Source organism: Kitasatospora sp. NPDC002522, assembly GCF_053595195.1.
Genome location: NZ_JBSFXE010000010.1, coordinates 1 through 55774, shown reverse-complemented (window position 1 = coordinate 55774; position 55774 = coordinate 1). Strand labels below are relative to the sequence as shown.

The 55774-nt window shown below is 73.9% G+C and carries 52 protein-coding genes (1 of these 52 cut by a window edge); 27 read left to right on the top strand and 25 right to left on the bottom strand.

Features of this window, described 5'->3' with window-relative positions:
• Together glmS and ACWD4U_RS10915 are read right to left on the bottom strand one after the other, a co-directional pair.
• A protein-coding gene (gene glmS / locus ACWD4U_RS10920; RefSeq protein ID WP_363459155.1) for a glutamine--fructose-6-phosphate transaminase (isomerizing) crosses the window boundary here: on the bottom strand, positions 1 to 75 show its start. Its footprint begins 1767 nt before the window's first position; 75 of the gene's 1842 nt are visible here — the first part of the coding sequence; the start codon lies at positions 73 to 75; the stop codon falls past the left edge of the window.
• A gap of 48 nt (positions 76 to 123) precedes the next feature.
• A complete protein-coding gene (locus tag ACWD4U_RS10915) occupies positions 124 to 429 on the bottom strand; it encodes a hypothetical protein (RefSeq protein ID WP_363459153.1) in 306 nt (101 codons plus the stop codon).
• A gap of 271 nt (positions 430 to 700) precedes the next feature.
• Between ACWD4U_RS10915 and ACWD4U_RS10910 the strand changes: the two genes are divergently transcribed.
• The gene (locus ACWD4U_RS10910; RefSeq protein ID WP_363459151.1) at positions 701 to 1819 is read left to right on the top strand and encodes a hypothetical protein; all 1119 of its coding nucleotides are present in this window, start codon (positions 701 to 703) and stop codon (positions 1817 to 1819) included.
• A gap of 167 nt (positions 1820 to 1986) precedes the next feature.
• Here ACWD4U_RS10910 and ACWD4U_RS10905 read toward each other — a convergent pair whose 3' ends face one another.
• Positions 1987 to 3219, bottom strand: a complete 1233-nt coding sequence (locus ACWD4U_RS10905; RefSeq protein WP_363459150.1) for a benzoate/H(+) symporter BenE family transporter — start codon at positions 3217 to 3219, stop codon at positions 1987 to 1989.
• 68 nt (positions 3220 to 3287) lie between these two features.
• On the opposite strand from ACWD4U_RS10905, the gene ACWD4U_RS10900 reads away from it, so the two are divergent.
• The 7 genes from ACWD4U_RS10900 (at position 3288) to ACWD4U_RS10870 (ending at position 11944) form a co-directional block, all read left to right on the top strand.
• Positions 3288 to 4727, top strand: a complete 1440-nt coding sequence (locus ACWD4U_RS10900; RefSeq protein WP_363459148.1) for a pyridoxal phosphate-dependent decarboxylase family protein — start codon at positions 3288 to 3290, stop codon at positions 4725 to 4727.
• A 134-nt stretch (positions 4728 to 4861) separates the two neighbouring features.
• Positions 4862 to 6256 carry a GNAT family N-acetyltransferase gene (locus ACWD4U_RS10895; protein ID WP_363459146.1) on the top strand — a complete coding sequence of 465 codons (1395 nt, stop codon included), beginning with the start codon at positions 4862 to 4864 and terminating at the stop codon, positions 6254 to 6256.
• A 184-nt stretch (positions 6257 to 6440) separates the two neighbouring features.
• Entirely contained in the window at positions 6441 to 7697 is a 1257-nt protein-coding gene (locus ACWD4U_RS10890; RefSeq protein ID WP_363459144.1) for a MurT ligase domain-containing protein, read from the top strand.
• Between the two features lie 86 nt (positions 7698 to 7783).
• Complete coding sequence (locus tag ACWD4U_RS10885) at positions 7784 to 8512, top strand: type 1 glutamine amidotransferase (protein WP_363459190.1); 729 nt, start codon at positions 7784 to 7786, stop codon at positions 8510 to 8512.
• 261 nt (positions 8513 to 8773) lie between these two features.
• Entirely contained in the window at positions 8774 to 9799 is a 1026-nt protein-coding gene (locus ACWD4U_RS10880) for a 6-phosphofructokinase (protein ID WP_363459143.1), read from the top strand.
• An 80-nt stretch (positions 9800 to 9879) separates the two neighbouring features.
• Positions 9880 to 10887 carry a 2-hydroxyacid dehydrogenase gene (locus tag ACWD4U_RS10875; protein ID WP_363459141.1) on the top strand — a complete coding sequence of 336 codons (1008 nt, stop codon included), beginning with the start codon at positions 9880 to 9882 and terminating at the stop codon, positions 10885 to 10887.
• Between the two features lie 115 nt (positions 10888 to 11002).
• Complete coding sequence (locus ACWD4U_RS10870; protein WP_363459140.1) at positions 11003 to 11944, top strand: cytochrome c oxidase assembly protein; 942 nt, start codon at positions 11003 to 11005, stop codon at positions 11942 to 11944.
• Between the two features lie 68 nt (positions 11945 to 12012).
• Here ACWD4U_RS10870 and ACWD4U_RS10865 read toward each other — a convergent pair whose 3' ends face one another.
• Positions 12013 to 13347: a DUF2254 domain-containing protein gene (locus ACWD4U_RS10865; protein WP_363459138.1), complete on the bottom strand. Its 1335-nt coding sequence runs from the start codon at positions 13345 to 13347 to the stop codon at positions 12013 to 12015.
• A gap of 226 nt (positions 13348 to 13573) precedes the next feature.
• Here ACWD4U_RS10865 and ACWD4U_RS10860 point away from each other — a divergent pair, with 226 nt between their 5' ends.
• The 4 genes from ACWD4U_RS10860 (at position 13574) to ACWD4U_RS10845 (ending at position 20403) form a co-directional block, all read left to right on the top strand.
• On the top strand, positions 13574 to 14629 hold the full coding sequence (locus ACWD4U_RS10860; RefSeq protein WP_363459137.1) for a phosphatidylinositol-specific phospholipase C domain-containing protein: 1056 nt from the start codon (positions 13574 to 13576) through the stop codon (positions 14627 to 14629).
• An 86-nt stretch (positions 14630 to 14715) separates the two neighbouring features.
• A complete protein-coding gene (locus tag ACWD4U_RS10855) occupies positions 14716 to 18321 on the top strand; it encodes an IPT/TIG domain-containing protein (RefSeq protein ID WP_363459136.1) in 3606 nt (1201 codons plus the stop codon).
• Positions 18322 to 18331: 10 nt separating this feature from the next.
• The gene (locus ACWD4U_RS10850) at positions 18332 to 19339 is read left to right on the top strand and encodes a hypothetical protein (protein ID WP_363459134.1); all 1008 of its coding nucleotides are present in this window, start codon (positions 18332 to 18334) and stop codon (positions 19337 to 19339) included.
• A 2-nt stretch (positions 19340 to 19341) separates the two neighbouring features.
• Positions 19342 to 20403 (top strand): amidase domain-containing protein, encoded by a 1062-nt coding sequence (locus ACWD4U_RS10845; RefSeq protein WP_363459132.1) that lies wholly within the window; start codon positions 19342 to 19344, stop codon positions 20401 to 20403.
• Between the two features lie 31 nt (positions 20404 to 20434).
• Here the strand turns inward: ACWD4U_RS10845 and ACWD4U_RS10840 are convergent, their stop codons facing one another.
• Complete coding sequence (locus ACWD4U_RS10840) at positions 20435 to 21463, bottom strand: TIGR03617 family F420-dependent LLM class oxidoreductase (RefSeq protein WP_363459131.1); 1029 nt, start codon at positions 21461 to 21463, stop codon at positions 20435 to 20437.
• Positions 21464 to 21695: 232 nt separating this feature from the next.
• Between ACWD4U_RS10840 and ACWD4U_RS10835 the strand changes: the two genes are divergently transcribed.
• The gene (locus tag ACWD4U_RS10835) at positions 21696 to 22667 is read left to right on the top strand and encodes an RNA-guided endonuclease InsQ/TnpB family protein (RefSeq protein WP_363459129.1); all 972 of its coding nucleotides are present in this window, start codon (positions 21696 to 21698) and stop codon (positions 22665 to 22667) included.
• Positions 22668 to 22902: 235 nt separating this feature from the next.
• Entirely contained in the window at positions 22903 to 23730 is an 828-nt protein-coding gene (locus tag ACWD4U_RS10830; RefSeq protein ID WP_363459127.1) for an MBL fold metallo-hydrolase, read from the top strand.
• On the opposite strand, the gene ACWD4U_RS10825 is transcribed toward ACWD4U_RS10830, so the two are convergent.
• From ACWD4U_RS10825 to ACWD4U_RS10795, 7 genes are all read right to left on the bottom strand, one after another.
• Complete coding sequence (locus ACWD4U_RS10825; protein WP_363459125.1) at positions 23702 to 24481, bottom strand: urease accessory protein UreD; 780 nt, start codon at positions 24479 to 24481, stop codon at positions 23702 to 23704. The two genes, ACWD4U_RS10830 and ACWD4U_RS10825, sit on opposite strands and share 29 nt — an antisense overlap.
• On the bottom strand, positions 24466 to 25140 hold the full coding sequence (gene ureG / locus ACWD4U_RS10820; protein WP_363459123.1) for an urease accessory protein UreG: 675 nt from the start codon (positions 25138 to 25140) through the stop codon (positions 24466 to 24468). The genes ACWD4U_RS10825 and ureG overlap by 16 nt, the downstream gene beginning before the upstream one ends.
• A 96-nt stretch (positions 25141 to 25236) precedes the next feature.
• Positions 25237 to 25959, bottom strand: coding sequence for an urease accessory protein UreF (locus ACWD4U_RS10815; RefSeq protein ID WP_363459121.1), 723 nt, complete (start codon positions 25957 to 25959; stop codon positions 25237 to 25239).
• On the bottom strand, positions 25959 to 27683 hold the full coding sequence (locus ACWD4U_RS10810) for an urease subunit alpha (protein WP_363459119.1): 1725 nt from the start codon (positions 27681 to 27683) through the stop codon (positions 25959 to 25961). Before ACWD4U_RS10810 ends, ACWD4U_RS10815 begins: the two co-directional genes overlap by 1 nt.
• Positions 27680 to 28045: an urease subunit beta gene (locus ACWD4U_RS10805; protein WP_363459117.1), complete on the bottom strand. Its 366-nt coding sequence runs from the start codon at positions 28043 to 28045 to the stop codon at positions 27680 to 27682. The genes ACWD4U_RS10810 and ACWD4U_RS10805 overlap by 4 nt, the downstream gene beginning before the upstream one ends.
• A complete protein-coding gene (locus ACWD4U_RS10800; protein WP_363459115.1) occupies positions 28042 to 28344 on the bottom strand; it encodes an urease subunit gamma in 303 nt (100 codons plus the stop codon). The genes ACWD4U_RS10805 and ACWD4U_RS10800 overlap by 4 nt, the downstream gene beginning before the upstream one ends.
• A 269-nt stretch (positions 28345 to 28613) precedes the next feature.
• Positions 28614 to 32399 (bottom strand): S8 family serine peptidase, encoded by a 3786-nt coding sequence (locus ACWD4U_RS10795; RefSeq protein WP_363459113.1) that lies wholly within the window; start codon positions 32397 to 32399, stop codon positions 28614 to 28616.
• Between the two features lie 351 nt (positions 32400 to 32750).
• Between ACWD4U_RS10795 and ACWD4U_RS10790 the strand changes: the two genes are divergently transcribed.
• Positions 32751 to 33722: a winged helix-turn-helix transcriptional regulator gene (locus ACWD4U_RS10790; RefSeq protein ID WP_363459111.1), complete on the top strand. Its 972-nt coding sequence runs from the start codon at positions 32751 to 32753 to the stop codon at positions 33720 to 33722.
• An 18-nt stretch (positions 33723 to 33740) separates the two neighbouring features.
• Here ACWD4U_RS10790 and ACWD4U_RS10785 read toward each other — a convergent pair whose 3' ends face one another.
• The 4 genes from ACWD4U_RS10785 to ACWD4U_RS10770 form a co-directional block, all read right to left on the bottom strand.
• Complete coding sequence (locus ACWD4U_RS10785) at positions 33741 to 34379, bottom strand: class I SAM-dependent methyltransferase (RefSeq protein ID WP_363459109.1); 639 nt, start codon at positions 34377 to 34379, stop codon at positions 33741 to 33743.
• A gap of 38 nt (positions 34380 to 34417) precedes the next feature.
• Positions 34418 to 35056, bottom strand: coding sequence for a class I SAM-dependent methyltransferase (locus ACWD4U_RS10780; protein WP_363459107.1), 639 nt, complete (start codon positions 35054 to 35056; stop codon positions 34418 to 34420).
• Between the two features lie 130 nt (positions 35057 to 35186).
• Complete coding sequence (locus tag ACWD4U_RS10775; RefSeq protein ID WP_363459105.1) at positions 35187 to 36488, bottom strand: hypothetical protein; 1302 nt, start codon at positions 36486 to 36488, stop codon at positions 35187 to 35189.
• A gap of 116 nt (positions 36489 to 36604) precedes the next feature.
• A complete protein-coding gene (locus ACWD4U_RS10770; protein ID WP_363459103.1) occupies positions 36605 to 36973 on the bottom strand; it encodes a hypothetical protein in 369 nt (122 codons plus the stop codon).
• 306 nt (positions 36974 to 37279) lie between these two features.
• Here ACWD4U_RS10770 and srmL point away from each other — a divergent pair, with 306 nt between their 5' ends.
• Both srmL and ACWD4U_RS10760 read left to right on the top strand, forming a co-directional pair.
• Positions 37280 to 38425, top strand: a complete 1146-nt coding sequence (srmL, locus tag ACWD4U_RS10765) for a PheS-related mystery ligase SrmL (RefSeq protein ID WP_363459101.1) — start codon at positions 37280 to 37282, stop codon at positions 38423 to 38425.
• Between the two features lie 32 nt (positions 38426 to 38457).
• The gene (locus ACWD4U_RS10760; protein ID WP_363459099.1) at positions 38458 to 39495 is read left to right on the top strand and encodes a HEAT repeat domain-containing protein; all 1038 of its coding nucleotides are present in this window, start codon (positions 38458 to 38460) and stop codon (positions 39493 to 39495) included.
• A gap of 218 nt (positions 39496 to 39713) precedes the next feature.
• Here ACWD4U_RS10760 and ACWD4U_RS10755 read toward each other — a convergent pair whose 3' ends face one another.
• The 3 genes from ACWD4U_RS10755 to ACWD4U_RS10745 all read right to left on the bottom strand — a co-directional run bounded on the left by ACWD4U_RS10755 (position 39714) and on the right by ACWD4U_RS10745 (position 41707).
• Positions 39714 to 40382, bottom strand: coding sequence for a GNAT family N-acetyltransferase (locus ACWD4U_RS10755; protein ID WP_363459097.1), 669 nt, complete (start codon positions 40380 to 40382; stop codon positions 39714 to 39716).
• Positions 40375 to 40836: a GNAT family N-acetyltransferase gene (locus ACWD4U_RS10750; RefSeq protein ID WP_363459095.1), complete on the bottom strand. Its 462-nt coding sequence runs from the start codon at positions 40834 to 40836 to the stop codon at positions 40375 to 40377. Before ACWD4U_RS10750 ends, ACWD4U_RS10755 begins: the two co-directional genes overlap by 8 nt.
• A gap of 133 nt (positions 40837 to 40969) precedes the next feature.
• Complete coding sequence (locus tag ACWD4U_RS10745; RefSeq protein ID WP_363459093.1) at positions 40970 to 41707, bottom strand: Clp protease N-terminal domain-containing protein; 738 nt, start codon at positions 41705 to 41707, stop codon at positions 40970 to 40972.
• Positions 41708 to 41908: 201 nt separating this feature from the next.
• Here ACWD4U_RS10745 and sph point away from each other — a divergent pair, with 201 nt between their 5' ends.
• Entirely contained in the window at positions 41909 to 42895 is a 987-nt protein-coding gene (gene sph, locus ACWD4U_RS10740) for a sphingomyelin phosphodiesterase (protein ID WP_363459091.1), read from the top strand.
• Between the two features lie 66 nt (positions 42896 to 42961).
• On the opposite strand, the gene ACWD4U_RS10735 is transcribed toward sph, so the two are convergent.
• Together ACWD4U_RS10735 and ACWD4U_RS10730 are read right to left on the bottom strand one after the other, a co-directional pair.
• Complete coding sequence (locus ACWD4U_RS10735; protein WP_363459089.1) at positions 42962 to 43375, bottom strand: VOC family protein; 414 nt, start codon at positions 43373 to 43375, stop codon at positions 42962 to 42964.
• Positions 43376 to 43385: 10 nt separating this feature from the next.
• A complete protein-coding gene (locus ACWD4U_RS10730) occupies positions 43386 to 43817 on the bottom strand; it encodes a helix-turn-helix transcriptional regulator (protein WP_363459189.1) in 432 nt (143 codons plus the stop codon).
• Between the two features lie 326 nt (positions 43818 to 44143).
• Here ACWD4U_RS10730 and ACWD4U_RS10725 point away from each other — a divergent pair, with 326 nt between their 5' ends.
• The 3 genes from ACWD4U_RS10725 (at position 44144) to ACWD4U_RS10715 (ending at position 47438) form a co-directional block, all read left to right on the top strand.
• The gene (locus ACWD4U_RS10725) at positions 44144 to 45541 is read left to right on the top strand and encodes an NADP-dependent succinic semialdehyde dehydrogenase (protein WP_449787162.1); all 1398 of its coding nucleotides are present in this window, start codon (positions 44144 to 44146) and stop codon (positions 45539 to 45541) included.
• A 74-nt stretch (positions 45542 to 45615) separates the two neighbouring features.
• Positions 45616 to 46155, top strand: a complete 540-nt coding sequence (locus tag ACWD4U_RS10720; protein WP_363461985.1) for an ArsR/SmtB family transcription factor — start codon at positions 45616 to 45618, stop codon at positions 46153 to 46155.
• Positions 46152 to 47438 carry an MFS transporter gene (locus tag ACWD4U_RS10715; RefSeq protein WP_363461987.1) on the top strand — a complete coding sequence of 429 codons (1287 nt, stop codon included), beginning with the start codon at positions 46152 to 46154 and terminating at the stop codon, positions 47436 to 47438. The genes ACWD4U_RS10720 and ACWD4U_RS10715 overlap by 4 nt, the downstream gene beginning before the upstream one ends.
• Positions 47439 to 47448: 10 nt before the next feature.
• On the opposite strand, the gene ACWD4U_RS10710 is transcribed toward ACWD4U_RS10715, so the two are convergent.
• The 3 genes from ACWD4U_RS10710 to ACWD4U_RS10700 form a co-directional block, all read right to left on the bottom strand.
• Positions 47449 to 47649 carry a hypothetical protein gene (locus tag ACWD4U_RS10710; protein ID WP_363461989.1) on the bottom strand — a complete coding sequence of 67 codons (201 nt, stop codon included), beginning with the start codon at positions 47647 to 47649 and terminating at the stop codon, positions 47449 to 47451.
• Positions 47650 to 47736: 87 nt separating this feature from the next.
• Positions 47737 to 48018: a hypothetical protein gene (locus ACWD4U_RS10705; protein ID WP_363461991.1), complete on the bottom strand. Its 282-nt coding sequence runs from the start codon at positions 48016 to 48018 to the stop codon at positions 47737 to 47739.
• 57 nt (positions 48019 to 48075) lie between these two features.
• On the bottom strand, positions 48076 to 48330 hold the full coding sequence (locus ACWD4U_RS10700) for a hypothetical protein (protein WP_363461993.1): 255 nt from the start codon (positions 48328 to 48330) through the stop codon (positions 48076 to 48078).
• A 155-nt stretch (positions 48331 to 48485) separates the two neighbouring features.
• On the opposite strand from ACWD4U_RS10700, the gene ACWD4U_RS10695 reads away from it, so the two are divergent.
• From ACWD4U_RS10695 to ACWD4U_RS10670, 6 genes are all read left to right on the top strand, one after another.
• Positions 48486 to 49142: a cupin domain-containing protein gene (locus tag ACWD4U_RS10695; RefSeq protein ID WP_363461995.1), complete on the top strand. Its 657-nt coding sequence runs from the start codon at positions 48486 to 48488 to the stop codon at positions 49140 to 49142.
• On the top strand, positions 49139 to 50254 hold the full coding sequence (locus ACWD4U_RS10690) for a hypothetical protein (protein ID WP_363461997.1): 1116 nt from the start codon (positions 49139 to 49141) through the stop codon (positions 50252 to 50254). The genes ACWD4U_RS10695 and ACWD4U_RS10690 overlap by 4 nt, the downstream gene beginning before the upstream one ends.
• Before the next feature lie 115 nt (positions 50255 to 50369).
• On the top strand, positions 50370 to 51188 hold the full coding sequence (locus tag ACWD4U_RS10685; protein WP_363461999.1) for a hypothetical protein: 819 nt from the start codon (positions 50370 to 50372) through the stop codon (positions 51186 to 51188).
• A 19-nt stretch (positions 51189 to 51207) separates the two neighbouring features.
• A complete protein-coding gene (locus ACWD4U_RS10680) occupies positions 51208 to 51741 on the top strand; it encodes a hypothetical protein (protein WP_363462001.1) in 534 nt (177 codons plus the stop codon).
• Positions 51734 to 53536, top strand: a complete 1803-nt coding sequence (locus ACWD4U_RS10675) for an asparagine synthetase B family protein (protein ID WP_363462003.1) — start codon at positions 51734 to 51736, stop codon at positions 53534 to 53536. The genes ACWD4U_RS10680 and ACWD4U_RS10675 overlap by 8 nt, the downstream gene beginning before the upstream one ends.
• 52 nt (positions 53537 to 53588) lie before the next feature.
• Complete coding sequence (locus ACWD4U_RS10670) at positions 53589 to 54911, top strand: aldehyde dehydrogenase family protein (protein WP_363462005.1); 1323 nt, start codon at positions 53589 to 53591, stop codon at positions 54909 to 54911.
• A gap of 252 nt (positions 54912 to 55163) precedes the next feature.
• On the opposite strand, the gene ACWD4U_RS10665 is transcribed toward ACWD4U_RS10670, so the two are convergent.
• A complete protein-coding gene (locus ACWD4U_RS10665) occupies positions 55164 to 55610 on the bottom strand; it encodes an Lrp/AsnC family transcriptional regulator (RefSeq protein ID WP_363462007.1) in 447 nt (148 codons plus the stop codon).
• Between the last annotated feature and the right edge of the window lie 164 nt (positions 55611 to 55774).

Here is a 55774-nt window from a genome sequence, read left to right as displayed (position 1 = left end):
CTCCAGCCGCTGCAGCCCTTCGAGCAGGAAGGGGGACGCGTCCTTGGGGCCGATGTAGGCCACGATTCCGCACATGACGTGGACTCCTGAGGTTCGTGGGGCGGGTGCTGGGCGGGGACCGGATCAGCCGTAGACCATCCGCCGCAGCTGACGCACCGACAGCTGCGGGGCGGCCACCCGGCGGGCGGCCAGCTCGCCGCCGAGGCGGGCGAAGATCTGTTCGTTGGTCAGTCCCCTGGCCTGCAACTCACCGTGACGGCGGCGCACGTACTCCTCGGTGGGCTCCGCGAAGTAGGCGAGCACCTCCGCGACGACCCGGGCCGCCTCGCCGGGAGCCAACGGTGTGGTCCTGGTGAGGTGGGTGATCAGGTCCTCATGAGGGTGCGGTGAAACAGGCACGGGTGGGGAGCCTAGGCGTCGAGTCTCCATATGCCAAAGATCCTGCCCGAAATCGGGCAGGACGACCAGTCGTGGCGCTCCCGCGGGGCGCTTTCCCGGCAAGCAGGTGGCGGTCGAACAACCGTCCACAGCCGCACCTATGATGTGGGGTCGTCGTTGAAGGACGGTGTGCAGGCGGTGATCGGGTGAATCGCACCCGGGCACCTTCATCTGATGGCGGTGTCCGGGCCGGGGTTTCCGGCGGTCACCCAGCAGGATGGGCCGCGTACCGTCCGTGTCGATCTCAGGGGGACCGTCCGTCATGCAACCGCGTGTGTTCGCCGTCGTCACCGCCGTCCTGCTGGCCGCACTCGGCCTCGGGTCCGTCGTGGTGACCGACTGGACGCCCGGCACCGCCACCGCCGCCATCGCACCCGGCACCCCGCCGGGCACCGCCCCCGGCCGGACCGGCGCCGCACCCGGCAGCCCGAGCGCCGCCGCCTCCCCCACCGGCGACCCCGCGGTCTGGACCCGCAGCACCCTGCGCAACAAGCTGATGGCCGAGATGGACGCCAGCGACCCCGGCGTCGCCCTCGCCGACCTCGACAAGACCACCAAGGAGAAGCCCTACACGGTGCGCTTCTGCCACCCGATCGCCCACGAGCTCGGGCACGCGGCAGTGCAGCGCTACCACCAGGACTTCCAGAAGGTGATCTCCTTCCCGCACGAGACCTGCGCGGCCGGCTACCTGCACGGCGCGGTCGAGGAGATGCTCGCCAACTCCAAGGACCCGCAGCACGACATCCTGTCGCTGTGCGCCCCCGCCAACACCGGCCCCTGCATCCACGGCGTCGGCCACGGCATCATGTTCGTCACCAAGCAGGACATCCCCGCCGCCCGCGACCTGTGCAACAAGTTCCCCAGCGAGAGCCGCCGGATCACCTGCTCCGAGGGCGTCTTCATGCAGCTCTTCGCGCCCGACGAGGAGGACGAGAAGGCCAAGGCGAACCTCCCCGCGGACAAGCTCGCCGCCGAGCCGCTCTACCCGTGCCCCGAGCAGCCCTCGCTCTTCCAGTCGGCGTGCTACTTCTACGCCCCGACCTTCTACCTGTCCTCGCACGACTACGCCAACCACCCCGAGGTCTTCGCGCAGGCCCTGCAGTGGTGCCTGCAGGCGGGCGGCGGCGGCAACGACTGCAGCCGGGGCGTCGGCTCCCGCACCATGAAGTACAACCTGGACCGCGAGGACTGGGCGGCGCAGCAGTGCGCCACCGCGAAGGACGCCTGGCAGCGCAAGGCCTGCACCCAGGGGCTGGTCAGCTACTACACCGTCAACTACACCGAGTCCGGCGCGGCCGCCCGGCTCTGCGGCAAGATCACCAACAAGGAGATCCAGGGCTACTGCCGCGCCGCGGGCGGGATGTCCGCGACCCTGGACTGACGCCTCGTCAGGACCCGTGCGGCTCCCCCGGCCCGGCCCGGGCGGGGCCGCACGGCGTTTCCGGACCCGGGACTCCCGGCCCCCGCCCGGAGGACTCCGCCGGGGCCGGCCGACAGCGGGGAGCAGGGCCGGGCTCTCCGTCCCGCCCGTCTCCCGCCCGGAGGGCGTCAGCGCCGGCGCGCGGTCAGGACCAGGTGGGTGGCGACGCCGAGCAGGAGGCCCCAGAACGGGGCGGCGATGCCGGCGACGCTCATGCCGGAGGCGGTGGCGAGGAAGGTGACCACCGCGCCGTCGCGGCCGGACTCGTCGGCGACCGCGGCGGCCAGGCTGCCCTGGAAGGCGGCCAGCAGGGCGACGCCGGCGATCACCGCGATCAGGGCGTGCGGCAGGCCGGTGAACAGGGCGACCAGCATGCCGCCGAAACTGCCCACCAGCAGGTACAGCGCGCCGGCGGACATCCCGGCCACGTAGCGGCGGCGCGGGTCGGGGTGGCTCTCCAGGCTGGTGCAGATCGCGGCGGTGATCGCCGCCAGGTTCACGCCCGGCGAGCCGAACGGCGCGAGCAGCACCGACAGTCCGCCGGTCGCGGTGATCAGCAGCCGGTCGTCGGGCTGGTAGCCGGCGGCCCGCATGATGCCGAGGCCGGGCGCGTTCTGCGAGGCCAGCGCGACGATGGTGAGCGGCAGCGCCAGGCCGACCAGCGCGGCCCAGGAGAACGCCGGCACGGTGAACACCGGCCGGACCGGGCCGCCGCCGCCCAGGTGCAGCGGCAGCCCGACGGTGGCGGCCGCGAGCACCGCGCCGGCCACCAGCGCCACCGGCACCGCGTACCGCGGGAGCAGCCGCTTGGCGAGCAGGAACGCGGCGAAGCTGCCGAGCACCAGCACCGGCGCGGCCCGCAGTTCGGTGAAGATGCCCGCGCCGAAGGTGAACAGGATGCCGGCCAGCATCGCGTTGACGATCCCCACGGGTATCGCCCGCATCAGCCGCCCGAACAGCCCGGTCACCCCGAACAGCGCCGTCGCCACGCTGCTGACCAGGAACGCGCCGACCGCCTCCCGGTAGGGGTACGCGCCGAGGCTGACCACCAGCAGGGCCGCGCCGGGCGTGGACCAGGCGGTGATCACCGGGGTGCGGGTCCACCAGCTGAGCAGCAGGCAGGTCAGGCCGCTGCCGATGGAGACCGCCCAGATCCAGGACGCGGTGTGCGCCTGGTCGAGCCGTCCGGCCGCGGCGGCCGCCAGCACCACCACCAGCGGGCCCGAGAAGGACACCGCGATGCACACCAGCCCCGCGAGCAGCGCCGGGGCCGACACGTCCTGCCGCAGCGACCGCCGCCCCTCCCCGTCCCGCCGTTCCCGATCCGTCCCGACCCGCGTCACCGTCCGCTGTTCCGTCACGCGGGCAGTATGGCGGAGCCGCGGCCCTGGCGGCCGGGCGCCGATGCCTCCCGCATACGATCGACCTCGTGAACGATGACTTCAGGAGTGCCGCGCAGGCGGCTGCGGAGCTGGTGGCGGACTACCTGACGGGCCTTCCGTCGCGGCCGGTGTGGCAGCCGATGGACCCGGCCGAGCGCACGGCTCTGCTGGACCTCGAACTGCCGCAGGACGGCGTCGACTTCGGCGAGCTGCTGAAGACCGTCGAGGAGCGGTTCATGCCGCACCCGATGGGCAACGGCAGCCCGCGGTTCTTCGGCTGGGTGAACTCCTCGCCGCAGCCGGCCGGCGTGCTGGCGACGCTGGCGGCCTCGGCGATGAACCCGAGCTCGGCCGGCGGCGACCACGCGGACGTGCACCTGGAGCGGGCGGTGGTCCGCTGGATCGCCGAACTGGTCGGCTTCCCGCACCCGGCGGGCGGCGGGCTGCTCACCTCGGGCACCTCGATGGCGACCATCGTCTGCCTGGCCGCCGCCCGGAACCGCGCCGCCCAGCGGGCGGGCCACGACGTCCGGGCGGACGGCCTGGCGGGCCTGCCGCCGCTGGTGGGGTACGTGACCGGCGAGGCGCACAGCTGCGTGCGCAAGGCCGCCGAGCTGCTCGGCCTGGGCAGCCGCCACCTGCGGGTGGTGGGCACCGACGCGGACGGGCACCTGGACCTGGCCAGCCTGGCGGAGGCGATCGACGAGGACCGCGCGGCCGGCCGGCTGCCGTTCCTGGTGGTGGCCTCGGCGGGCACCGTCGGCACCGGCGCGGTCGACCCTTTCACGCCGATCGCCGACCTCGCCGAGCGCGAGGGCCTGTGGTTCCACGTCGACGGCGCGTACGGCGCGTTCGGGGTGCTGGACGAGACGATCGCCCACCGGTACGAGGGGATGGAGCGCGCCGACTCGCTCGCGCTGGACCCGCACAAGTGGCTGGGCGTGCCGGTGGACTGCGGCTGCGCGCTGGTCCGCGACGCCGAGCAGCTGCGCGGCACCTTCAGCCTGGTGCCGTCCTACCTGCGCGACGACGCGGCGGGCGACCTCGGCTGGTTCTCCGAGTACGGCACCGAGCAGACCCGGCCGTTCCGCTCGCTGAAGGTGTGGGCGTCGATCGCGCACCGTGGCCGCTCGGGCGTGGCCCGGGACGTCGCGCACTGCACCGCGCAGGCCCGGCAGCTCGGCGGGTGGGTCGAGGCCGACCCGGAGCTGGAGCTGCTCGCGCCGGTGGAGACCTCGATCGTCGCCTTCCGGTACCGCCCGGCCGGGGTCGACGAGGCGGTCGTCGAGGAGCTCAACCGGCGGCTGCCGGTTGCGGTGCAGCTGCGCGGGCGGGTGTTCCTGACCGGCGCGGTCTACCGGGGCACCGAGGTGCTGCGGGCCTGCCTGCTGAACGCCACCACCACCGAGGCGGACCTGCGGCTGCTGCTCGACGAGGTGAAGGCGGCCGGCGCGGAGTTGCTCACCTCTCTCGGGCGGAACTCCTGACACCCCGTCACTCGTCAATGTCTGCGTACCGGTCGGATCAGCGCTGATCCGGGGGAAACCGGTTCGCGCAGACATTAACCGTGAGGTCACGGGGGATTCGTGATCGTGAAACAGCGGAGCGCCACCATGCTGGCATGGAGAAGACGGCGTACACCGAGCAGAAGCACCGGAACACCAGGATGCGCGGCCAGCGCTGGCGGCGGGAGACGACCGAGTTGGCGGCGGTCTTCGCCGCCGTCGCGGCGGCCGACCTGGTCGCCAACGTGGTGGTGCACGGACACGACGGGCCGGTGCTGCTGGTCGCCTCGGCGGCGGCCATGCTCGCCACGGCACTGTTTCGCGGGTGGCTCGCCCACCGGCACCCGCACGGACCGCCGGCACCCGACACCCCCGCACCGCCCGGCGGGGTCGCGGTGAGCGGCGACGCCGGGCGCGGCGACGGCGCGGCGGACGGCCTGGACGCCGGCGGGGAGAGCACGCTGTGGCGGCTGCGCACCAGCGTGTCCGACGAGCCGGGCAGCCTGGCCCGGGTGTGCAGCGCGCTGGCCGAGCGGCGGGTGAGCATCGTCTCGATGCAGGCGCACCCGCTGCCGGACTTCACGGTGGACGAGTTCATCGTGCGGGCCCCGAAGGCGCTGCCGCGGACCGAGCTGGCGGCGGCAGTCGCCGCGGGCGGCGGCTGGGACATCTGGACCGACCGGGCCGACCCGCACGAGCTGGTCGACGTGCCGCGCCAGGTGCTGGCGCTGGCCACCCGCACCGCGCTGGACGCGGCGGAGCTGCCGGTGGCGCTCCGGCAGCTGTTCGGGCGCACCGCGATCCGGCAGTTCCCGGGCCGCGGCGACTCCACCCCGGCCGGCGTGGAGGGGCACACCATGCGGCTGCCACTGCCCGGCGGCGACCTGCTGGAGCTGTCCCGGCCGCAGCTGCCGTTCACCCCGACCGAGTTCGCCCGGGCCCGCGCCCTGGTCGAGCTGGACACCGTCCTCGGCCCGCGGGTGCCGCAGGTCGCGGCGCGGATCTCCCGCCCGGCCGGGGACGACCTGACGGTGCGCCGGGCCACCCCGGAGGACAAGCCCGCGGCGCTGGCGATGCACGCCCGCTGCTCGCCGGAGTCGCTGCGCCGCCGCTACCACGGGCCGGTGCGGGACGCCGACCGCTACCTGGACCACCTGCTCGACCCGCGGCACGGCCAGACCCTGGCGGTGGAGACCGCGCAGGGCCGGCTGGTGGCGCTGGCGCACCTGATGTGGGACGACGAGGGCGCGGAGATCGCGCTGCTGGTCGAGGACGCCTGGCAGCGCCGGGGCCTGGGCGTGGACCTGGTGCGCCGGATGGCGGCGCTGGCCCTGGAGGCGGGCGTGCGCACCGTGTACGCGGTGACCACCTCGTCCAACACCGGGCTGATCTCCACCATGCGCCGCCTGGAGGCGCCGCTGGACTACCAGGTGGAGGACGGCACGCTGGTGATCACGGCGCACCTGGCGGAGGCGGCGGAGAAGCTGCCGGCGCCGTGGGCGGCCCGCTGACGGTGTGACGGCCCCGGGCGCGGAGCGGGTGCTCCGTACCCGGGGCCCGTCCGGGTGCGGCTCGGGTTCGGATGTCGCCCCTGCTCAAACGTCCGGGCGGGAGTGGGTAGGCTGAGCCCGTCCCTGCCGCCCGTGGGCCGTCGAACGGCCCGGGCGGTGCCGCAGCAAGGAGGAACCCCTGAGCATGCCAGGCACCGATTCGGAAGCCGCGCGCGACGCCTCGCTGCCCGCACGCGCAAAGATCGCCGTGACGGCCGGCCGGATGGCCGCCGCGCTGTCCCAGAAGGCTGGTCGCGGCAGTGGGTCGGTGATCGGCGGCAAGGTCGCCCTGAAGCTGGACCCGGACCTGCTGGCCACCCTGGCCGAGCACCTGGACGTGGTGCTGGTGAGCGCCACCAACGGCAAGACCACCACCACCCGGCTGATCGCCGAGGCGCTGCGGGCGGCCGGCCCGGTGGTCTCCAACGCGCTGGGCGCGAACATGCCGGCCGGCATCACCTCCGCGCTGGCGGGCGGCTCGGACGCCAAGTTCGGCGTGATCGAGGTGGACGAGAAGTACCTGCCGATGGTCGCCCGGGACACCCGGCCGAAGGCCATAGCGCTGCTGAACCTCTCCCGCGACCAGCTGGACCGCGCGGCGGAGACCCGGATGATGGCGGAGAAGTGGCGGGAGGGCCTGAAGGACACCGACGCGGTGATCGTGGCCAACGCCGACGACCCGCTGGTGACCTGGGCCGCCTCGTCCTGCAAGAAGGTGGTCTGGGTGGCCGCCGGGCAGGCGTGGAAGGAGGACGCCTGGTCGTGCCCGTCCTGCGGCGGCGTGATGCAGCGTCCGGGCGACGACTGGTTCTGCGGCGACTGCGGCTTCCGCCGCCCGAACCCGCACTGGGCGCTGCAGGGCACCCACGTGATCGACCCGCACCGGGGCGCCTGGCCGATCCAGCTGCAGCTGCCGGGCCGGGCCAACCTGGCCAACGCCACCTCCTCCGCCGCGGTCGCCGCGGTCTTCGGGGTGGCCCCGCAGGTCGCGCTGCAGCGGATGCAGTCGGTGACCGCGGTGGCGGGCCGCTACGACGTGGTGCAGTTCCACGGCCGGGACGTCCGGCTGCTGCTGGCGAAGAACCCGGCCGGCTGGCTGGAGACCTTCTCGCTGATCGACGGCCCGCCCGCCCCGGTGGTGCTGTCGGTGAACGCGCTGGACGCGGACGGCACCGACACCTCCTGGCTGTGGGACGTCGACTACGAGCGCCTGGCCGGCCACCCGATCTTCGTGATGGGCCAGCGCAAGCTCGACCTGGCGGTCCGGCTGGAGGTGGCCGGCCTGCAGTTCCAGGTCGTCGACACCCTGGCGCAGGCGGTGGACGCCGCCCCGGCCGGCCGGATCGAGGCGATCGCCAACTACACGGCCTTCCAGCAGCTGCGCAAGGCGGTCGTCGCCTGATGACCGATCAGCCCTACCAGCAGTACGGCGAGCAGTCGTACGGCGAGCAGCAGCAGTACGGCACCCAGTTCGGAAGGTCTTCGAGGATGAGCGAGAGCAGCCTGCGGGTGGTCTGGGTCTACCCGGACCTGCTGTCCACGTACGGCGACCGCGGCAACGCGCTGGTCGTCGAGCGGCGGGCCCGGCAGCGCGGGCTCGGGGTGCAGCGGATCGACGTGCGCTCCGACCAGTCGGTGCCGACCAGCGGCGACATCTACCTGATCGGCGGCGGCGAGGACCGGCCGCAGCGGCTCGCGGCGGAGCGGCTGCGCAGCGATGGCGGGCTGGTCCGGGCCGCGGAGAACGGCGCGATCATCTTCTCGGTCTGCGCCGGTTTCCAGATCCTCGGCCACGAGTTCGTCAACGACCTGGGCGAGCGCGAGCAGGGCCTGGGCCTGCTCGACGTGTGGACCACCCGCGGCGAGGGCGCCCGCTGCGTCGGCGACGTGCTGGCCGAGGTCGACCCGCAGCTCGGCCTGCCGCAGCTGACCGGCTTCGAGAACCACCAGGGCGTCACCCACCTCGGCGAGGGCGTCACCCCGCTGGCCACCGTGCAGGTCGGCCGCGGCAACGGCACCGGCGACGGCACCGAGGGCGCCTGGCGGGAGACCGTCTTCGGCACCTACCTGCACGGCCCCGTGATGGCCCGCAACCCCGCCGTCGCGGACCTGCTGATCAAGCTGGCGCTGGACGTCAACGCCCTGCCGCCGGCCGACACGACCTGGTACGAGGCGCTGCGCGCCGAGCGGATCGCCGCCACCAGCCGCCCGGCGTGAGCCGTGGGCGGCTGACCGCGATGTGGTCAGCCGCCCCGCGACGGGCCGGATTCGTAGAACAATAGAGAAGCTCGGACGCACCACCCTCCTCGGCGGCCGGGCCGCAGTTACGTGAGGTGCGTCGAGGATGCCGCTCCCGCGTCGGTTTCCGCCTGGCCGGACGCAGGGACCGTATGCTGTGCAGCAGGTCAGTTTCGGACGCTATGTCCGATCCCCACCCACCAGTCCGGCCGTCCGATCTCCTCGGGAGTTGGCAAAGCAATGCGAATTGGTGTCCTGACCAGCGGCGGTGACTGCCCCGGCCTGAACGCCGTCATCCGGTCCGTGGTCCACCGGGGGGTGGTCGACCACGGCGACGAGATCATCGGTTTCGAGGACGGCTGGCGCGGTCTCCTGGAGGGCGTGCACCGCCCGCTGACCCTCGAGTCGGTGAACGGCATCCTGGCCCAGGGCGGCACCATCCTGGGCTCGTCCCGGGTGCAGCCCGGCCACCTGCGGGACGGTGTCGAGCGGGCCAAGAAGTACTGCGCCGACCTCGGCATCGACGCGGTCATCCCGATCGGCGGCGAGGGCACCCTGAAGGCCGCGAAGCTGATGAGCGACGCGGGCCTGCCGGTGGTCGGCGTGCCGAAGACCATCGACAACGACATCGCCTGCACCGACGTCACCTTCGGCTTCGACACCGCCGTGTCGGTGGCCACCGAGGCGCTGGACCGGCTGAAGACCACCGCCGAGTCGCACCAGCGCGTGATGGTCGTCGAGGTGATGGGCCGTCACACCGGCTGGATCGCGCTGAACGCCGGCATGGCCGCCGGTGCGCACGCCATCGTCGTCCCGGAGCGCCCGTTCCACATCGACAAGCTGACCGAGGTCGTCCGCGAGCGCTTCGACCGGCAGAAGAAGTTCGCCATCGTGGTCTGCGCCGAGGGTGCCAAGCCCGAGCCCGGCACCATGCCGTGGGAGGAGGGCACCAAGGACATGTACGGCCACGAGCGGTTCACCGGCATCGCCACCCAGCTCTCCCGCGAGCTGGAGCACCGCCTCGGCAAGGAGGCCCGTCCGGTGATCCTCGGCCACACCCAGCGCGGCGGCACCCCGACCGCCTACGACCGGGTGCTGGCGACCCGCTTCGGCTGGCACGCGGTGGAGGCCGCCCACAAGGGCGCGTTCGGCCACATCACCGCGCTGCAGGGCACCGACATCAAGCTGGTGCCGCTGGGCGAGGCCGTCGCCGAGCTGAAGACCGTCCCGGCCGAGCGCTACCTCGAGGCCGAGACCGTCGTCTGACCGGTCCGTCCTACGGCCTGACGAACCGTCGGGGGCGCGTCGCGGTGTTCCGCCCGCGCCCCCGGGGTTAGCCTCCGGGCATGGAGATCCTCGCCTACGGAGTGCAGTCCGACGAACGTCCGCTGCTGGCCGCCGCCCTGGACACCCACCGGCTGCGGATGCTGGACGTCTTCCTCACCGCCGACACCGCCCCGCTGGCGGCCGGCTTCCCCGTGGTCTCCAGCAGCGTCAACGACGCGCTGGACGCCGAGACCCTGGGCCTGCTCGCGGCCGGCGGCACCAAGCTGATCGCGCAGCGCTCCACCGGGTTCAACAACATCGACCTGAAGGCCGCCGGGAAGCTCGGCCTGACCGTCGCCCGGGTCTCCTACTACTCGCCCTACTCGGTCGCCGAACACGCCTGGACCCTCGCGCTGGCGGTCAACCGCCGGCTGATCCGCTCGGTCAACCGGGCCCGCGAGTTCGACTTCCGGCTCGACGGCCTGATGGGCCGCGACATCCACGGCATGACCGTCGGCGTGATGGGCACCGGCAAGATCGGCGAGTGCTTCACCCGGATCGCGGCCGGCTTCGGCACCACCCTGCTCGGCTGGGACGTCGCCCCCAACCCCGCGTGCGAGGCGCTCGGGATGCGCTACGTCGACAAGGACGAACTGCTCGCCGCCGCCGACCTGGTCTCGCTGCACGTCCCGCTGCTGGACGCCACCCACCACCTGATCGACGGCGCCGCGCTGGCCCGGATGAAGGACGACGCGATCCTGGTCAACTCCAGCCGCGGCGGCCTGGTCGACGCCACCGCCCTGGTCGAGACGCTGCGCGCGGGCCGGCTGGCCGGCGTCGGCCTGGACGTCTACGAGGAGGAGGCCGACGTCTTCTTCACCGACCGGTCCGTCCAGGGCATCACCGACGACACCCTGGCCCGGCTGATCAGCTTCCCGCAGGTCCTGGTCACCTCGCACCAGGCGTACTTCACCCGCACCGCGGTCGGCCAGATCATCGACGCCACCGCCCGCAACGTGCAGGACTTCGCCGCGGGCCGCACCAACGACAACACCCTGGTGCCGGGGGCGCTGACCGGCGGCCCGTAAGCGCCGCTTAGGCTTTGGTCCGAACGAACCGGACCAAACCGGACCGCCGCTGCGCCGCGGAGCCGGACGGCATGGACGAAAGCGGGGCCGCCCGATGGGCGACGGCATGGCAGGGATGCACCACCACGGGGGCGGAGGGCTCCGGCCCTTCACCGTCTCCCGAGCCCTGGAGTGGTCGCCGGACTGGCCCTACCTGGTCTTCTGCGCGCTCGCCCTCGGCCTCTACCTGGCCGGCGCGGTCCGGCTCTGGCGCCGCGGCGACAAGTGGCCCATCGGCCGGCCGATCGCCTGGACGGCCGGCGTCGCCACCGTCTTCCTGGTCACCAACACCGGCCTCAACGACTACGGCATGGTGCTGTTCAGCGCCCACATGATGCAGCACATGGTGCTGTCCATGCTCTCCCCCATCCTGCTGCTGCTCGGCGCCCCCATCACGCTCGCCCTGCGCGCGCTGCGCCCCGCCCGCAAGGGCAGCGGCCGCGGCCCCCGCGAGCTGCTGGTGGCGCTGCTGCACAGCCGCTACGTCCGGGTGGTCTCGCACCCGGCGTTCACCATCCCGGCGTTCATCGCCAGCCTGTACGTGCTCTATTTCACGCCGCTGTTCGACTTCCTGATGCAGTACCGGGTCGGGCACCTGGCGATGATGGGCCACTTCCTCGCGGTCGGCATGCTGTTCTTCTGGCCGATCATGGGCGTCGACCCGGGCCCGCACCGGCCCGGCTTCGTGCTGCGGATCATCGAGCTCTTCATGGGGATGCCCTTCCACGCCTTCTTCGGCGTGGCCGTGATGATGGCCACCGGCCAGCTCGTCACCACCTTCTCCGCGGGCGCCGCCCCGCCCGGCACCGACCTGCACGCCGACCAGCAGATCGCCGGCGGCATCACCTGGGCGTTCGGCGAGATCCCCACCGCGATCGTGCTCATCGCGCTGACCCTGCAGTGGGCCAAGTCCGAGGAACGCCAGGCCCGCCGCCGCGACCGCGCCGCCGACCGGGACGGCGACAAGGAGCTGGCGGCGTACAACGACTACCTCGCCTCGCTGAACCGGGCGCGCTGAGCCCCGGACCCGTCGCGACCCTGATCCGCCCGAGGAGGGAGCCCCCTCCTCGGGCGGATCTCTGTCTGTCAGCCGATCCCCTGCCGGTCGGGCTCGAGCGCGAACGCGCGGTTCTCCGGATCGGGCACCGCCGCGGCGACCGCGCGGTCCAGGAGTTGACGCTGCCGCAGCAGCGGCGGGCGCCGCTCCTCGGGGGTGATCCGCAGCAGGTCGTCGAGGGCGGCGACCAGGCGGCGGGTGACCTGGGGGTGGCCGGAGCCGCAGATCCGGATCTCCGTGAAGGCCAGGTCGACGGTGGCCTGCCAGCCGGGCACCGACTGCACCAGGCGCACCGCGCCGTCCTTGTCGCGGTGCTGGAGCTCGCCGAGCGGCAGCGGGGCGAGCACGGCGATCAGCTGGTGGATCCGGTCGACGGCCTGGACGGCGGTGGTGGGGTCGTTGATGGCGTGCGAGAGGGCGCGGATGGCGATGTCGACCAGCTGCCGGAAGCCGAAGCTGAGGTCCTGGTGCATGGTGCGGTCGACGCCGACGTTCAGCGCGGTGGTGATCCGGCGCGGCCGGGGCGGGGTGCCGCCGACCACCACCACGGTGGGGGTGCCGGTGGCGATGAAGTCGCCGATCCGCGGGATCAGGTGCAGCACGGTGTCGTGCCGCCGCGCGACCCGGACCAGCCAGCGGATGTTGACGTCCCGCAGCACCCCGGCCCGGCCCTCGTGCAGCAGGGTGAGGCCGACCGGCGGCGGGGCGTCGGCGGGGGCGAGGTCGGGGGCGAGCCAGCGGTAGTCCTGCAGCACCGCCAGCGACTCGCGGGTGACCCGGTCGATCACGTGCGGGACGCGCAGCAGCCGCAGGGTGGCCTGCACGTACAGCACGAACAGCGCCAGGCTGAGCATCACCAGGAGCAGCGCGACCACGGTGGAGACGATCGGCACCGAGATGGCGCGGGCCGGGTCGGTGGTGTCGTCGTAGCCGAGCTGGACCAGCAGCGTGAAGACGAAGGTGGCCAGGCAGGTGGCGAAGGTGGCCTTGGTGAGCCGGCTGCGGACGTACAGCCGCAGCACCCGCGGGCTGAACTGGCTGGCGGCCATCTGCAGCGCGACCAGCGAGATGGAGAACACCACGGCGATGAAGGTGAGCATCGCCGAACTGACCGTGGAGACCACGCTCTTGGCCGCCGAGGTGAAGGACAGCAGGTTGTCGGCGGTCTGCGAGGCGGTGGCCTCCTCGAAGATCGCCCGGTCCAGCATGTCGGTGAGCCCGGCCAGCAGGATCGCGCCGAGGCAGGTCAGCAGCGGCGCGAACCAGAACGACTCCCGCAGGTGCTCGCGCAGCGGCGACAGCGCCCGGTACTTCGGCCGGCGTCCGGCCGGCGGGGGCGGGGCGGGGGGCTGCGGCTCGCTCATCGGGTCAGGCTAACCGCGCGCGCCGCGCGGGCCCGGTCCGGCACGCGCGCCCCGCAGGCCCGGTCCGGCACGCGCGCTTCGCGGGCCAGGTGCGGCACGCACACCGCTTGACGCCGTGTCAGCTTCCGCCACACTTTGTTGTCATGTCACCTCAAAGACGTTCAGGCGGCCCATCCTGCTCGCTGACCGGCCGATCACCGGGCCGTCCGACCGACGAGGGGACCGCATGAACCTCCGCCGCACCGCCGCCGCCACCGCCGTGCTCGCCGCGACCTTCCTGATCCCCACTCGGTTCGGCGGCGCCGCCGACGCCGCCACGCCCGCCGAGCTGCCGTTCGCCTCCACCACCGGCGTCGGCATCCACAACACCTACGACCCGGCCGCCTTCGGCTTCCTCGCCCAGTCGCTGGACACCGGCACCTCGATGATCGAGCTGGACGCCTGGACCGACACCATCACCAAGGAGTGGAAGGTCAGCCACTCCAACCCGCTCGGCAACTCCAACAACTGCGTCAACGCCTCCACCCCCGCCCAGCTGTACACCGGCGGCGCCAACAAGAACCTGGAGAGCTGCCTGGACGACGTCCGGGTCTGGCTGGCCGCCCACCCCACCGCCGGCCCGCTGACCGTCAAGCTGGAGCTGAAGGCCGGCTTCGCCGCCAGCAGCGGCATGGGCCCGACCCAGCTCGACTCGCTGATCGCCGCGCACCTGGGCAGCGCCGCCTTCCGCCCCGCCGACCTGCTCGCCAAGCCCGGCGGCGGCAGCTACGCCACCCTGGACGACGCCGCCCGGGCCGGGAACTGGCCGAGCCGCGCGAGCCTGGCCGGCCGCGCCCTGGTCTACGTCATCCCCGGCACCGTCGAGGAGGGCAACCCCTTCGACACCCTGCACACCGACGTCGAGGAGGCGCGCCACCTGCGCGACCTGGCCGCCGCCGGCCGGATCGGCGACGCCCGGGTCTTCCCCGCCGTCCACGGCGCGGCCGCGGGCGACCCGCGCACCGGCTACTCCGAGACCACCATCCGCCCCTGGTTCGTGGTCTTCGACGGCGACGCCGCCGCGTACCTGAACGGCATCGACACCTCCTGGTACGACACCCGGCACTACCTGGTCAGCATGACCGACGCGCAGAACGTCGCCCCCGCGATCAGCGCCACCGACCCGACCGCCGACCAGGCCCGCGCCCGCGTCACCCAGCTCGCCGGCGCGCACGCCACCCTGGTCTCCTCCGACTGGCGCCACCTGCCCGAGGTGCAGTCCCTGGTCCTGCCCCGCGGCTGACCACCCGCGAGGTCGTATTGTCACATTCGCCCGTGTCGGTGACGAATCATCAGATACCGGACGAAGCGGCCTCGTACGGTGACGTCATGCGCAACGACACCGGCGGCCGGGACCTGGTCCGCGGCGCGCTGCCCCGGCTCGATCCCCTCGACAAGTCCGTCGCCGGCCTGCTGGAGGCACACCCGCAGCTCGCCGAGGGCATGGCGGCGAGCCGGGTGCTGGCCGCCACGCATTTCGGGGACCGGCTGCTCGGTCTGATCAGGGACCCGTCCTTCGACCTCACCACCCTGCTCGGGCCGGGCGTTCCGGGGCAGCTGACCGGCGTGCTGGTGCAGCCGGACGGCCGGCCCGCGGCGCAGGTACAGGTGACGGTCGCCGAGCCGTTCCCCGGCGGGCCGGGACCGGGCACCTGCGTCACCGGCGTCGACGGCGCGTTCACCGTCTCGGTCCCCGCGCAGGTCCGCACCGGACCGGCGACCGGGGAGCTCACCCTCGCCGTCACCGGGGCCACCCGGACGGCGAAGGTGCCGGTGGAACTCGCCACCCTGACCGCGACCGGCGCGGCCGGCGTGCTGACGCTCCCGGACGCGGTAGACCCGCTGCCGGTGTCGGTCGTCGCACAGCTCGGGCAGATCGTCGCCCAGCTCGACCTGCCGACCCCCGGCACCACCGGTGCCGCTGACGCCGCGTCAGCGCCCAAGGTGACCCTCGGCGCCGACGTGTGCCAGCAGATCTTCCGCAGCGACCTGTCGATGGACCGCTTCCCGTACGCGGTGCTCGTGCGGCTGGTCGAGCCGCGTCCCAGTGTCGGTTCGCTCGGCCTGCGCCTGCACTTCCGCGGCCGCGAGCTGGACATCTCGGCCGCGTACCTGGAGGCGATGGCCGGCACCGACCACGCCTACACCTTCGCCGAGCGGCTGCCCGTCGACCAGCCGATCAGCGTGGACGCCTTCCGCAGCGCCGCGGCCGGGATCGACCAGTTCGGCAGCGGCTCGTTCGCGTCCACCGTGCCGATCGCCGGGTCGCTGGGGCTCGGGTACATGGTGCACCTGGCGCAGCGGTGGACGCCCAAGGGCCTGGCCCTCGGCGACCTGGTGTACTCCCTTCCGCTGGCGCCGGGCGAGCAGCAGCGCGTCGCGGTGGTGGACCGTCGGGCGACCACCGCGGTGTTCGAGTCGGAGCGGCTGGACGTCCAGGAGCAGCAGGCCTTCCGCGAGCGCGACGACTCGTCCACCCGCGCCACCTTCGCCTCCGGCATGAGCGAGAGCGCGGCGGGCGGCAGTCACTTCAGCACCGAGGCGCACTCGTCCTCGTGGGGCGTGGCGGGCGGCATCGGCTTCGCCCTCGGGCCGGTGGTGATCGGCGGCGGGGCGGCCGGCGGCGGGGGCAGCTCGTCCAGCTCCGGGGACGCGAACAACTGGATGAGCGGGGTGCGCAACTACACCTCCGACGCGGTGCAGTCCTCGCACGCGGCGGTCGAGCGGTCGGCCAGCGCCCGGCGCAGTGCGCAGCGCACCAGCATGCGGCTGGCCGCGGCCGCCGAGCGCACCGAGGTCGTCACCAAGACGGTGACCAACCACAACAAGACGCGGGCGCTGACCATGCAGTACTGGGAGGTACTGCGGATGTTCGACGTCCGGTCCACGGTGGACGGCGTCACGCTGGTGTGCTTCGTGCCGCTCGACCCGATCCGGTTCCTGCCGTCGAACGAGCCGGTCGCGCTGACCGACGCGGCGGTGGACCGGGCCGGGGTGCTGCACCGCTACGGTCGGCTGCTGTCCCACGTCGACACGCTGCGGCGGGTCGTCGACCCCCCGTACCGCAAGGGCCTGGCGCTGCTGGAGGAGTTCGCGGCCGACCCGCGGGCGACGGTGCAGTCCCCGGCCGACGCCGCGGCCGACGTGGTGACGGTGTTCGTCGACGGCACCTTCCTGCCCAACGAGGACGTCTGGGTGACGCTGCTCGCCAGCGGCGGCCGGCGGATCGGCCCGTACCCGATGCCCACCGGTGCGCCGATCGATCCGATCCCCACCCGCCAGAGCGATCCGGCGAACGCGCTGGCCTCGGAGGCGGAGCTGCTCGGGTACCTGCGGGAGCGGCGGGCCGGGCAGTCGACCGTGATCGAGCGCGGCATCGTGCTGCCCGAGTGGCTGCCCCGCACCGACGTGGTCGGGGTCGAACTGAGCCGCCAGTTCCGCCCGTTGCACTACCGCTTCCCGGGCGCGGCGACGGTGGAGGCCACCACGCTGAGCAACCTGTTCGGCGCGGCCACCGCCGCCGCGATGATCGACAAGCTCGGCGAGGGAGCGCCGTCCCGGGACGTGACGTTCACCGCGGAGCAGCTCGAACAGGAGGTCGGCGGGCCGCGCCTGCGCCGGGTCAAGGCCGCGCTGGTCGACCCGTCCGAGAGCATCGGCACCGTGGTGCTGCCCGACCGGCTCTACCTGAACGACTACCTGGGCGACCTGGTGCTGTCGACCGCTCCGGAGCCGTTCGCCGCCCGCCAACTCCCGCCGGAGCTGCGGTACTCGGCGCTGCTGGAGATCGAGCGGGTGCTCCAGCACGTGGTCCCGCGGACGGTCACCTACTCCAAGGCGGTGTGGATGTCGCTGACGGCGGAGGAGCGGGTGATGATGCTGGAGGGGTACACCGTCGGCGTGGCGGGCGGGGTCGAGGACGGCACCGAGAACATCCCGCTGCTGGCCTGCGTCGCCAACCAGTTGCTCGGCTTCTACGGCAACTGCATGGTCCTTCCGTTCATGATCCCGGCCGAGCTGGTGGCCAGGCGCAAGGCGGTCGACGGGGTGGCCTTCACCACCGCGACGGTGCAGGAGGCGCTGACGAGGTATCACACCACGGGCTTCTCCCCGCCGGTGTCCACCATCGCGCTGCCGACGCACGGCGTGCTCGGCGAGGCGGTGCTCGGCCACTGCCCGTCCGCCGAGCGGATCGACCTGACCCGCTTCTGGAACTGGCAGGACTCTCCCGCCGACAGCGCGCCGGTGATCGCCGACACCCCGGTGCCGTCGTCGTCGCTGACCGCCGGGCTGCAGGCCCCGAACACGCTGACCGGGCTGAGCCCGATCATCACCAACTTCAGCAACGCCGGGCCCACCGCGGACAGCAGCCTGGCGCAGGCGCTGATCAGGGCCGGCGCGGAGGCCAAGGGCTTCGACATCAACGCCCTGACCGGCTCGACCGCGCTGGCCGGTCTGCTCAAGGACACCCTGACCACGGCGGAGTCGGCCCGCAAGGACGCGCTCGCCGGAGCGCAGTCGATGGCCAACAAGGCGATGGACAAGGCCGCCGAGCTGGCCAAGGCCAAACTGGAGCAGGGCAAGGCGAAGCCGAAGGACGACGGGACACCCGGCGGCGGCGCGGGCACGGGCGGGGCTGCCGGCGGCAGCGGGACGGGCGGTGCGGCGGGCGGCGGCGGGGCGCCGACGGTCACCGCCGTGGTCCCCGGGCACGGCAAGCCCGGTACGGCCGTCGCCGTCACCGGCACCGGGTTCACCGGCGCCACCGCGGTGAAGGTCGGCACCGCCGGGCTGGTCGACCTGACGGTCGTCGACGCGACCCGGATCGAGGGCAAGGTCCCGGCCCTCGCCCCCGGTGCGGTCGACGTCGTCGTCACCACGCCGGCGGGCGGCAGCGCCGCGACGCCCAAGTCCCGCTTCACCGTGGACGCCTGAGAGGATCCGCATGTCCCAGCCCACCCCACCCGCCCAGCCCGCCCCCGCCCCCGCGGCACCGGCGGCCACCGCCGAGGACCGGGCGCTGGACGCGCTGGTCGACGTCATCCGGACGGCGGCGAGCCCGGCCGCGCAGGACGCCCAGCTGCTCCTGCTGCGCCGGCTCGCGCTGGAGGGCGACGTGATCCCCTCCCGCGCACCGGCGCCGCTGAACATCACCCAGACCGCCGGGCTGGTCAACCTCCTGGAGGACCTGGGCCAACGCACCGCCGCGCTCCAGGCGTTGAGCTCGGTCCTGGGCATCGCGGGCCCCGCCGCGGCGCCGCCCGCGGGCAGCCGGCTGCTCACCTTCACCGCGCTGGCCAACGATCGGCCGACCGGCGCCGCCGGGCCGACCGCACCGACGACCGTGCCGGTGCGCGCGGACCTGGTCGCGGGACTGCAGACGGTGCTGGCCGCGGTCCACCAGGTCGGCGCGGTCCTGCCGCTGTGGGCCAGCCCCGCCCTGCCGCCGCTGACCGACACGACCGACCCGCTGGAGGCCTGCGGTCGGCAGCTGCGGGTCCTGCCGACCGCGGCGCTCGCCGACCCGACCACCGACTCGATCGTGCTCGGCCGGGAGATCGGCGGTGTGGCCACCGGCTACGACCTGTTCGCCCGGCCCGACCCGGGCAACCCGGCGACCGCCGCGCTGCCCGAACGGGACATGGAGGGCGCGGTGCTGGCCCCGGGTCCGACGCCGATGACGGTCCACCTCGGCCTGGTCCGGCTGCTGCCGCTGCGCCCGCTGCTCGCCGCGGCCGGCTGGGTCGCCGCACCGGCCCCGGCCCTGCCGACCGGACCGGGCGACCTGGCGTGGAGCCGCCTGGCGAACCTCTCCGGGCTGCTGCCCGGCGTCAGTCGGCTCGGCGGCGAACTCGACCTGGTGCGGTATCCCGGCGAGGTGGACGGCACCCCGTTCGCCGCGCGGACCGACTGGGTCTGGAACGGTGCCGAGTTCGCCGCGCCGGGGGCCTGAGCGTGGACCGCGCCAAGGCGGTGGACTACGCGAAGCGCTTCTGGTTCCGGCCGACCGACGACCACCTGGTCTGGTTGAAGAGCGAGGCCGTCGACGTCCGGACCCGCAAGACCGAACTGATGGCGCGTCATGTGGTCAGGTCGGACTGGGAACCGGTGTTCCTCCGCAACGTCACCACCGACGTGAGCACCGGCACCAGCGGCCCGGCCGACGGGCTGTACTACGTCGCGCCCGCCCATGTCGGCGTGCACTTCCGCGAGTCCGACATCCCGGCGAACGAGCGGTTCCTCGCCCTGCCCTGGTTCGGCACCGCCGGGGTGCCCGGCAGCCCCGGCGGCCTCAACGACTGCACCACCTACATCTCGCACTGCCTGGTGGCGGGCGGCGTGTCCGGACTCGGCCCGGCCCAGCCCGGCGCGGTGTGGCCCACCCGCGACCCGGCCCAGCTGTACCAGCTGAAGTTCCGGCCCGCCACCGAGGTGAAGCTCATCGTCGACATGGCCGCGAGGTCGGCGACCGAGACCGTCTTCGCAGCGCTGTCCCACGTCATCAAACCCGGCGACGTGCTGACCTTCGCCGCCGGCGGCCGCCAGGAGCACGCGGGGCTGCTCGTCTCGGTGGACGCGGCGACCGGCGAGGCCAGGATGACCTGCCACTCCACCATGGACCACCCCGACCTCGGGGCCGGCGAGGGCACCTGGCAGATCCGCACCGTCGGCCCCGAGCACCCGTTCGTCAGCCTGCTGCACTTCAGCGCGGACGACCCGGCGCCGGGCCCGCTCACCGGCCTGGCAGGCTGGTGGACCGTCACCTGGCTCGGCACCGACTTCTACTACTTCCTGACCGCGGCCGGCAGCTGCTTCTGGACGGCCACCAAACCCGCCTCGTCGGCGGCGCCGTCCCGGTACGACGGTTGGGGCCACTGGTACGCCGGAAAGCGGCCGGACACGGTCGTGATCGTCTGGACCACCGGCACCGTCGACGAGTTCACCCTGGACGCGGCCGCCACCGGTTTCGTCGGCACCGAGCTCGGCGAGGACCTCATCGGTATCAAGGGCCTGTGAGCGCCGTCCCGGCGGCGCTGCCGACCGGCCGTCAGCCGAGCCTGCGGAGCTCCGCCAGCACGTCCAGCAGCGCGGCCGGGTCGGTCTCGTCCGGGCCGCCGAGGCAGAGCCGGTCGGCGAGGGCGCCGTAGCGGCGGTGCAGTTCGCGGGCGGCGTCGGCGGGCGTTCCGGTGACCGCGAAGGCGGCGAGCACGGTGTCGTCCAGCGCCTCGCCCATCTCCTGCCAGCGGCCGCGGGTGGAGAGCCGGTGCAGCTCGTCCTGGAGCTCGCCCCAGCCGTGCGTCTCCAGCACCGGGCGGTAGGCGGGGGTGGAGGCGTAGAAGGCGATCCGTTCGCGGACCGCGCGCAGGTTGGCCCGGTACTCGGCCTCGTCCCGCCCGGTGGCCACCAGCACGTTGGCGACCACCTCGAACGGGCGGGCGGTCCACGGCTGGTGCGCGGCCTCGGCCTCCGCGCGGGCCTCGCGGACGCCGGGCAGCACCCGGGTGGCGAGGTGCTCGGGCGAGCAGAACGGGTGGGCGAGGAAGCCGTCGGCGACCGCTCCGGCGGTGGCGGTCATCAGCGGTCCGACGCCGGCCAGCAGGATCGGCGGCGGCCCGTACGGCAGCGGGTCCGGCGCGAAGACCGGGGTCATCAGGGTGTGCCGGTAGAACTCGCCGCGGAACGCCAGGCGTTCGCCGGTCTGCCAACTGTGCCAGATCGCCCGGACCGCCGCGACGTACTCCCGCATCCGCGCCGCCGGCCGGTCCCACGGCATGCCGAACCGCCGGACCACGTGCGGCTTGATCTGCGTCCCGAGCCCGATCGCGGCTCGCCCGCCGGAACTCTCGTGCAGCCCCCACGCCTGGTACGCCAGCATCATCGGGGTCCGGGCCAGCGCCACCGCCACCCCGGTCGCCAGCTCGATCCCGCGGGTCCGGTCCGCCGCCCGGGCCAGCTGCAGGAACGGGTCGTGCGAGGTCTCCGCCAGGCTGATCCGGTCCGCCCCCGACTCCTCGGCCAGCCGGGCCAGTTCGGGCGAGGTGGCGGGCAGCGCGGTGGCGGCGAGATCGAGTCGCATCAGGTGGTCTTTCCTCGGGACAGCGGTAACCGCTCCGAATGCTATGCGCCGGCGCCCGCCTCGCGTCCGCGACGGCGACCACCGCGTACGGCCGGTTGAAGTACCACCATCGGGTGAGGCATGGCGGCGGCGGCTGCCCGGGGACCGCTCGAAGTGATCAGATGAGCGTCGTCACTGCGTCCTCAGCACCGGGCACAATGGTCATCACTGCAACTCGAAGAGGAGCGTCCTGGTGTTGTCCGGCCGCCGGTACCGGCTCGAACTCTCGCCCGCTCAGGCTGAGTTGTGCGCGACGTTCGGTGCCGTGTGCCGTTCGGTATGGAACACCGCGCTCGAGCAGCGACGGGAGTACCGGCGGCGCGGCGCGTGGATGAACTACGTGCCGCAGGCCGCCGAACTGGCCGATGCCAAGAACGACTTTCCCTGGCTGCAGGACGCCCCGTCGCATGTGTTGCAGCAGACCCTGAGGGACCTGGACCGGGCGTGCCGCGAGCACGGGACATTCAGGGTCCGTTGGCGGTCCAAGGCCCGGTGGTCGCCCTCGTTCAGGTTCCCCGCGGGAAATCTGATCGCGGTGGAGCGGCTCGGCCGTAAGTGGGGTCGAGCGAAGCTCCCCAAGCTCGGGTGGGTCCGCTTCCGCTGGACTCGCCCACTCGGCGGACTCGTTCGCTCGGCGACTGTCACCCGGCAGGGCGCACACTGGTACGTCTCGATCCTGGTGGAGAACGGCGAGGCGACGCCGGATTGCCATGACATGCCGGGCACGGCTGTCGGCGTGGATCGGGGTGTGCAGGTCGCGGCGGCCACCAGCGATGGCGACCTGCACGACCGCGCGTACGTCACCGGAGGCGAGACGAAGCGGCTGCGCCGGTTGCAGCAACAGCTCGCACGCTGCAAGCGCCGCAGCAACCGTCGCAAAGCCGCGCTGGCCAAGATCAACACCATTGGCGGGCACGCCCGCAGCCGCCGCGTCGACTTCTGCGCGCAGACCGCCCACAAGCTGGCCACCAACAACGCCGTCGTCGTGCTGGAAGAACTGCGTACCAGCGCCATGACCGCAAGCGCTACCGGCACGGTCGAGAAGCCGGGTCGCAACGTCCGGCAGAAGGCCGGCCTCAATCGCGCCATCCTGAACAAGGGCTGGCACATGCTCGAGCTCGCGCTCCGCAACGCGGCACGCACCACCGGGACCATGCCGACGTGAACGCCGCGAAGAACATCCTCAACGCCGCAGGGCATGCGGTGTCAGGGCGCGGAGACCTCGCCACCTGGCGGTCCGAGAAACGCCAACCATCGGCGACGCGCACGCGCACGGGGCGGTTGCCCCGCGCGCCGCACGCGCCTTCAATCCCGGTCCTTCTTCAGGGCAGGGAGGAAGCCAAAGGCAACGGGCATGGCCCGAGCGGGCCGTGTGCTGATCCGAACCCTCCGGAGGCGTCATGACCGTGCATCACCTGGACTGCGCGACGTTCTGCCCGTACGGCGGCCGGCTGCTGGTGGGCAGCGGCGGGCGGGTGGTCGGGCGGATGGTGGGGCACTGCCTGCTGGTGGAGCGAGCGGACGGGCTGGTGCTGGTGGACACCGGGTTCGGGACGGCGGACGTGGCGGATCCGCTGCGGCTGGGGCGCGGCCTGCTGCTGGCCGCCCGGCCGCAGTTGACGCTGCGTCGCACCGCGCTGCACCAGGTCCGGGCGCTGGGCTTCGACCCGCGGGACGTCCGCGACATCGTGGTCACCCACCTGGACCCGGACCACGCGGGCGGCCTCGGCGACTTCCCGGAGGCCCGGGTGCACGTGCTCGCCGCCGAACTGCGGGCGGCGCGCGACCCGGCCACCCGGCTGGAGCGATCGCGCTACCGCGCGGTGCAGTGGTCACACGGGCCGCGCTGGACGGAGTACGCGGCGGGCGGCGAGCAGTGGTTCGGCTTCGAGGCGGTGCGGCTGCTGCCCGGCGCCGGCCCCGAGGTGCTGCTGGTGCCGCTCACCGGCCACACCCACGGGCACAGCGGTGTCGCCGTCCGAGACGGCGAGCGCTGGCTGCTGCACTGCGGCGACGCGTACTTCAGCGCCGCCGACCTGGCCCCCGAACTGCTGCGCCGTCCACCGGCGTTGCGCACCTACCAGCAGCTGATGGCGGTGGACGACAAGGCCCGGCAGCGCAACCAGCAGCGGCTGCGCGAGCTGCGCCGCGACCACGGCGACCTGGTCCGCCCACTGTGCGCGCACGACGCCGAGGACTTCACCCACCTGGCGGCCGGCCGGGGCTGACGCCCAGCAGGCGCCGCAGGGCCAGCGCGTCCGGGGCCAGCGCGGTGAGCAACGCCGCGTCGGGTACCGCGAGTTGCAGCAGCGCGGCGTCGGTGTCGGCGGGCGGGGCGGGCGGCGGCGGGTGGCCGACGGTGAGGAGCTGGCCGGCGGCGCGGTGGCCCGCCAGCGCGGCGGGGCCGTTCCAGGCGGGGGCGCCGGGGCCGAGGTCGGTGAGCTGGTCGAGGATCGGGCGGCCGTCCTGATGGACGGTCAGGTGGCTGGTGAGGCGCCCGGGCGGCAGGTCGCGGGCCCAGTCGTGGTGGCGGCCGAGCACCTGTTCCTCGCACCAGGTCAGCCGGGCGCCCGCCGCGAGGGTGATCCGGGTCCGGGTGACCAGGTGGCTGCCGCCGGCGGCGACCACCGGCTCGGGCAGCCAGTGCAGTTCGCCGCCCTCGGCGACGTCGAGGCGGATCTCGTACTCGGCCGGCCCGGGCCCGGGCAGGCTGACGGTCGCCGCGGCCGAGGTCACCGTCAGCGCCGCGCCGGCCGCCACCCGGACCTGGACGGCCAGCCGGTCGCCGCCGAGCGGCCCGGCCATCGCGCCGACCAGCACCACCCGGGCCTCCCGTCCGCTGCCGCGGGTGCGGCGGACCGCGAGCGGGCCGGCGCCGGCCAGCACCGGCAGCGCCGTGCCGCCGCGCCCGTCGGGGGCGGCGGCGATCCGCACCCGCGCGGCGACCGCGGCGGCCGCGCCGGCTACCGCGAGCGCCACCGGGCCACCTGTTCGCGCACCCAGCCCACCACCGGGGCGATCCCGTCCGGCGCGGTCAGGCTGGTGAACACCGTGGGCAGCGCGTCGCGTTGGGCCTTGGCGTCGCGGGCCATCACGCCCAGGTCGGCGCCGACCAGCGGCGCCAGGTCGGTCTTGTTGACCACCAGCAGGTCCGCGGAGGTGACCCCCGGCCCGCCCTTGCGCGGGATCTTGTCGCCGCCCGACACGTCGATCACGAAGATCTGGTGGTCCACCAGGCCCCGGCTGAACGTCGCGGTCAGGTTGTCGCCGCCGGACTCGATCAGCACCAGGTCCACCGCGCCCAGGCTGCGCTCCAACTCCTCGACGGCGTCCAGGTTCGCGGCGATGTCGTCGCGGATCGCGGTGTGCGGGCAGCACCCCGTCTCCACCGCGGTGATCCGCTCCGGCGGCAGCACCGCGTTGCGCAGCAGGAACTCGGCGTCCTCGGTGGTGTAGATGTCGTTGGTGACGACGGCCAGCGAGAGCTCGCCGCGCAGCTCGCGGCAGAGCGCCGCCACCGTCGCGGTCTTCCCGGAGCCGACCGGGCCGCCGAGGCCGATCCGCAACGCCCGGGCCGGGGCGGCCTGGTAGCTGTGGCGGGCCGGTGCCTGGTGGAGGTCGACGTGGTCACCGTGCATGGGATTCACCTCTCTGACGCTGGGCTGTCGGGTTCGGGGGTGGTTCGGGGTGTCTCCGGCGACGCCCGGGGGCTCTTGTGACGTGCTCGGACCTGCTCATGACGCGAACAGCCTTCCCTTGCGCGCCGCGTGCTGCTCCGCGTAGATCTCCAGCAGCGGCGAGCCGCTCGCCGGCAGCTCGCCGCGCTCGACGGCCCGCACCGCCGCCGCCGCCAGCTCGTCGACCTGCGGCGTCAACTGCGCGAGGACGGCGGCCACTTCGTACGGGTCCAGGCCGAGCAGGCGGACGCCCGCCGCGGCCGGGCCGTTGACGCTCTCGTACGCGGCCAGCCCGGCCGCCTCCGTCGCGGTCAGGCCCGCCAGGCCGGCGACCGCGCCGAGCACCACCGGCTGGTGCGGGCCGACCGGCTGCTGCGGGTCGGCCGCCGTCAGCGCCCGCAGTTCCGGTCCCGGCCACAATGCCGCGGCGGCGCGCAGCAGTTGGCGGCCGAGCTTGCGGCTGGTGGCCCGCGCCGCGGCCGACGGCGTGCGGGCGTCGGCCTCGGCGTCCAGCTCCCGTAGCCGCTGCGCGTCGCCGTCCGCCGTCGCGGCGGCTGCGGCCAGCCCGGCCGCCGTCAGGCCCGCGGTGTGCAGCCGGCCGGTCAGGAACTGCGCCAACTCGGCGGTGTCGCGCACCCGTCCGGCCCGGACCGCCGCCTCGACGCCGCCCGAGTGGGCGTGCGCGCCGGTCGGCAGTCGCGGGTCGGCGAGCAGTAGCAGCGCGCCGAGCCGCCCCGGGGACGACCCGGTCGGCGCCGCGGTGCTCTCCTGACGCTGCATCAGAAGAGGAAGTACCGTTGGGCCATGGGGAGTTCACGCGCCGGCGCGGGCTCCACCACCTCGCCGTCGATGGTGACGGTGAAGGTGTCCGGCTCGACCCGGACGTCCGGCATCGCCGCGTTGTTGCGCATGTGCTCCTTCCGTACGCCCCGGGTGTCCCGGATCGGCGTGAACGCCTTGGCCAGGCCGAGGCGGTCCGCGAGGCCGTCGGAGATCGCCGGGGCGGAGGTGAAGTTGAACGAGTTGCGGGAGCCGGCCCGGCCCGTCGCGCCGAACATCGGGCGGGCCAGCACGGGTTGCGGGGTGGGGATGGAGGCGTTGGCGTCGCCCATCTGCGCCCAGGCGATCTGGCCGCCCTTGAGCACCAGGTCCGGTTTGACGCCGAAGAACGGCGGCGACCACAGCACCAGGTCGGCCAGCTTGCCCGGTTCCACGGAGCCGACCTCGCCGTCCAGCCCCTGGGCGACGGCCGGGTTGATGGTGTACTTCGCCACGTACCGGCGCGCCCGCAGGTTGTCCGCCCGGCCGTCGCCCGGCAGGGCGCCGCGGCGCAGCTTCATCACGTGCGCGGTCTGCCAGGTGCGGATCACGGTCTCGCCGATCCGGCCCATGGCCTGGGAGTCCGAGGAGATGATCGAGATCGCGCCGAGGTCGTGCAGGACGTCCTCGGCCGCGATGGTGCTCGGCCGGATCCGCGACTCGGCGAAGGCCAGGTCCTCGGGGACGTGCGGGCTGAGGTGGTGGCAGACCATCAGCATGTCGAGGTGCTCGTCGACGGTGTTGACGGTGTGCGGGCGGGTCGGGTTGGTGGAGCTGGGCAGCACGTTGGGCTGGGAGACCACGCTGATCAGGTCGGGGGCGTGGCCGCCGCCCGCGCCCTCGATGTGGTAGGCGTGGATGCCGCGGCCGGCGATCGCGGCCAGGGTGTCGCCGACGAACCCGGCCTCGTTCAGGGTGTCGGTGTGGATGGCGAGTTGGACGCCGGTGGCGTCGCAGACCCGCAGGCAGGCGTCGATCGCGGCGGGGGTGGCGCCCCAGTCCTCGTGGATCTTGAACCCGACGGCGCCGGCCCGCACCTGGGCGTGCATAGCCTCCGCGTTGACGGTGTTGCCCTTGCCCAGCAGGCCGATGTTGAGCGGCAGGTCGTCCATCGCGGCGAACATCCGGGCCAGGTGCCAGCCGCCGGGCGTGATGGTGGTGGCCCGGGTGCCCTCGGCCGGGCCGGTGCCGCCGCCGATCAGCGTGGTGACACCCGAGGACAGTGCCTCGTCGGCGAGTTGGGGGCAGATGAAGTGCACGTGCGCGTCGATGGCGCCCGCGGTGAGGATCCGCCCGTTGCCGGAGATCACCTCGGTCTCCGGGCCGATCACCAGGTCGGGGTGGACGCCGTCCATGGTCTCCGGGTTGCCGGCCTTGCCGAGTGCGGTGATCCGGCCGTCCCGGATGCCGACGTCCGCCTTGACCACGCCCCAGTGGTCGAGCACCACCGCGCCGGTGATCACCGTGTCGGGCGCGCCCTCGGCGCGGGCGGCGCGGCCCTGGCCCATCGACTCGCGGATCACCTTGCCGCCGCCGAACACCACCTCGTCGCCGCCGGCGCAGCGGTCCTCCTCCACCTCGATCAGCAGCGCGGTGTCCGCCAGCCTGATCCGGTCGCCGGTGGTCGGCCCGTACAGGTCGGCGTAGCGCGCCCGGTCCAGGCGCAGCGCGTGACGGTCCGTCATCGTCCCTCCCCCGCGGCCGGGTCGAGCGGTCCGGCGGTCTCGCCGCGCAGCCCGAACACCTCGCGCCGCCCGCCCAGCGGGACGGCTTCGATCTCCATCGGGATGCCCGGTTCGAACCGTACGGCGGTGCCCGCCGGGATGTTCAGCCGGTGTCCGCGGACCGCCGAACGGTCCAGCTCCAGGCCGGGGTTGGCCTCGGCGAGGTGGTAGTGCGAGCCGATCTGGATCGGCCGGTCGGCGACGTTCAGCGCCGTCAGCCGGACCACCGGCCGCCCGGCGTTCAGCCCGATCTCGCCCTCGCCGTACAGGATCTCGCCCGGGACGACGCCGCCGTGCGACTCGCCTTGCGACTCGCCGCTCATCGGATCGGCCCGTGCACGGTGACCAGCTTCGTCCCGTCCGGGAAGGTCGCCTCCACCTGGACGTCCGGGATCAACTCGGCGATGCCGTCCATCACTTCGTCGCGGCGGACGACGTCCCGCCCGGACTCCATCAGCTCGGCGACGGTCCGCCCGTCGCGGGCGCCCTCCAGGACGTGCGAGGTGATCAGCGCCACCGTCTCGGGGTGGTTGAGCCGTACCCCGCGCTCCCGCCGGGCCCGCGCCACGTCCGCGGCGACGTGGATCAACAGCCGTTCCTGCTCATGCGGCGTAAGCCTCATCGTGCACCTCGGGTGGGAAGCCGGCCGACGGCCGACGGGCAGACCAGTGGATCAACATCCTGTTGAGGCCCTGTTACGCCGGATTTTCCGGCCCGTAACGGGGACCGTCACATCCCGGCTATCGCCCCGGGGGGCCCGCACGTCCACACGCCCGCGAACCTACTACGCCGAACGGCCCCACTCCCGCGGCGACACGTGCCACCGACCGCGCGGGCGGCCGGGAGATGCCCCTCCCGGCCGCCCGCCCCGTGCTGCTGTCGGCGGACCCGTCAGCGCACCGCGTACGCGTCGGTGACGGTCTGGGTGACCTTCGCGCCGTCGGCGGACGCCAGCGTGACCTTCAGCGTCACGCTGCGGCCGGAGGCGCCCGCGTGGTCGAGGACCGCGACGTGGTCGGCGCCGACCGCGGCGTCCGTCCAGGTGCTGCCGCCGTCGTAGGAGTACGACAGCTGGGCGGCCGTCAGCGGGCCGGGGGTGTAGCCGGCGTGTCCGGTGGCGGAGAGTGCGATCCGCACCGGGCCGGCGGCGGCGGTGTTGGCGCCGTCGAGGTCGATCCGGTAGTCGGGGAAGAGCAGCGGCAGCGACTGCGAGTACTGCGCCGGGTCCCCGGTGGAGCGGAAGCCGAACTCGGTCTGCACCGCGGTGGAGCGCTGCCAGATGTCACGGTGGTAGAACCGCTCCTGCTGCAGCACCAGGGTGTAGTCGCGGGCCTCGGCCGGCACCTGCCAGACGTTGAACGGGCCGTACCAGGACCGGCCGAGCGACTCGCCGCCGCTGAGCAGCTCCACCGTCGCGCCGTCGCCGAAGTAGGCCTGGCTGCCGGTGTGGTCGGCGTTCCCGTCGCCCCACAGCGAGCGGCTGAAGTCGACGCCGATCAGGTCGGCCTGCCGTTCGCCGATCAGCAGCGCCTTCCCGTCGGCGTCCCGGCCCGCGGTGGGCCGCAGCACGCCCCGGTACCAGTCCTCGGTCCTGGCCTGGCCCGCCCGGTAGCGGCGCGGCTGGTCGGACATGAACTCGGAGAACGGCCAGCTGCTCTGCGCGTCGTGCAGCCACACCGTGTCGTCGGCGGTGTAGTAGGCGGCGCGGCCGGACGGGGTGGCGACCAGGCCCTGGCCGGTGGAGATCACCGCGTAGGGGTTCCACGGCCGCTCGACGCTCGTGTAGTCGGCCATCCGCACCGCGCTGCCGAGGGAGTGCCAGTTCTCGGTGACGGCCGCCAGGTCGCGGTCGCGGACGGTGTGGCGCTGCTTGCCGCCGATCGAACCGGTGTCGTGGAACGCCAGGTTGTAGACGTAGGGGCTGTCGGGCGTGGAGGTCCAGCGCAGGGTGACCGGACCGACGGCGAGCGCGGTCCGGAGCCGGCCGGCCTCGTCCGCGGTGACCGGCAGCACCGGGGTGTCCAGGCTGATGTCGTTCTTCCCGAACACGCCCGGCGTCCGGCGGTACGTCAGCACGCCGACCGCGCCCGCGGCGTGCGCGTTGGCGGAGACCTCGCGCTGCGAGGTGCCGTCGTCCGGGACGAGCACCAGCTTGCCGCCCACGCCCGCGGCGGCCAGGTCGGCGGGGCTGCCACTGGCTGCGGTGGTGAGGGCGGCGCTGCCGGTGGCGGGCAGGTGCGCCTCGGCGGCGTAGGCCGCGTAGTGCGGCTCCAGGGTGAGCCCGGCGCCGGTGAGGACCACCTCGGGGGCGGCCAGCCGCAGGTAGCTGCCGAACTCGAAGCCGCCGGTGCGGGCCTTGCCGGAGCCCCAGGCGGAGAGTTCGACCGGCTGGACGCCCGTCCGCACGCCGGTGGAGTCCACCCACTTGTCGCCCCACCAGCGGCTGAGTTCCAGGGTGGCGCCGCGGGTGCGCAGGTCGCGGTCGGCCCGGACGTCGATCCGCTCGGCCTTGCGGGCGTCGAGGGTGAGCACGGTGTCCTTGCTCAGGGTGAGTTCGGGCATCGCGAACGCGGTGACGGCGGTCGGCGCGGCCTCGCCGGTGGTGTCGCGGTGGTCGGGGGTGACGGCGAAGCCGCTGAGCGAGAAGGTGCCGGGGCGCAGCCGGTAGACGATCTCGCCGTTGGCGTCGGGGGCCTGGCGGCTGCCGGTGGCCTGGCCGAGGTCGACCAGGGTGATGCTGGTGCCGCTGTCGGCGGTGGCGGGCTGCCCGTCGCGGTCGACGACCTTGATCCGGACGGCGAGCGTCTCGGGCTCCACGTAGGCGTTGAACGGGGTGGAGACGGTGCTGCCGTCCTCGGCGGTGGCGAGCACCCGGCCCGTGACGTCGCCGTACTGACCACCCGTCAGGCGTGCGCTGGGGTCGAAGGTGAGCGGCACCTGGACGGTCGCCCCGGCGGGCACGGTGATCCGGTCGCTGCCGAGTTTCACGGCCTTCGCCTTGACCGCCGAGTCGTCGTCGCCGTCGGTGCGCTGCACCGCGAGCTTCAGTGTGACGGGGGCGGATCCGGTGTTGGTGTACGGGAGTTGGCGGGTCCGGGCGTCGGAGCCGCGCTGCGGCCAGGCGAAGTCGCCGAAGCCGACGGCGGGCGCGCCGAGCACGCGCTGGGTGGTGGCGGCGTCGGCGCGCAGCCGTCCGCCGCCGGTCTGCTGGACGTCGCCGGGGACGGCGGCCTGCGCGGAGGAGACCAGCGCGGCCTTCAGCTGGGCGGCGCTCCACTCGGGGTGGCGCTGCTTGACCAGCGCGGCGCTGCCCGCCACCAGCGGGGTGGCCATCGAGGTGCCGGACATCGCGGTGTAGGCGTACACGCCGCGTCCGCCCGCGGCGGCGCCGGTGACGTTGACGCCGGGCGCGGCGATCTCCGGCTTGAGGGTGTGGGCGCCGGTGACGGAGCCGTGGCTGGAGAAGTCGGCGGTCCGGTCGGCGGAGTCGACGGCGCCGACGGTGAGCACGGCGGGCGCGCAGCCGGGCGAGCTGACGGACTGGTAGCGGCCGAGGTTGCCCGCGGCGACCACGAACAGCGCCTTCGACTGCTCGGCGATGCGCTGCGCGGCGGTCGACATCGGGTCGGTGCAGTCGCTGGGTTCGGGGCTGCCGAGGGACATCGAGACCACGTCGGCGCCGGAGTCGGCGGCCCACTGCATGCCGGCGATGATCTGCGAGTCGGTGCCGGAGCCGCCGTCGTCGAGGACCTTGCCGACCAGCAGCCGGGCCTGGTCGGCGACGCCGCGCTCCTTGCCGCCGGAGGCCTTGCCGGTGCCGGCGATCTCGGAGGCGACGAAGGTGCCGTGGCCGACGGCGTCGTGGACGTCCTCGTCGGGGGTGTCGGCGGTGAAGTTGCGCCGGCCGTCGACCTGTCCGGCGAGGTCGGGGTGGTCGGCGTCGATGCCGGTGTCCAGGACGGCGACCTTGACGCCCGCGCCGCCGAGTCCGGCGGCCCAGGCGGCGGGCGCGCCGATCTGCCGGGTCTCGGCGTCGTTGGCGGCGCGCACCTTGCGGTCCAGCCAGAGCTTGCCGAGCCCGTCCCGGCCGCGGCCGGCCGCGTCGACCAGCTGGTCCCAGGTGCGCGCGGCGTCCTGCTTGGCGGGGGCGAAGGCGACGCCGTCGACGGCCTTCAACTGCTTCGTCCCGGCGGCGCGTTCACGCAGTTTCGGGCTGGCGTCGGCGGCGGAGGCGTCGCGGTAGACGGCGATCAGCGGCAGCGTCTTCGCGCTCTGGTCGTCGTAGCCCTGGCGCAGCAGCGCGGTGACGTCGAAGAGTTGGCGGTCGACGGTGCCGGCGGCGAGCGCGGCGCCCGCGCGCTGCGGGATGACGTACTGGTCGCCGTTCTGCTGCTGGGTGAAGTACAGCGGGATGTCGCCGTGTTCGTCGGGCAGCACGGTGACACTGGTGCGGCCGTCGGCGGTGGTGACGGCCTGGACCCGGTCGCCGGTGATCAGGGTGACGGTGCGGGGGGCGGTGTTCTGGCGGCCCGTCAGTCCCGTCCCGGCGGCGGGGTCGGCTGCGGGCGGGGCGGGTTGGGCCGCGAATGCCTGTCCGGTCGAGGTGAGCGTGCCGGTGGCGAGGATGCCCGCCACCGCCAGTGCCATCGCGCCGCGTATGCGCACCGGCAATGTCATGGACGCCTCCAGGAGTCGAGGTTATGGCCGGTGAGCCTGGCAGAGAACGGGTCTGACCGGTCATGATGGGCGCTGGCGGATCACCGCCCGGCGGCAAACCGCCACCCGGGGTGCGACCGGTGCGAACTGACAGTGCGTCGCCTCGCCGCCCCCGCGGCGGCGGTGCGCACGCACGGCGGTGCGCGCGCGGGGTGCCGCGGCGCGTGGTGGTTCGGCGCGTGGTGGTTCGGCGTGTGGCGGTGCGGCGCGTGGTGGTTCGGCGCGTGGTTTCTGGTGGGCGGGCACGGCGGACGACGGTCCGGTACGGCGGGTTCGGCGGGCGACGGCCTGGTACGGCGGAGGGAGCGGCGGATGCTGGCGGCGATCGGTCTGGACGAGCACGCCGAGCGGGTCTACACCCAGCTGGTGGCGCACGGCCCGGCGACCCGCGCCGAACTCGCGGCCCGCTGCGGCCCGGTGCCGGTGGGCGCCCTCGAACTCCTGCAGGCCTGCGGTCTGGTGGCGCCCGGCGCCGGGCGCCGGTTCACCGCCGCTCCCCCGGCCGTCGCCCTGGAGGCGCTACTCACCGGGCAGCGGCACGCCCTGCAGGAGGCCGAGTTGACCGCCTCGATGCTCACCGAGGCGTATCGTTCCGCCACCGCGCGGGAGGGCGACGCGTACCGCGATCTGGTCGAGGTGGTCGCCGGGCCCGCCGCGATCAGCCACCGGGTGGCCCAGTTGCAGGCGGGCGCGGAGCGCGAGCTGCTCGCGCTGGTGACCAGCCGTCAGCAGGTGGTGCCCGCCGACCAGACCGGTGCGGAGTCCGCCGCCGTCGAGCGCGGCGTCGCCTACCGGGTGGTGCTGGAGCGCCGGGCCCTCGACCAGCCGGGTGCGGCCCGGCCGTTGTTCGAGGCGATGGACCGTCAGCAGCAGATCCGGGTGGTCGAGCAGGTCCCCACCAAGCTGATCATCGCCGACCGCGCGCTGGCGCTGGTCCCGCTCACCGAGTCCGCCACCGACCCGGTCGCGCTGGTGGTCCGGGCCCCCGCCCTGGTCACGCTCTTCACCGTGCTGTTCGAACAGACCTGGGAGTGGGCCCACCCCCTCGGCCGCACCGGCCCCGCCCTCGCCGTCGGGCCCGTCCCGGCCGGCGAGCCCGACGAGACCGACCGCCGCATCCTCGCCCTGCTGCTGTCCGGTGCCACCGACGCCGCCGTCGCCAAGCAGCTCAACCTCGGCCTGCGCACCGTCCAACGCCGCATCAGCCGCCTGATGTCCCTCGCCCGCGCCGACACCCGCATCCAGCTCGGCTGGCAGGCCCACCGCCGCGGCTGGGTCAGCTGAGCCGGCCCTGGCCCTCCGTCAGACCGGTCGCTCCGCCAGCAGGTTCGCCTGCGGGAAGCGCTCGCCCGGGCCCGGTGCGCGGACCACGCGGGCGGTCTCGGTGAACCCCGCGGCGCGCAGCAGCCCCGCCAGGGTGTCCACGGGCCAGCGGTAGGCGGTGGTGACCTTGTGGTCGAACGGGACCGGGTGGTCGGTGTCGCCGAGCTCCGGGTCGGCGGCGAAGAACCCGGTCAGCAAGCGCCCGCCGGGGGCCAGCACCCGTCCGAACTCGGCCAGTGCGCCCGGGAGTTCCTCCGGCGGCAGGTGGATCAGCGAGTACCGGGCGAGGATCGCGCCGAGCGAGCCGTCCGCCAACGGCAGCGCGGCCATCGACGCCTGCACCCACCCCGTCGCCGGGCACCGTCCCCGCGCCTGCGCGAGCATCCCCGCCGACAGGTCCAGCCCGAACGCCCGTGCCCCGAGGCCCGCCAGGACCTCGACCGCCTCCCCCGGCCCGCACCCCAGATCGCCCACCGGAAGCCCCCGCTCCCGCACAGCCGGCCCCGCCACCAGCGCCTCGATCAGCGCCAACTCGGCCGCCTTCCCGCCCAGTTCGCCACGGAACAGCTCCGCGTACAGCTCCGCCACCCCGTCGTACGCCTGCCCGACCCCGCTCATCCCGCGCCGCCTCCCGCTCCCGTACCGGGCGGCCGAGCCTACCCGCGTGCCGGGTGTCCGGAGCGCCGGGCCCAGAACCGGACGTGCGCGCTGTCACCCTCGGGCACGACCTCCTCGTGGAGCACGTCGAGCCCGGCCGCCACGAGCCATCCGCGGTAGGTCTCGGCGTCGGCGTGGCTCCACCACATCGCCGCTCCACCGCCGAGCCAGTTCTCATCGGTCCCGGTCCAGGCCCGGTGCCCGGTGGTGCACAGGAACCAGCCTCCCGGCCGCAGCCAGGAAGCGATCCGCTCCAGCAGGACCGGCTGCTCCGCCAGCGGAACGTGGATCAGGGCGTACAGGCAGACCACGGCGTCGAAGCGCTCCCGGGGGAACTCCAGGGTCATGGCGTCGGCCCGGACGAACTCGGCGGCCGGCACGAGTTCCCGGGCCCGGCGGATCTGGACCTCGCTGATGTCGACGCCCGTCACGCGGTGGCCCGCCGCGGCCAGGGACCGGGCCACGGGAACTCCGGTGCCGCAGCCGACGTCCAGCACGGCGCCCGCGGCAGGGAGCCGGCCGAGCAACTCCTCGATCCACGGCCCGTACTTCGTCTCGCCGCCGAACGCGCGCTCGTAGTGCTCCGAGAGCACGTCGTACCCGCGCCGGACCGTCTGCTTCGGATCTTCGTGCTCCACGCGCGCAGGCTACGGCGCGGGTGTGCGGACCGCGACCGGTTTTCGCCCCGCTCCCGGGGGGATCGCCTTCCCCGCATCGCGTCAACGGCCGAGTGCGCAGCGGCCGTTGACGCGGAGGGGGTACAGACCGTCAGGAGGTGGTGAACCAGCCGGTCAGGTCGGTGATCAGCTGGGTCTGGCCGGAGTGGTTGTAGACGTCGAAGGCGCCGTTGCCGAGGCCGGTGGTCACGGAGTTGGCGACCGTGGCGTGGGGGGTGAGGTTGAGGTTGGAGGTGCTGGGCCGGGCCGCACCGTCGGGGTAGACGATAAGGTGGCCGTAGTCGGTGGTCTCGGTGGCGGTCACGTTGAGGGTGGCGCCGAGGGCGCCCGCGGGGGCGCCGGCCGGGGTGGTGGCCTGGATGCGGCGGACGCTGAACGGGGACAGCGGGCTGGTCTGGCGGGTGTCGGACAGCCGGGTCGGGGTCTTGAGCGCGCTGAACAGCCCCTGCCCGCTGGGTCCGTAGTAGCCGACCAGGTCCACGACCGCGTCCGCGCTGCCGGCGTTGTTGTAGATGTCCACCTTGCCGTCGGCGCCGACCGGGACCACCACCTGGTTGGGGACGGTCTGGCCGGGGCCGACGTTCACGCTGGAGCTGCCCCGGTAGGAGCCGGTCGGGTAGGCGGACAGGAAGGTGTCGGTGGTGGCGTTGGTGGCGGTGACCGTCAGGACCACCGCGGTGGCGTCGGCGGTGCCGAGTTCGGGCTTCGCGACCTGCAGGGTGCGGACCCCGCCGGTGCCGAGGGTCCCGGCGTCGAGCCGGGTGTCGGCCAGCCGCACGGGCGTCAGCGGCCCGTACTTGTTCGCCTCGCCGACCCGGTAGTAGCCGACCACGTCGAGGACGACGTCGACGCTGCCGGCGTGGTTGTAGACGTTGACCGACGGCATGGTGCTGCCGGGCGTGACGGCGACCGTGACCAGGTTCGCGACCGTCTGACCCGCCGTGAAGTTGATGCTGGACGTCGCCGGGACGGTCCCCGCGTCACCCGCCGCCGCGCTGAGCGTCAGGTAGCTGTCGGCCGTCCCGCCGGTGACGGTCACGTTGACCACCACCGCGGTCGCGTCGGCCGGCAGCACCGGCAGCACGGTCGGCGGCATGTGGCTGGTGCGCTCGCCGAGGTCCGCCTTGAAGTTCTGCCCCGCGGTGAGCTTCCCCTGCGCCATGTCCGGGTTCCAGTACTGGTTGCGGGTGTCCAGCACCCGCCTCGACGCCAAGCCGACGAAACCGGCCGGGGCGGTGGTCGCACCGACCGCGACGGGCGCGGCGGGCAATGCGGGCGAGGCGGATGCGGCCGGTGCGGTTGGTGCGGCGACGGCGGTGCCGCAGGACAGGACGGGAACCGCGACGGCGAGCGCGGTGGCCGTGGCCAACGCGATGACGTGACGGGCAGGCATGGTTGATTCCCCCTCAGAAGGACTTGCCGACGCCCTCGGCCGAGCGGCCACGAGGACGTTCCGCCGGGTACGACCCACCGGCGCACCGAATGGTTGCACAGATGCCTGACTGATTGTCAGACGGGTCGGTCGAGGCCCTCACGACGCGGCAGTTCGGCCAGCAGATCGCCACTGTCCGGGTCGTACAGCTCGACCGTGCACCGGTGCCCGAGCCGCCCGAACGTCTCGACCAGCGCCGTGATCCCGCTGATCGCGATCTCGCCCGTGAAGACCACCGGATCCAGCGGAAGCACCGACAGCAGGGCATACGTGTGCTCGGCCTCGAACTCGGTCCACGACTGCTTCCGCACCCGCCACCCCGCCGCGAACAGAATCTCCGCCACCTGCTCCGCGTTCGCCGCCGTCGGCACCGACCCGGCGATCTCGACGGTCAGCGCCCGCTCGTCGAACGAAGGCCCGGGGGTCCAACCGGAGGAGAACGTCACGAACCCGCAGCCTAGAGCCTTCCCCCGCCCTTCCGGCACGCGGTGGCCCGGGGTGTCGGGGGTGTCGGGGGTGTCGGGAAAAGCATTTGCCGCGCGGCGGGGAGGGCGGTCTACACTCCGGCTCGTGGCCGTCGTTGCGATTACTCGCCGATTTACCGGCCCCCCGGCTCCCGATGGGTGCCGCAGGGGTCGAGTTTCGCCACGCCGCCAGGACGGCTGAGGCTGCGCCGATCCCGGGCGGCGGGTTGTGCCCAGGGGCCGGGGGGACGTTCGTTCGTCACCCCTGCGAAGGCCCGGAGGCCCGCCTTGTCCACGTACCAGCCCGCCCACCTGTCCGCCGAGCAGCTCGCCCGCGATCTCGCGGTCCGCGACCTCACCGACCCGGCCGCGGGGCCGCACGCACTGCAGCTCGTCCTCGATCGCGCCGTCGCCGCCCTCACCCGGCACTGGGACTGCGCCCACCGCCTGCACCGCGGCGAGCGCGTCGTCACCGTGCAGGACAACTACGACCTCCTCGGCTACCGCGCCTCGGACGTCACCCGGGACGCCCGCTACACCCGCTACGTCGACGACCACCGGATGCTGCGCAGCCACTCCAGCGCGCTCGTCCCCGGCGCGCTGCGCACCCTCGCCGCCGAACGCACCGCCCCCGACCACCTGTTGCTCGCCTGCCCGGGCCTGGTCTACCGGCGCGACAGCATCGACCGCCTGCACACCGGCACCCCGCACCAGCTCGACCTCTGGTACCTGACCCGCCGCCCCGAACCGGCCTCGTCCGCCGATCTGGACGGCATGATCCGGGTCCTGGTCGAGGCGCTGCTGCCCGGCGCCGAGTACCGCACCGAGGAGCGCGTCCACCCGTACACCCTGGCGGGCCGTCAGATCGACGTGCTCGCGCCCGACGGCACCTGGGTGGAGATCGCCGAGTGCGGCCTCGCCCACCCGGAGGTCCTCTCCCGGGCCGGCCTCGGGGCCGAGTGGAGCGGCCTCGCGCTCGGGATGGGACTCGACCGGATGCTGATGCTGCTCAAGGGGATCCCGGACATCCGCCTGCTGCGCGCCGACGCCCCGGCGGTCACCGCCCAACTCGCCGACCTCGCCGCGTACCGGCCGGTCTCCCCGATGCCCGCGATCCGCCGCGACCTGTCCATCGCCGTCGACCCGTCCGACGCCGCGGAGGACCTGGGCGACCGCGTCCGCGAGGCCCTCGGCCCCGACGCCGACTACGTCGAGACCGTCGAGATCCTCACCGCCACCCCCGGCCACGACCTCCCCCCACAGGCCCTCACCCGCCTCGGCGCCCACCCCGCCCAGCAGAACCTGCTCCTCAAGATCGTCCTCCGCCACCCCGACCACACCCTCACCGACCACCAGGCCAACCTCCTCCGCGACCGCCTCTACGCCGCCCTCCACCAGGGCACCACCCACCACTGGGCAGCCCGCCGGGACTGACCTGTCGGCGCCGCCCGCTAGCGTCCTCGCCCATGACCGCCCCTCAGCTGCGCACCTCACTGGCCGACCCGGACCCGACCGTGCGCCGGTCCGCCCTGGTCGACCTCCGCCACAGCGAGGCGAGCGGCCCGGACCTCGCACGGCAGGTGCTGCCGCTGCTGGGGGACCCGGACCCGGCGGTGCGCCAGTCGGCCGTGTGGACGTTCGCCGACTGGGGCGCACCGGTGGTGACGCTGCTTCAGGCCGTTCGGCGCGACGGCCCCGGTGCCGTGCGGGCGGGTGCGCTGGAGGCCCTGGCGGAGATCGGCGGGGAGGCGGTGCTGAGCCCTCGTGACGTGGCGGCCGTCGAACGTCTGGCGCGCGTCAGACTGTCCGACGACCGTCCCGTGGCGCTGAACTGCTGTTACCTCTCGTGGCTCGCCGTCCGAACCGGCGACCAGGCCGGGCTGATGGACCTGCTGGACCTGTCGGCACCACGACCGGTACCGTTCGCCGCCGGTGTGTTCGCGGCGGACTGCGACAGCCACGGCGGCCTCGACGAGGCTCCGCTGGACCAGTTCCGCCGTGTCTTCGTCACCCCAGAACTCGCGGGTTGGACGCTGGTGGTCGGCGCCTGGTCCGACCCGGTGGACTCGGATCGCGCCGACGAGGTCCTCGACGTGTGCGCCCGCCTGAGTGTCCGCTACGGGCACGCCCAGGCATACTGGCACAGCTACCAGAACGACGGATCAGCGGTGCTGGTCGCCGAACGCGGCACGGTCCTGCGCCGGTTCGCCTACGTGCCCGGCGAGGACACGGAGGACCTGGAGCTGGGCGGCCCCCTCCCGTACGAGCACCGTCGCCGCGCCGAACTCGGGCTCCCCGCGCTGACGCCGGGTCGGGTCGACACCGAGGAGGAGCACGACTTGTGGACCGACGAGCTGATCGACCTCGCGCCCAACCTGGCGGCCGAACTCAGCCTGAACCCCCGCAGGGTGAACGCCGGTACGCCCTCGCGGGGTACCGGCGTCCTCGCTCTGACGGCGTACGGCCGGACCCTGGGCAGCCCGGTCGGCGCGCTCCGGCTCTGATCAGTCGGCCGACCTGCGACCGGACGGGGCCGGGTCGTTATCCCCGACCGAAGACTGGGCACGTAGCCACTGACCGGTATCCGTCACGACGCGAGTGGGGATGACGAACGTGGCACCGCAGAAGTCGCCCTCGGGGAAGCCCACGGGGATGGGTGGGGCGCCGCCGCCTCCGCCCGGGCCGGCCAATCCTCCGCCGCCGCACAGTCGGTGACGGAGGGTCAGGCACGGTGGTGCCGGGCGACCCGGGTCTGGAGGGCGGGCTTGGCGGTGGGCCAGTCGGTGTCGGTGAGGGCGAAGATCGCGGAGTCGCGCAGGCGGCCCTCCTCCCCCGGCATCCAGGAGACCGACCAGTTGCGCAGGACGCCCTCGAAGCGGCAGCCGGTGGCGGCGATCGCGGCCCGCGAGCGGGCGTTGCGCGCGTCGGTCTTCAGGTCGACCCGGTTGACGCCCCACTGCTCGAAGGCGTGCGAGAAGAGGAGCAGCTTGGCTTCGGCGTTGATGCCGGTGCCCTGGGCGGAGGCCGCCAGCCAGGTGAAGCCGATCTCGATCGCGAACAGGCGGCCGTTGTCGGGGAGGCGGCGCGGGTCCCAGAACGCGGTGGCGCCGACCACCTCGCCGCTGGCGGTCGAGACCTGCGCGTAGGGCGCGAGCCGGCCGGCCGCGGCGCGCTCCTGCTGGGTGGCGATGTACCGGTCGGCGGCGTCGGCGCGCGGGACCCAGGTGTAGCCGTAGCTGTCCCGGTTCTCCTCCGCGGCGCGCGCCAGCCCGGCGGCGTGGCGCTGCTCCAGCGGCTCCAGTCGCACCAACCGCCCTTCCAGCAACGGCCCTTCCAGCAGCGGCCCGTCGGGCAGCGGTACCGATTCGACGTCACCCGCTCGCTCAGTCATCAGCCGCGTCCACGGGTCGCCGGAGTTCGACGTACGCGACGGTGTCGCCGGGCAGCACGTACCGGTCGGTCTCGGTGAAGCCGCGGCGCAGCGCGAACTCCAGCCCGTCCTTGTTGCTGGCGAGCACCACCGTGGCCACCGTCTCGGCGCCGAGCTCGCGGGCCCTGGCCAGTCCGCGGTCCCAGAGCCGGGTGCCGTAGCCCTGGCGGCGGTGTCCGGGCAGGATCCGCGCGATGACCGTGACCGTTCCCGGATCGTCCGCCTCCGCGGACCGCACGGTGGAGCAGCCCGCCGCCAGCTCCCCGAGGTACGCGACCTCCAGGTGGTGGCGTCCGGACCGCTCGCGCACGTCGTCGAGCGAGAGCGGATCGGTCGGGATGATCACGTTGTGGACGTACTGCCAGTCGGCGAGCATCCCGTCGCCGACCGGCCGTTCGAAGCGCAGCTCAGTCACCCGAGCAGCGAACCGTCACTCGTGACGCTCGGTCAACACATTTACCGCGCACCCCTGCGGAGCGCGGGGCAGCCGTGCGACGGCCTGCTCCCCGTCCCGGAGCGGGCCGCCGCACGAGTCGTGGAGGCCGGCGTCAGGCGTCGGGCTTGGCGGTGAGGAGCGCGAGGGCTTCGGCGATCGACGCCTCGGCGGCGGCCTTGTCGAGGCCGAGGCCGGTGAGCAGGCCCTGGCCGGCCTCGTGTTCCAGCAGCGCGAGCAGGAGGTGCTCGGTGCCGACGTAGTTGTGGCCGAGGCGCAGGGCCTCGCGCATGGTGAGTTCGAGTGCCTTCTTGGCGCCGGCGTCGTACGGGACGAGTTCGGGCGCGTCCTCGACGGCGGGGGGCAGGGCGGCGCGGGCGGCGTCGCGGACGGTGTCGAGGGTGACGCCCTGGGAGGTGATGAAGGCGGCGCCGAGGCCCTCGGGTTCGGTGAGCAGGCCGAGCACCAGGTGCTCGGTGCGGACCTCGGCGTTGCCGGCCTCCTTGGCGGCCTGGTGCGCGGCCATCACGACGTTGCGGGCGCGCGGGGTGAAGCGGTTGAAGCCCTGGCTGGTGTCGAGGTCGCTGACCTCGCCGGGCGCCTTGGGGACGAAGCGCTTCTGGGCGGCCTGCCGGGTGACGCCCATGCTGTGGCCGATGTCGGTCCAGGACGCGCCGGAGCGGCGGGCCTGGTCGACGAAGTGGCCGATGAGGTGGTCGGCGATCTCGCCGAGGTGGTCGGCGACCAGGACGGCGCTCGACAGCTGGTCCAGCGCGTCGGGGTACGACTTCTTGATGCCCTCGATCAGGTCGTCGAGCCGGATCGAGTGGTTCGCTCCAGTGGTGTCAGCCATGAGGCAACCCTAGGTTGACACCCCTCCACTGTCAACCTTCGGTTGACACCATGCCCGACCACCTGACTACTCCTCAGTAGCGCTGTTTCGGACGCGTTCACCGACGGGCCGGTCACCGTCTTGTCGCGCGCCGCCGAACCGGAGTTGACTGCACGGCAGTTGGCTACACAACCTCTGCCGTCGACCCTCCCCGGAGTCCCCATGCCGCAGCCCCGCGCCCACCGCACCGCCCGGCTGACCGCCGCCCTCGGCACCGCCGCCGCCCTGCTGGCCGCGCCGCTGAGCACCGCGCACGCCGAAGCCGCTCCGCTCACCGCGCCCGCGCTGGACGTCCTGACCTACAACACCTTCCTGATGAGCACCTCGCTCTACCCGAACTGGGGCCAGTCCTCCCGGGCCCAGGCCATCGCGGGCGCGGACTTCTTCCAGGGCCACGACGTGGTGGTGCTGCAGGAGGCCTTCGACAACTCCTCCTCCGACGCGCTGGTCGCCAAGGCCTCCGGCGCGTACCCGTACCACACCCCGGTGGTGGGCCGTTCGACCAGCGGCTGGGACGCCACCGCGGGCAGCTACAGCTCGACCACGCCCGAGGACGGCGGGGTGGTGCTGCTCAGCAAGTGGCCGATCCTGCGCAAGGAGCAGTACGTCTTCAAGGACGCGTGCGGCTCCGACTGGTGGTCCAACAAGGGGTTCGTCTACGCGCAGATCAACGTCAACGGGCTGCGCACGCACGTGGTCGGCACCCACCTGCAGTCCACCGACTCCGGGTGCGCGAGCGGCGAGGCGGCGGACATCCGCGGCCGGCAGCTGCGCGCGATGAAGGCGTTCCTGGACGCCAAGCAGATCCCGGCGAACGAGCCGATCGTGCTGGCCGGCGACCTCAACGTGGACTCGCACGGCGGCGAGTACCCGTCGATGCTCGCCAACGGCAACCTGGCCCCGGCCACCACCCGCACCGGCTGGGCGAACTCCTTCGACACCGTCGACAACTCGATCGCCGCCTACCGCTACCCGGGCGAGCCGAAGGAGGACCTCGACTACGTCCTCTACCGCGCCGACCACGCCCGGCCGCAGCAGTACACCAACACCGTGCACCGCTTCCACAGTGCGCCGTGGACGGTCAGCAGCTGGGGCAAGTCGTACACCTACACCGACCTCTCGGACCACTACCCGCTGATCGCGGGCTGAGCCCGGGCACGACGACGGGCGCCCGCCCGGAGGGCTTCCTCCGGGCGGGCGCCCACGGCGCTGCGGCTACTTGCGGGGCTGGGCGAAGCGGACCATGTTGCCGGCCGGGTCGCGGAACGCGCAGTCGCGCACGCCGTACGGCTGGTCCATCGGCTCCTGGAGCACGTCGGCCCCGGCGGAGCGGATCTGCTCGAAGGTCGCGTCGCAGTCCTCGGTACGGAAGTTGACGGCGCGCAGCAGGCCCTTGGCGAGCAGTTCGGCGGCGGCCTGGCGGTCGGCGTCGGTGGCGCCCGGGTCGGCGACCGGCGGCTCCAGCACGACCTCCACGTCGGGCTGGGTGGGCGAGCCGAGGGTGACCCAGCGCATCCCCTCGAAGCCGACGTCGTTGCGCACCTCGAGCCCGAGGGCGTCGCGGTAGAAGCCGAGGGCCGCCTCGTGGTCGTCGACGGCGATGAAGCACTGCGAGAGCGTGATGTCCATGCCCCCGACGCTACTGACCGGCGCCCGCTTCCGCTTCTCCGTTCCTGATCGGCTCCCCGTCGGGCGTGTCCACCCCGGTGGGACGGCCGGTGTAGCTGCCGCGGATCGGCCGGGTGAGGTACTTGGCGACGCAGGCGGTGATGTGCTCGCTGGCACTGTGGTCGCGGGCCCGGTAGGAGCTGGGGCTCTCCCCGACCAGTTCGGTGAAGCGGGTGCTGAAGGAGCCGAGCGACGTACAGCCGACGGCCATGCAGACGTCGGTCACCGACAGGTCGCCGCGGCGCAGCAGCGTCTTGGCCCGCTCGATCCGACGGGTCATCAGGTAGCTGTACGGGGTCTCGCCGTACGCGGCGCGGAAGCTGCGCTGGAAGTGGCCGACCGACATCAGGGCGACCTGAGCCAGCGCCGCGACGTCCAGCGGTTCCGCGTAGTCGCGGTCCATGGTGTCGCGGGCCTTGCGGAGCCGTTTCAGGTCCTCGATCTGCACACGTCCAGGGTAGTCGCCCGGGCCGACGGTCGACGGGTTCCGCCCGCGCTCCCCGCCCACCCCGACGGGTCGATCATCCGCTGATCGTTCGTCATACCGCCTTCGCGGCAGGTGATTCACCCGGCAGACGGGTGCGTCGGACGCCGGGGCGCCCGCGTCCCGCTGCTAGCTTGCTGTCACGCGAGGGAGCACGGTGGAGTGGCCGCGGAGCGAGCCGCCACCTCCTCGCGCCGTTCGCCGCGCGCACGCCGTAAGGGCGCTGCCTCTGGATGGAGTGTCCGGTGCCGATCGCCACCGTCAACCCGGCCGACGGCCGGACCGTCGAGACCTTCGAGCCGCTGGACGCCGCGGCCGTCGAACAGCGCCTGGCGCGGGCCGAGGCCGCGTTCGTCCAGTGGCGGCTGACCTCGTTCGCGCAGCGCGCCGCGCTGATGCACCGCGCCGCCGACCTCCTGGACGAGCGGAACGAGCAGGTCGCCCGGACCATGACGCTGGAGATGGGCAAGACGCTCGTCTCGGCCCGGGCCGAGGCCGCGAAGTGCGCCAAGTCGATGCGCTGGTACGCCGACCACGCGGAGCGGCTGCTGGCCGACGAGCACCCGGACCCGGCGGACGTGGCGGACTCGGGCGGCGCGTCGGCGTACGTGCGGTACCGGCCGCTCGGTCCGGTGCTGGCGGTGATGCCGTGGAACTTCCCGTTCTGGCAGGTGGTGCGGTTCGCCGCGCCGGCCCTGATGGCGGGCAACGTCGGGCTCCTGAAGCACGCCTCGAACGTGCCGCGCACGGCGCTGGCGCTGGAGGAGCTGTTCAGCCGGGCCGGGTTCCCGGCGGGCTGCTTCCAGACCCTGCTGATCGGCTCGGGCGCCGTCGAGTCGGTGATCCGCGACGCCCGGGTGGCGGCGGTGACGCTGACCGGCAGCGAGGGCGCGGGCCGCTCGGTGGCGGCGGTGGCCGGCGACGAGGTGAAGAAAACGGTGCTGGAACTGGGCGGCAGCGACCCGTTCCTGGTGCTGCCCTCCGCGGACCTGCCCGCGGCGATCGCCCGCGCGGTGACCGCCCGGGTGCAGAACAACGGGCAGTCCTGCATCGCGGCGAAGCGCTTCATCGTCCACGCGGACGTCTACGACCGGTTCCTCGCGGGCTTCACCGCGTCGATGCGCGCCCTGACCGTCGGCGACCCGGCGGCCGAGACCACCGACGTCGGCCCGATCGCCACCGCGCAGGGCCGCGCCGACCTCGAGGCCCTGGTGGCGGACGCCGTGAAGCTGGGCGCGATCGCCGAGTGCGGCGGCGCCCGCCCCGACGACCCGGCCCTCGCCGACGGCTGGTTCTACCTCCCGACCGTGCTCTCCGGCGTCACCCCGCGGATGCGGATCCACCACGAGGAGGCCTTCGGCCCGGTCGCCACGGTCTACCGCGCCGCCGACCTCGACGAGGCCCTCGCCATCGCCAACGACTCCCCCTACGGCCTGAGTTCGAACGTCTGGACCACCGACGAGGCGGACCGCGAGCGCTGCGTCCGCGACCTCCAGGCCGGCGGCGTCTTCTTCAACGGCATGACCGCCTCCCACCCCGCCTTCCCCTTCGGCGGCGTCAAGCGCTCCGGCTACGGCCGCGAGCTGTCCGGCCACGGCATCCGCGAGTTCTGCAACATCACCACGGTGTGGAACGGGAGCTGACGCTCCACCAGGCGGGCCGGCGTCGGTCGGGAAAACCCCTTGCGTAATGGTCAAGAAGTGTTGACCATTGACCCGTGCCTACCGATGATGTTCCCGAGACGCTCCACGTCACCACGGACGAGCAGCTACGCGCCGTCTCCAATCTGACCCGCCACCGGATCATGGCCGTGCTCCGCTTCGAGCCCGCGACGATCACGCAGATCGCCGAGCGCGTGGGCCTGGCGAAGGGGAGTTCCAGCTACCACGTCCGGCTGCTCGAACGGGCCGGCCTGGTGAAGGTGGTGCGGACGCGCAAGGTCCGGGGGGTCACCGAGCGGTACTACGCGATGGCCGCGCGGTCCATCGTGCTGCCGGATCCGGGCGAGGGTGGGCCGGATGTGCTGATGCGGCACGCGGTGGCGGACCTGGAGGCGGCGCCAGCCGACGGCGAGCGGCACGTCCGGATGGCGCACCTCCGGCTCACCGACGAGCAGTTCGCCGAGCTGGGGGCGCGGCTGCAGGCCCTGGCGGACGAGTACCGGGAGCTGTCCGACCCGGCGCTCCCCGACGCGTCGCTCGTCTTCGCGCTGTTCCACCCGGCAGCGCTCCAGCAGATCGAGGGGGAATCCAAGTGACCTCGGACGTACAGAAGTTGCCGACCGGGTTCGGGCGGCTGTGGACCGCCCAGACGGTGTCCTCGCTCGGTGACGGGGTGTCACATGCCGCGCTGCCGCTGCTCGCGTTGACGTTGACGCGCGATCCGCTGGCGCTCGCCGTCGTCACGGCCGCCGGGACGCTGCCGTGGCTGCTCTTCGGGGTGCTCGGCGGTGCGCTGGTGGACCGCTGGGACCGCAGGCGCACGATGTGGGTCATGGACGCGGCGCGTGCGGTGCTGCTCGCGATACCGGCGGCGGCGGCCGCACTCGACGTGCTGAGCATTCCGCTGCTCGCGGCCGTCGCCTTCCTCCTCGGCCTCGGCGGGCTCTTCTTCGACACGGCAGCCACGGCCTACCTGCCGGACCTGCTCGGCCGCGACCCTGCGCTCCTGGAGCGCGCCAACTCCCGCCTGCGCGGCACCCAGACCGCCGCGTCCGGCTTCGCCGGACCGCCCGCGGGCAGTGCCCTGCTCGCGCTCGGACGGGCGGTTCCGCTGCTCGCCGACGCGCTCTCGTTCGCGGCCTCCGCGCTGCTCGTCCGCTCGCTGCCCGCCGCACCGCGGCCCGTCCCGCAGGCGCGCGAGTCGCTGCTGCGGCAGGCGCGGGCCGGCGCCTCGTACGTGTTCCGGGACCAGCTGCTGCTCGGGCTCGCGCTGCGTCCGGCGGTCGGGAACGTCGCCTTCCTCGCCGTGGAGACGGTGCTGGCCCTCTTCGCGCACGATCGTCTCGGCGTCGAGGCCTTCGGCTTCGGCCTGCTCCTCACCGCGGAGGCCACCGGCGGCCTGCTCGGCGCGGGCATCGCCTCCTTCCTCAGCCGGCGGCTCGGCACCGGCACCGCACTGACCTGCACGGCCGCGGTCGAGGGACTCGCCATCCTGGGCCTCGCCGCCGCCCCGAACGCGTACCTGGCCGGACTCGCGCTCGCCGTCTGCGGCGCGGGCATGGGCGCCACGATGGTGCTCGGCCCCTCCCTCCGGCAGGCGATCGTCCCCGCCCACCTGATGGGCCGGGTCGCCTCCACCTCCCGGATGCTCGCCATGTGCGCCGCACCGTTCGGCGCCTTCCTCGGCGGCTGGCTGGCCACCACTTACGACGTACGTACCCCGCTCTACACCGCCGCCGGGCTGCTCCTGACCATGACCGCCATCACCGCGACCATGACCGGCAACCGCCGGGTCGAGGCGGCACTGCGGGCCGCCGCCCCCGCCGATCACTCAGCTCAGCCGGCCCCCGTCCCGGAGCCTGCCGTCCAGGGCTCCTGAGCCGACCGGCTCACTCCCCCTCGCCCGCGGCCAGGTGGTAGTACACCGTCCCCGCGGGCCAGGGGCCGTGCTCGGTGACCTCCCAGTGGACGACGACGTCCTGCACGTCCACCGGGCCGAGCGCCTCGATGGAGTCCGCGAGTCGCCGCAGCAACGCCGGCACGTCGTCGCACCCCGGCCCGGCCGGGTTCGCCTGGGAGAAGTGGTGCACGGTCGAAACGCCGCGGCGTGCTGCTGCTCATACGCCGATCCTAGGAAACCCGCCCGCCGGCCCCGCGCAGGCGCAACGGCCCGTCAGCTACTCCGCGGCGGCGGGCCGTTCGCCCTCGGCGGGCTCGAGCACGCTCAGGCGGTACGTCGTCGGGTACACGAGTCGTCCGCAGAGCACGTCCAACCGCAGCTTCGACTCGTCGTCGTACCGGCGCTCCGCCCGCAGGCGGTGGACGTGGGCCGGCCACTCGGCGTAGTCCTGGGTCTCGAAGACCACCTGCCAGGGGCCGTTGCGGTACTCGGCGTACCTCGCCGCGTGCTCCTGGCGGGCCTCCTGCCGGCGACGCTTGCGTTTCCTCTGACCGGGCACGGGTGCCACCTTCGCAGCCCGGCGGGCGCGGGACAACCGGGTTCGGGAGTCCGGGGGTCAGGCGGGACGCACCTGGTGCGGGTGGGCGGCTTCGTGGCGGCCCCAGAACTGGGCGACGAAGGCGACGATGGTGACGGCCCAGACCACGGAGAACGGGATCAGCAGCCAGAGCTGGCTGATCTGGGCGGCGACGGCGCCGAGGCCGAGGGAGAGGGCGAGCAGGAAGACCAGGGAGGAGTTGTGCTTGGCGGTGATCCAGGCGTAGAAGCGCCGCATCGGGCCCGGGCGCGGCGTACCGGCGGTCACGGACATCGCTTTCACCTCCGCAGAGTTCAGCTTCTGTTCGAGTATCCCGCTGGTCAGCGACCCCGGCAGCCCGGGTAGCATCACGGCGGGGCGCCGTGTCGACGGCGGACGGCGACACCGCGGCCAACGGGTGCGCCGGGCAAGGCACGTGGGGGTGGGGGATGTCGGTGCGCTCGGGGCTGCGCGGCTTGGCGCGGCTGGCGGCGGAACTGCCGGACGGGGCGGAGCTGTACCGGCTGCGGCCGGACGGGCGGGTGCTGCGCGCGGACCGCGAGGGTGCGCGCGAGCTGGGGCCGCAGGACCCGGACGCCGAGCTGCTGCGTTTCATCGACGACCGGCAGTACGCGCACTACCTGGTCGGGGACGCCCGGACCTCGCCGGAGCGGCCGTCCAACGCCACCTACAAGCTGGGCCTGGTCGCGCCGCACAGCGCGTTCACGCCGCACGCGCACGGCGGCGAGCACCTGGTGCTGGCGCTCGGACCGGCGGCCTGCGGGCTGTACGACGAGCAGCGGCGGCGGGTGGTGCAGGTGGCGCTGGCGCCGGGGACGCTGATCCGGATCCCCGAGCTGATGCCGCACTCCTTCGCGAACCGGGGCGGCGACCGGCTGGCGATCCTGGCGGCGAACACCGGCTACGGCATCGACCACGAGGACTACGCGATCACGGCGGCCGCGGCCGAGCACCGCGGCGATCACGAACTGGCCGCCGCCCTAAGGGAGGTGACGGCCCGGCAGCGACCGGGTACGGTCACCGCGCGGGAGCGGCTGGCCAACCGGCTGCACCGTCTCGCCACCGCGCTGGAGGACGCCCGATGATCTGCCCGCACTGCGCCCGCGACCTCAAGCAGAAGGAACGCACCGGCCACGTCTGCTCCCTCTGCCACCGCGAGTTCGCCCTGGATCCGAAGGTCGAACCCGGCCGGCTGCACGACCGGAAGCTGCGCGAACTGGCCGGGAAGCTCACCGAGGGTGGCCTGACCGTCACTGTCGAGCAGCTGTACTGGGCCAACGAGCGCCGCCTGTACCGCTACCCGAGCGCGTCGGAGCGGCAGGGCAAGCTGTCCACGGCGGTGACCCTGGCGGTCCTGGCGGCGCTGGCGCTCGTGCTCGGGCTGGCCGTCGGCCTGCCGCTGGTGGTGCCGCTGGCGTTCGTCGCGGTGGTCCTCACCACGCTGTCGGTGCGGAACCTCAAGCGCGCCCGCACCCTGCGCCCGGACTACCCGATGAGGCCGTGGGTCTCTCCGGACGCGTTCCGTGACCAGGTGCTCGGCCGCTGGCGGCAGGTGCACCGGGAGCTTCCGCCGCAGGTGGTGGAGCACGTGGCGCCGCGCGGGAAGCCGGGCCTGGTGAAGCCGCGCGCCGCGGTGCTGTGCAAGCCGGCCGAGGTGCGGATGTTCCTGCAGGCCAACGACTTCGAGGCGCGGCAGTCGGTGCTGCTGGTGGAGCACGAGCGAGAGGTCCCGGACGGCGTGCCGGTGGTCGTGCTGCGCGACCTGTCCCTGGCCGGGCTGGCCGAGGTGCTCGACGCGCGGGCCGCGTTCCCCGGGCGGCGGGTGGTGGACGCGGGCCTGCCGCCGCGTGCGGTGCTGCCCCCGGCCAAGGCGATCCGGCAGCGCGACGACCACGGCCGGGTGATCGACCGGGTGGCCGCCGCACCGGCCTTCCAGCGGCTCACCGAGCAGGAACGCGCGTGGCTGCTCGGCGGCTGGCACTCCCGGCTGATCACCCTGCCGCCCGCGAAGCTGATGGCGCTGGCGAGGAAGGGCGTGGAGCGCGCCCTGGCGCCCGCCCCGGTGGTCGAGGAGTCGCCCGCCGCGACCCGCCGCCGCGCCGAGCAGGTCGGCTTCCTCACCTGGCCGGAGGCGATCCCCTCCCAGCGCCCCGCCGCCGACGCCCCGACGGCCCCCCGCACGGACGGCCGCGCATGAGCCGCCGCGCCGGCCGGCGCCCGGGCCGAGTGCCAGGGACGGCCCCGTCCGTCCCACCAGCTCCGCTGACCCCGGCCGCGGGCCCGCGGGATGCGGCGATACCGGCGGTGGCCGGATGACCGCGATCACCGACCGGCTGGTCGACCGGGCCGTGCGCGCGGCCGCCGAGCGCTGCGCCCGCCCGGGCGGCCGGATCGCCTTCACCGCACGCCAGTTGTACTACGAGACCAACCGGGTGCTGGCGCCGCTGCACCGCGGCCCGCGCCGCCTCGACTACACCGTCCGCCCGCTGCTCGGCGCCGAGCGCTTCGCCGCCTCGCTCGCCCGGCAGCCCGGCCTTCCGGTGCTGCCGGAGACCGCCGTCCCGGGGCCGCACCGCCCGGGGCCGGAGGGCGACCTGTACGACTACGCCTTCCCCCGGCTGCTGGTCTGCCAGGACCCGGCGATCACCGGGATGCTGCTGGCCAACCGGCTGCACCTGGAAGGCGCCTGTCCGATCGTCACCCCGGACCGGCTCCCGCTGGACCCGCGGCTGCTGGCCGCGCTGGAGCGGGCCGGGGACGCGGTGGTGCACGTGCTGCACGACGCCTCGCCGACCGGGGTCGAGCTGTTCCTGCGGGTGCGCGAACACGCCGGGCCGACGCTGCGGGTGCGCACCATGGGCGTGCTGCCGCGGCACGCCCGGGCCCTGCACCTGACCGCGCTGCGCGGCCGACCCCGGTGCGACGAGACCGGGTTGCCCGCCGAACTGCCCGCCGCCGAACGGGCCTGGCTGGCCGACGGGCGGGTCGCCGAGGTGGCGGCGATCCGCCCGGCCCGGCTGCTGCGCACCGCGCTGCGCACCGTCCGGGGCGGCGGCTTCGCCCCGCCCGCCCGCCCGGCCGCGCCCACCCGGGCCCGCGACACCGGCTTCCTGACCTGGCCGACGCCCTGACCTCCGAGGACTCTGGACGATGACGCAGCCACCCGAAATCACGTACAGCGACGAGCTGTTGGCCGACGGCACGGCACACCGCCGGTACTCCGACGGCCGCAGCGAGTGGCGTCGGCGCGACCCGGACGGCCGGATCCACTGGCGCGACGACCGGGGCGACTCCGGTACCGACGAGCGCCTCGGCAGCGACCTGATCAAGCGGGTGCACGCCGACGGCCGGACCGGCTACGGCCGGGACGTCGGCTACGGGCGCACGGTGTGGGGACAGGGCCAGTACGTGCTGGTCAACCGCAGCTCCTTCCCGGGCCGACTCGGCGTGGTGCTCGGCGCACTGGGCCTCGGCGCGGGCATCGCGGCCGCCCAGTTCGCGCCGGAGCTGCTCTCCGAGGACGAGGAGGAGGAGCTGCGCCGCCAGGCCGCGGAGCGCGTCAACCGCTCGACCGACGGCAGTGGCGGGGACGGCGGTGGCGGCGACGGTTTCGCCGACTCCTCGGACTTCGACGATGACCGCGAGGCAGACCAGAGCAGTTGGGACAGTGACGACTTTGGCTGAGCCGCACTCCGCGACCCTGGCCTCCCCCAGCCCGGCCGCCGCCGCGCACCGCCCGGCCCGCTACCTGGTCAGCGCGCTGCCCGCCGCTACCCGGCCCGGTCCCGAACCCGGCCTGGTGGCAGGGCCGTTCACCGCCGCCGGGCAGAGCGTCTCGGCGGCGCTGCTGGCCGACCGGCCCGGCTTCGCCACCGGTCCGTTCACCGTCGACGGCCGCACCGCCGTCGGCGAGGTGACGCTGCACAACCGGCCCGAGCTGCTGGCCGCCCTCGCCGCCGCCGGCCGCCCGGCCGAACCGTCCTGCCCGGACGGCGAGTTGCTACTGCGCTGCTGGCTGGCGCTGGGCCCGGCGGGGCTGCTCGCCGCGGACGGCATGTTCACCCTGGCGATCCTGGACGGCGCCGAGCTGCTGCTGGTGCGCGACCACGTCGGCGCCCGCACCGCCTTCTACGCCCGGACCCGGCACGGCGGTTGGGTGGCCGCCAGCTCGCTGCGGGCGCTGCGCGAGCGGTCCGACGTGGACACCGGCCTCGACCTGGCGGCGGTCCGCTCCTTCCTCACCTTCGCCTACCTGCCGGGCACCGAGACCCTGCTGCGCGGGGTCTGCGAACTGCGGCCCGGCCGGGTGACCCGGCTGTGTCCGGACGGCAGCGTCCGCGAGGAGCCGTACTGGGAGCCCACCGCCCAGCCAACGCCCGATGATCTGACGGACCGTCACCACACCGACCGCCTGCGGGAGTTGCTGGAGCAGGCGGTGGCCCGTCGGCTGCCGGAGGGCGAGGACGTCGCGGTGCTGCTCTCGGGCGGCGTGGACAGCTCGCTGGTGACGGCGCTCGCCGCCCGGCTGCACGACCGCCCGGTGCACACCTACTCGATCAGCTTCGGCTTCGAACTGCCCAACGAGCTGGGCTACTCGGGCCTGGTGGCAGCGCACTGCGGCACCCGGCACCGGGTGCTGACGGTACCGGGCGAGCAGGTCGCGGCGCGGCTCGCCGACACCGTGGCGCTGCTGGACAGCCCGGTCGGCGACCCGTTGACCGTCCCCAACCTGATGCTCGCCGAGGCGGTGGCCGGCGACGGCCTGTCCGTGTCGTTGAACGGCGAGGGCGGCGACCCGGTGTTCGGCGGTCCGAAGAACCTGGCGATGCTGGTCTTCGAACTGCTCCGCGAGGACGCCGGGGACCTGGCCCGTGCCGACGCCTACCTGCACACCTACCGCAAGTGCTACGAGGACCTGTCGGTCCTGCTGACGCCGGACGCGCTGGCCGCCCTCGACGGCGCCCCGCACCCCCGCCGGCACGTCGAGCCGTACCTGACCGGTCGCCGGATGCCGACCCTGCTGGACCAGTTGCTGCTGTGCAACCTGCGCACCAAGGGCGCCCACCACATCCTCACCAAGGTGGAACGGCTGACCGCCTCGCAGGCCGTCCAGGGCCGCTCCCCGCTGTTCGACCGGCGGGTGGTGGACCACGCCTTCGCCACCCCGCCGCGGCTCAAGCTGTCCGGTGCCGAGGAGAAGTGGGTGCTCAAGGAGGCGGTGCGCGACCTGCTGCCGGACACCGTCACCTACCGTCCGAAGAGCGGCATGCGGGTGCCCGTCCAGCAGTGGCTGCGCGGGCCGCTCAGCGAGCTCGCCGCGGACCTGCTGCTCGGGCCGACCGCCCGGGCCCGCGGCCTGTTCCGGGCCGACACCGTGGAGACCTGGATGCGCGGCGGCGGTCTGCTGCTGCCCCGCCAGGGCGGCAAGCTCTGGCTCCTGCTCACCCTCGAACTCTGGCTGCGCGCCTACGACTTGTGACCGTCGACGGGCCGCGACACCCGGCGACCCCCGTACCACCTGGAGCACCCGCATGGACCTGATCGACCCCCGCACCGGCGACGTCCGAGGCTCGCAGCAGCCTGCCGGCCCAGCTGAGACGGCGGCCGCCGTCGCCGCCGCCCGCGCCGCGCAGCCCGGCTGGGCCGCGCTCACCCCGCGCGAGCGGCACCGCCGGCTGGCCGCGCTCGCCGAGCTGATCGAGCGGCACGCGGAGCAGTACCTGGCCGCGGAGTGCGCCGGCACCGGCAAGCCCGCCGCCGAGGCGGCCGGGGAGATCGCCGAGGTCGCCGACCTGTTCCGGTTCTACGGCGGCGCCGTGCGGGCCGGCACCGCCCCCGCCGCCGGGGAGTACCTGGCGGGGCACCAGAGCTGGGTGCGCTGGGATCCGGTCGGCGTGGTCGCCGCCGTCGTGCCGTGGAACTACCCGCTGCTGATGGCGGGTTGGCGCTGCGCGCCGGCGCTGGCGGCCGGCAACACGGTGGTGCTCAAGCCCGCCGAGACCACCCCCGACAGCGCCCTGCTGCTCGCCGCGCACGCCGAACAGGCCCTTGGCACCGGCGTGTTGACCGCGCTGCCGGGCGACCGCGGCACCGGGCGGCTGCTGGTCGAGGCCGGCTGCGACCTGGTCGCCTTCACCGGCAGCCCGACCGGCGGCGCCGACGTCGCCGCCCGGGCCGGCCTCACCCCCGTCAGCCTCGAACTCGGCGGCAACAGCCCGGTACTGGTGCTGCCCGACGCGCCCGCCGACACCTGGCAGCAGCTCGCCGCCGCCTGCACCTACAACGCCGGCCAGAGCTGCGCCGCCCCCGCCCGGGTGATCGTCCTCGACCCGGCGTACGACGAAGCGGTCGCCGCGCTCACCGCCGCGATGGCCGAGCGGCAGGCCGGCCGGGACTTCGGCCCGCTCAACAACCCCGACCAGGCGGCCCGTTACGACCGGATCGTGGCCGCCAGCGCGGCGAAGACGTCGCTCGCCGCGCCCGGCCGCACCGACGGCCTGTGGCGGCCCGCCCGGGTCCTCGCCGACCTGCCCGCCGACGACCCGGCCGTGGTGGAGGAGGTGTTCGGCCCGCTGCTCACCGTCCAGCGCGCCGCCGACCTCGACGAGGCGGTGGCCCTCGCCGAGTCCGTCCCGCAGGCGCTGGCCGCGAGCGTCTGGACCACCGACCTGTCCACCGGTCTCGCGCTCAGCGCCCGGCTCTCGGCCGGCGAGGTCTGGCTCAACTGCCACCTCGCCCAGTCCGCCGAACTCCCGCACAGCGGCCGCCGCGGCTCCGGCGCCGGCACCGACCTCTCCACCCTCGCCCTACGCGACTACCAGCGCCCCAAGACCGTCACCGCCCGCCTGCTCTGACGCCCCGTCGCTGCTGGTGCGGGCGCCTCGCGCTGCGCGTCCGCGCGTCCGCACGCAGCAGGATCAGCCGGATGAACGGGAACGCGACAACCGGCTCGGCCCCGGCCGGACGACGGCGCGGCCGAGGGGCAGGTGCAGGCGGACGAGCCGCCGCTCTGCCACGACCCGTTCGGCGACTGGGACCGTTGGGATCGGCTGCAGTCCCTGGCTCGCCGACCGGCGGCTGCTGCTGGTGCGGGCGCTGAGCCCGGGTCAGGGTCGGGTGGGGCCGCGGTAGGGGAGGGTCTGGCGGTAGACGACGCTGGTGGTGGTGCTGCCGAGGCCGGCGAGTTCGTCCATCAGGGTCTCCAGGTGCTCCATGGAGGTCGCCGCCACCTTCAGGGTGTAGCAGTCGTCGCCGGTGGTGCGCAGGCACTCCAGGATCTCCCGGCGTTCCTCGAGCAGCCGGCGCAGCGGCTGGTGCCGGTTGCCGGGGTACTTCAGCCGGACGACGGCGAGGACGGGGTAGCCGACCTTGGTCAGGTCGAGCACAGCCTGGTAGCCGGTGATGACGCCCTGCGCCTCCAGGTTCCGCACCCGTTCGGTGGTGGCCGAGGAGCTGAGGTTCACCCGCCGTCCGAGTTCGCTGAGCGAGGTGCGGGCCTCGCGCTGCAGCTCCCCGATGATCGCCCAGTCGACGTCGTCCAGATTCACGGCCATGGCACGATCCCTAAGAATGTGAGGCGGTCCGGGAGGACCGGGTATGGCTGATGGCGCGTTGCCCTTGAGGGCTCGGAAGGAATGGCCGCCCGGTCCTCCGGGACGCTCCGACCACTGATTGAGAACTGCGGTCATCGCTGGTTAGGGACCTGTCGGCGGAGTGT

Bases quoted from the DNA above. Each gene is read 5' to 3' on its own strand.
- ACWD4U_RS10785 (WP_363459109.1), bottom strand. From the start codon at position 34,379: ATGAGCGGGGTCGGGCAGGCGTACGACGGGGTGGCGGAGCTGTACGCG.
- ACWD4U_RS10665 (WP_363462007.1), bottom strand. From the start codon at position 55,610: ATGGCCGTGAATCTGGACGACGTCGACTGGGCGATCATCGGGGAGCTG.
- ACWD4U_RS10795 (WP_363459113.1), bottom strand. From the start codon at position 32,399: ATGACATTGCCGGTGCGCATACGCGGCGCGATGGCACTGGCGGTGGCG.
- ACWD4U_RS10890 (WP_363459144.1), top strand. From the start codon at position 6,441: ATGCCAGGCACCGATTCGGAAGCCGCGCGCGACGCCTCGCTGCCCGCA.
- ACWD4U_RS10810 (WP_363459119.1), bottom strand. From the start codon at position 27,683: ATGACGGACCGTCACGCGCTGCGCCTGGACCGGGCGCGCTACGCCGAC.
- ACWD4U_RS10700 (WP_363461993.1), bottom strand. From the start codon at position 48,330: ATGTCCGTGACCGCCGGTACGCCGCGCCCGGGCCCGATGCGGCGCTTC.
- ACWD4U_RS10875 (WP_363459141.1), top strand. From the start codon at position 9,880: ATGGAGATCCTCGCCTACGGAGTGCAGTCCGACGAACGTCCGCTGCTG.
- ACWD4U_RS10670 (WP_363462005.1), top strand. From the start codon at position 53,589: ATGGACCTGATCGACCCCCGCACCGGCGACGTCCGAGGCTCGCAGCAG.
- ACWD4U_RS10745 (WP_363459093.1), bottom strand. From the start codon at position 41,707: ATGGCTGACACCACTGGAGCGAACCACTCGATCCGGCTCGACGACCTG.
- ACWD4U_RS10840 (WP_363459131.1), bottom strand. From the start codon at position 21,463: ATGCGACTCGATCTCGCCGCCACCGCGCTGCCCGCCACCTCGCCCGAA.
- ACWD4U_RS10790 (WP_363459111.1), top strand. From the start codon at position 32,751: ATGCTGGCGGCGATCGGTCTGGACGAGCACGCCGAGCGGGTCTACACC.
- ACWD4U_RS10850 (WP_363459134.1), top strand. From the start codon at position 18,332: ATGTCCCAGCCCACCCCACCCGCCCAGCCCGCCCCCGCCCCCGCGGCA.
- ACWD4U_RS10685 (WP_363461999.1), top strand. From the start codon at position 50,370: ATGACCGCGATCACCGACCGGCTGGTCGACCGGGCCGTGCGCGCGGCC.
- ACWD4U_RS10855 (WP_363459136.1), top strand. From the start codon at position 14,716: ATGCGCAACGACACCGGCGGCCGGGACCTGGTCCGCGGCGCGCTGCCC.
- ACWD4U_RS10895 (WP_363459146.1), top strand. From the start codon at position 4,862: ATGGAGAAGACGGCGTACACCGAGCAGAAGCACCGGAACACCAGGATG.
- ACWD4U_RS10910 (WP_363459151.1), top strand. From the start codon at position 701: ATGCAACCGCGTGTGTTCGCCGTCGTCACCGCCGTCCTGCTGGCCGCA.
- ACWD4U_RS10755 (WP_363459097.1), bottom strand. From the start codon at position 40,382: ATGACTGAGCGAGCGGGTGACGTCGAATCGGTACCGCTGCCCGACGGG.
- ACWD4U_RS10760 (WP_363459099.1), top strand. From the start codon at position 38,458: ATGACCGCCCCTCAGCTGCGCACCTCACTGGCCGACCCGGACCCGACC.
- ACWD4U_RS10830 (WP_363459127.1), top strand. From the start codon at position 22,903: ATGACCGTGCATCACCTGGACTGCGCGACGTTCTGCCCGTACGGCGGC.
- ACWD4U_RS10805 (WP_363459117.1), bottom strand. From the start codon at position 28,045: ATGAGCGGCGAGTCGCAAGGCGAGTCGCACGGCGGCGTCGTCCCGGGC.
- ureG (WP_363459123.1), bottom strand. From the start codon at position 25,140: ATGCACGGTGACCACGTCGACCTCCACCAGGCACCGGCCCGCCACAGC.
- ACWD4U_RS10815 (WP_363459121.1), bottom strand. From the start codon at position 25,959: ATGCAGCGTCAGGAGAGCACCGCGGCGCCGACCGGGTCGTCCCCGGGG.
- ACWD4U_RS10695 (WP_363461995.1), top strand. From the start codon at position 48,486: ATGTCGGTGCGCTCGGGGCTGCGCGGCTTGGCGCGGCTGGCGGCGGAA.
- ACWD4U_RS10880 (WP_363459143.1), top strand. From the start codon at position 8,774: ATGCGAATTGGTGTCCTGACCAGCGGCGGTGACTGCCCCGGCCTGAAC.
- ACWD4U_RS10885 (WP_363459190.1), top strand. From the start codon at position 7,784: ATGAGCGAGAGCAGCCTGCGGGTGGTCTGGGTCTACCCGGACCTGCTG.
- ACWD4U_RS10870 (WP_363459140.1), top strand. From the start codon at position 11,003: ATGCACCACCACGGGGGCGGAGGGCTCCGGCCCTTCACCGTCTCCCGA.
- ACWD4U_RS10690 (WP_363461997.1), top strand. From the start codon at position 49,139: ATGATCTGCCCGCACTGCGCCCGCGACCTCAAGCAGAAGGAACGCACC.
- ACWD4U_RS10735 (WP_363459089.1), bottom strand. From the start codon at position 43,375: ATGGACATCACGCTCTCGCAGTGCTTCATCGCCGTCGACGACCACGAG.
- ACWD4U_RS10865 (WP_363459138.1), bottom strand. From the start codon at position 13,347: ATGAGCGAGCCGCAGCCCCCCGCCCCGCCCCCGCCGGCCGGACGCCGG.
- ACWD4U_RS10915 (WP_363459153.1), bottom strand. From the start codon at position 429: ATGGAGACTCGACGCCTAGGCTCCCCACCCGTGCCTGTTTCACCGCAC.
- ACWD4U_RS10730 (WP_363459189.1), bottom strand. From the start codon at position 43,817: ATGGACCGCGACTACGCGGAACCGCTGGACGTCGCGGCGCTGGCTCAG.
- ACWD4U_RS10860 (WP_363459137.1), top strand. From the start codon at position 13,574: ATGAACCTCCGCCGCACCGCCGCCGCCACCGCCGTGCTCGCCGCGACC.
- sph (WP_363459091.1), top strand. From the start codon at position 41,909: ATGCCGCAGCCCCGCGCCCACCGCACCGCCCGGCTGACCGCCGCCCTC.
- ACWD4U_RS10680 (WP_363462001.1), top strand. From the start codon at position 51,208: ATGACGCAGCCACCCGAAATCACGTACAGCGACGAGCTGTTGGCCGAC.
- ACWD4U_RS10775 (WP_363459105.1), bottom strand. From the start codon at position 36,488: ATGCCTGCCCGTCACGTCATCGCGTTGGCCACGGCCACCGCGCTCGCC.
- ACWD4U_RS10800 (WP_363459115.1), bottom strand. From the start codon at position 28,344: ATGAGGCTTACGCCGCATGAGCAGGAACGGCTGTTGATCCACGTCGCC.